Genomic DNA, 55,881 nt, shown 5'->3' with positions numbered 1-55,881 from the left:
CCCTGCGGCCGGACGCCGTCTGGGCCGAGGAAATGGACACCGAACTGCCCGCCGACGGAGCGGCCTGGGTCGTCGACGCCGTCGACGGCGCGGTCCAGTACCTCCAGGGGCTGACCTCCTGGTGCGTGAGCGTCACCCTGGTCGAGGACGGCGAGCCGGTCGCCGCCGTGCTGCATTCCCCGGTACTCGGCGAGACGTACACGGCCGCCCTCGGCCACGGCACCCGGCGCGACGGCGTCCTGGTCTCGCCGTCCGGCAAGCGGGACCTGGAGGCGGCCGTCCTCGCGCACACCCATCCGTCGTCCGCCTCCGGCCGGCCGGAGGCGGCGGAGCTCGCGGGCCGCTCGCTGAGCGCCGTACTGCCCGCCGTCGCCGCGGTGCGCAACCTGGGGCCGACGACGTGGCAGATCGCGGACGTCGCCGCCGGCCGGCTCGACGCCTTCTGGGAGTACGGCCGTGACGACTCGAACCTCCTGCCGGGAGCGCTGCTCGCGCGCGAGGCGGGGGCCGAGGTCACCGACCCGGCGGGGGCGTACTGGAGGGCCGGGGCCACGGGGTTCGTCGCCGCCCCGGCCGCACTGCACGAGCGGCTGCTCGCACTGCTGCCCCGCCCGGTGCGAACGGGGTCGTGACGTCAGGCGGCGGGTCGGCGGAAGAGGGCGGCCCACAGGAAGTCCTCGCCGAACGAAGCCGACTCGGCGGGCTCGTCGCGCATCCGGCGCAGCTCGACCTCCGTGAAGTCGGAGAAGATCCAGCGCAGCGACTCCGGGGTGTAGGCCAGGCCGCCCTGGAGGCCGGCCGCGCGGTAGAACTCCGCGTCGGGCAGTTCGGACCCCATGCCGCCGGCCGCGAAGCACGACAGGGCGAAGTGACCGCCGGGTGCCAAGGCCCGTTCCAGCAGGTCGAGGTAGCCGACGCGGCGGTGCGGGGGCAGGTGGTGGAAGCAGCCGGAGTCGTATATCAGGTCGTACGGGCCGCTCAGCTCGGCCCGGGTGAGGGCGAAGGCGTCCCCGCAGTGGAAACGGACGGCGGCCCCCGCCTCGCGGGCGCGTTCCTCCGCCCAGGCCACGGCGGTCGGCGACAGGTCCACGGCGTCGACCTCGAAGCCCAAGGAGGCGAGGTACAGCGCGTTGCGGCCCGGGCCGCAGCCGAGATCGAGGGCCCGACCGGGGGAGATCAGCCCGCGGTCGAGGTAGGAGACGAGGCTCTCGTCGGGCTTCGCGACGAAGAAGGGCACCGGCTTCGAACGGTCGGAGTAGAAGCCGTCCCACCAGGAGGCGCCACCGGGGCTCCACCGATCGGCCTCCGGCGCGAACAGGCCGTCGAGCAGATCGAGCACGTCCTCCATCGTGCGGATGCGGCGGTCCGTCAACTGGGTCGAGTCCTGGTTCATCAAGTCCCCTTTCCGAGACCGCAATCGTATCCCGGAAGTAGAGGAAACCCCAGGTCAGAGGGCATGCGATGGGGTCTTGTGGAGCCGCGTGACGGCCCGTGCCCGGTGTCGTGGAACCGGCCCTCACCCCAGGGGGTGCGAGGCGGTTCCCGGGCCCGCCCAAGCCCGTCACGGGGCCGTTCCGGGCCGCTCCGGAATGGATTTCTCGGGAGGGCCCTAGGGTGGGCGCCATGACGGCGGACGTGGGTGTGGGCGAGCGGGTGTTGTACGGGTGCATGGGGCTGGGCGGGAGTTGGGGGCCCGAGCCCTACGGTGTCGGGGACATCGATGCCGCCGAGGCCGCGGTCGTCGCCGCGCTCGAGAGCGGGATCACGGCATTCGACCACGCCGACATCTACCGCGGCGGCAAGTCCGAGGCCGTCTTCGGCGAGGTGCTGGCCCGGACGCCCGGGCTGCGTGAACGCATCACCCTCCAGACCAAGTGCGGGATCCGGCTGCCCGACGGGGACCGGCCCGGGATGTACGACCTGCGCGGGCCGAGCATCGCGCGCCGCGTGGAGGAGAGCCTGGTCCGGCTGAGGACCGACCACCTCGACGTGCTCCTGCTGCACCGCCCCGACCCGCTGGCCGATCCGGACGAGATCGCGTCGGCCCTGACCTCCCTGCACCGGCAGGGCCTCGTGAGGAACTTCGGCGTGTCCAACATGGGCGCCGCACAGATCGCCCACCTCCAGGCCCGGCTCGACGTCCCGTTGGTGGCGAACCAGCTGGAGATGAGCCTGTACCGGCGGGACTGGGTCGAGGTCGGCGTGCTGCTCAACACGCCCCACCTCGCGGGCAACGGGTTCCCCTTCGGGACGCTGGAGCACTGCCGTGATCACGGCATCCGCCTCCAGGCCTGGGGGGCGCTGGCCAACGGCCGGTACACCGGCCTCCAGGAGACGCCCGCCGAGCGGGCCACCGCCACGCTCCTCGCCGAGCTCGCCGGCCGCAAGGGCACCACCCCCGAGTCGGTGCTCCTGTGGTGGCTGACCCGGCATCCCGCCGCCATCGCGCCGGTCGTCGGCACCTCCCGCCCGGAGCGGATCCGTGCCTGCCGCGACGCGGCGACGCGCGAACCGGACCTCACGCACGAGGAGTGGTACGAACTCTGGGTCACGGCCCGTGGCGTCCACTTGCCCTGACTTCGTGTCAGGAGGCCCCTCCGGTGCATCACCTTCAAATCGAAGGTGAATGAGTGGTTCCACCCTGCTGAACATCTGTTACTGTGCCCGCGCTTGGTGTTCATCCATCAATCCGTCCCTCCTCGCGCGCCCCCCGCGTCCGAGGTTGTTGCGAGGTGTCTCGTACGTGTACAGCACTCCGTTTTCCCCCGTCGAGGCCAGATCCGCGCGTGAGCGCGTGGGCCTGACATCCGAACAGGTGGCGCAGTCCATGGCGGCCTGCGGCGTCCCCGTCCACCCCCAGTTCGTCGTGGCCTGGGAGCGTGGCTCCCACGTGCCCACGGACGAGCAGCTCTTCGCCCTGGCCGCCGTCCTGTGGTGCGACACGACCACGCTCATGGGCATCCGGCCGCGGACCCTCGGCGAGCACCGACTGGCCCGGCAACTCACCGTGGAACGACTGGCGTACCGCATAGGCATGGACCCCTTCGAGTACCGCGCGGCCGAGGACGCGCGGCAGTGGCACGGCGACGCCCGGCAGACCAGGGCGCTCGTCGAGGCGCTGGGGCTGTCCCTGCGGGGACTCGTCGGGATCATGGGGCGGGTGGAGGAGCTGGAGGAGTGCCTGCGGGCCGCCGTGGCCGGGCGCTGGAAGACGTACGTCGAGCCCGTGGCGGAGATCGTCGTCGTCGACGAGACCAGCGTGGGCGACGCGCTGCGCACGATGAACGCCGAGTTCTCCGGGTTCTCGGAGCGCTACATGGGCCATCTCGTCGCCCGCAACAACGACGCCCGGCTCAAGGAGATCGCGGCCGAGCGCGCCGTGTTCCTGCGCCGGCTCGTCGACCACTTCTGGGAGTTGATCGGGGAGGCGGGAGAGGCCCCGCCGTTCCCCGCCGGCGGCTGACGGCAGCGCGCCGCGCGCCGGGAGGGGGGTCCCGACGCGCGGCCCGCGAAGTGGCCCGCCTCAGTGGGCGGGTTCCCCGATGTCGTCCCAGTCGATCTCCATCGTGCTGCGGCTGGTGAAGACGTTGAACAGCAGGTTCAGCGCGATCGCGGTGAGGGCGCCCAGGGTGATCCCGCTGTCCAGCACGGCCCGTACGTCGTCCGGCATCCGGTCGAAGAACGGCGCGACCGTCGTCGGCAGCAGCGCCGCGCCCAGACTGACCGCCAGGATGAGCGTGTTGCGCTCCTCCCGCAGGTCGACCTTGCCCAGGATCTGGACCCCGACCGCCGCGACGATGCCGAACATCGAGATGGCGGCCCCGCCCAGCACCGGATGCGGGATCGAGGCGACCAGGCTGCCCGCCTTCGGCAGCAGCCCCAGCACGACCATGAAGAGTCCGGCCGCGACGACCACGTAACGGCTCATCACCTTGGACATGCGCACGATGCCGATGTTCTCGGCGAAGGCCACGTACGGGAACGAGTTGAGGACCCCGCCGAGGACCGTCGCGGCACCGTCGGCGCGCAGCGCCCGCGCGACGGTGTCGGCGTCGACCTCCTTGTCGGTGATCTCCCCGATGGCGTAGACGTCGCCGGTGGTCTCCACCATCGTGATCAGCATGACGACGAGCATCGCGACGATCGGCAGCAGCTCGAAGCGCGGCATGCCGTAGTGGAAGGGCGTGGTGACCCCGAACCAGTCGCTCTCGCCGACCGCCGAGAAGTCGACGTCGCCGAACGCCCAGGCCACCGCCGTGCCGCCGACGAGTCCGAGCAGGACGGCGAGGCTGGACAGGAACGGCTTGCCGATCCGGACCATCGAGAGGATGAAGAGCAGGGTGCCCAGCGCGTAGGCGAGGTTCTTCGGGGTGCCGTACGCGGGGGTGCCGATCAGGTGGGCGCCACCTGCGGCGTCCTGCAGGGCCACGGGTATCAGCGTGATCCCGATGATGGTGAGGATCGTGCCGATGACGATCGGCGGGAAGTACTTGACCAGCTTGCTGAAGACCGGGGCGAACGCGAACGTGGCGATGCCCGCCGTGATCACCGCTCCGTAGACGACGAGCAGGCCGGCCGTGCCGCCGCCCGCCCCCGTGCCGATGGCGATCATGGGGGAGACCGCGGTGAAGGTGACGCCCTGGACCAGGGGGAGGCGGGCCCCGACCTTCCAGACGCCGAGGGCCTGGATGATCGTGGCGATACCGCAGGTCAGGAGGTCGGCGTTGATCAGGTGGACGAGCTCTTCGTGCGAGAGGCCGAGCGCGTTGCCGACCAGGATCGGGACGATGACCGCCGCCGCGTAGAACGCGAGGAGGTGCTGGAAGCCGTAGAGGGCGAGCCGGGGGACCGGCAACAGTTCGTCGACGGGGTGGGCCTGCTGCGGGTGGGACCGCCGTGAGGACGGTCGGGTGATGCGTGCCATCTCTGCCTTGCCTTGCGAGGTAGGTGAATGAGAAGACCGCCGCCTCTCGAGCCCTGGATGGCAGGGCGAGGGCAGGCCGGATCGTGCCGAGTCGACGCCGGGCGGTGTTGCCGGCACCGCGCCGCTCGGCACTGTGCGATTGCGTCCCGGATTGGTGGGACTTCCTTCGATCGTGGCGTCGGATCCGTGTTTGTTTATGGGATCCGAAGGTCGCCTGATCGGCGGGGCGCTCACCATAGCCAACGCTCGTGTTTCCTCGCGAGTAACCGCGAAGGGGTCTACGGGCGTAGGAAGCGGGCCCCGAACAGGTCAGCATCCGTCAGCTCGCGCTGTGGCGGGGCCAGTTCGGGCGCCGGCGGCGAAGGCGCACTACGGCTGAAAGACGGGCTCTTCCCGCTCCCTCTCGGCGCGTCGCAGCCGGGCGTCCTCGTCGGTCCCGGAGTCGTACGAGACCAGCTTCGGCAGCAGCGCCGCCAGGAGCGCCACCGACGCCACGCAGGCCAGACCGCCGCTCCAGAACGCCGTACGGGTACCGGTCCAGCCGGCCATGGCGCCCGCCCGGACCCCGCCGAGCTGCGGTCCGACGCTGTACGAGAGCACCTCGATGCCCGCGAGCCGCCCCCGCAGCTCCTCGGGGATCGTCTGGTTCCAGATCGTGCCGCGCCCCAGCCCGCTCAGCATGTCCCCGGCGCCCGCCACCATCAGGCACAGCAGCGCCGGCCAGATGCCCGGGGACCAGCCGGCGGCCGCGACGGCCAGCCCCCACACCGTCGCACCGCACACCACGAGCAGCCCGTGCCGGCGTACCCGGGACAGCCAGCCGCTGGTCAGCCCCAGCAGCAGCGAGCCCACCGCGCCGGCCGCGTACATCAGGCCCAGGGCCCACACGGCGTCGAGCTCGTCCGCGAGGAAGGGGTAGACGGCGTTCGGGAAGGCGAAGAGCATCGCGGCCAGGTCGACCGCGTACGTGCCGAGCAGCACGGGCCGGCTCCACGCGTACCGCGCCCCCTCCGCGATCCCGCGCAGCGACGGACGCCCGGCGCCCTCCACGGGCGGGGCCGGACGCAGCCGCAGGCACAGCAGGACCGAGACGAGGAAGCCCGTGACGGTGACCGAGTACGCCGCGGGGTAGCCGGCGTACGCGACGACCACTCCGGCCAGGGCGGGCCCTGCGATGGCGCCGAACTGGTAGCGCAGCCCGTTGAGCGCGGCGGCCGCCGTCTGCTGGTCGTGCGGCACGATCCGCGCCATCAGGGAATCCAGGGCCGGACGCTGCAACCCGGTCAGCGCCGACACGCCCGCCGCCACCACGTACAGCGGCCACAGCATCGGGTCCGGCAGCAGCGCGTTCACCAGGAGCACCAGCGCGAGCACCCCGAGCCCGGCCTCGGTCAGCAGGATCATCCGCCGTCGGTCGACGGCGTCGGCCAGCGCGCCCCCGTACAGCCCGCACACCACCAGTGGAACCAGCTCCACCGCACCCATGGCGCCCACCGCGAGCGGCGACTCCGTCAGGTGCTTGATCTGGAGCGGCAGGGCGATCATCGCCATGAACGAGCCGAAGAAGGTGACCGTGCCCTGGTAGAACAACAGCCGGAAATCGGGACTGGACCGCCAGGGGGACAGGTCGGGGAGTACGGCGGCCAAACGGGATCTGCTCACGACCGGCCATCCTCCCCGTCCCGACCGGGCCGGGCAACGGAATATCCGTGTCCGTCCCGGGTGGGAGCCGCGCGCCGGATTCGGCCGGGATTCGCCCCGGACGGGGGAATCCGGTGCCCCGCGCGTGGCAACGCGGCTGCGCCGTGGCAGCCATGGACCATGCAGCCGGTGTCACCCCTCCTGCGTACGGCCGCGTCGTACGCCTGGCGCCTGCTGGTCGTCGGCGCCGCCGTCTACACGGTCTTCGCCGTGCTGGGCCGGTTCCACGAGATCGCCGTGGCGCTCTTCCTCGGCCTCGTCGTGTCGGCGCTGCTGTCCGCGCCCACCCGGCGCCTCGCCCGCTCGATGCCCCGCTCGATCGCCGTCGCCGTCAGCCTCGTCGGCAGCGCGGTGCTGCTGCTGGGCGTGCTGACGCTGGTCGGGGAGGCGGTGGCGGGGGAGAGCACCACCCTGGTCCGCGAGTTCCGCGAGGGACTCGACAGCATCCAGGCGTGGCTCGGAGGGCCGCCCTTCCGGCTGAACCCGAACACGCTCTCCAACCTCCAGGAGAAGATCGGCGAGTACCTGTCGACCCATCGCTCCACCCTCCTCAACCAGGCGGTCAGCGGCGCCGGGCAAGTGGTCCGCGTGCTCACCGTCATGGCTCTCGCGATCTTCTGTTCCGTCTTCTTCCTCTACGGCGGCGACCGGCAGTGGTCGTGGTTCCGCGAGCAGCTGCCCGTCTCGGCCCGGGCGCGCGTGGGGATCGCCGGGAACGCGGCCTGGCGCACCTTCACCGGATACACCCACGGCATTGTCATCGTCGCGGCCGTCAACGCCGTCCTCGTCGGGCTGGCCCTCTACCTCCTCGGCGTCCCGCTCGCCGTTCCGCTGGCCCTGCTGGAGTTCCTCGCCGCCTTCATCCCCCTCGTGGGATCCCCGGTGGCGCTGGCGGTCGCCGCAGTGGTCGCGCTCGCCGCGAAGGGCCCGCTGGTCGCGGGGGTCGTGGTCGCGCTGATCGTGGTCATCGGGCAGCTGGAGGGGCACGTACTGCATCCGTTGGTCATGAGCCGGGCCGTCCAGCTGCACCCGCTGGTGGTGGCGATCTCCGTGGTCGCGGGGACCATCGCGGCCGGAGTGGTCGGCGCCGTGGTCGCGGTCCCCCTCGTCTCGGTGGTCTGGTCGGTGCACACGGCCCTGCGCGAGGACCGGCAGAGGGCCCGGCATCCTGCACAATCGGCGGATGAGTGATGAAGACCCCTACCTCTGGCTGGAGGACGTGTCCGGCGAGGAAGCCCTCGCCTGGGTGCGGGAGCGCAACGCCGAGACCGTCGCCGCGCTGACCGGAGCTCCCGGGTTCAAGGTGCTGGAACGCGAGATCCGCGAGGTCCTCGACGACGACGGCCGGATCCCCTACGTCGTCCGCCGCGGCCCGCACCTGTACGACTTCCGGCAGGACGCCGACCGCGTGCGCGGGGTGTGGCGCCGCACCACGCTGGAGGAGTACCGCACGGAGCGGCCGGCCTGGGAAACGGTCCTGGACCTGGACGCCCTCGCGGAAGCGGAGGGGGAGAAGTGGGCCTGGGCGGGCGCCGCGGTGTTGGCCCCCGCATACCGGCACGCGCTGGTCATGCTCTCGCGCGACGGCGCGGACGCGTGCGTGGTGCGCGAGTTCGACCTCGAAACCCTGGAGTTCGTCCGGGACGGGTTCACGGTCACGGAGGCAAAGACCCGGATCGGGTGGATCGACCGGGACCGGATCTGGATCGGCACGGACTTCGGCCCCGGCTCCATGTCCGGGTCCGGCTACCCGCTCCAGGTGCGCCGCTGGCGGCGCGGCACGCCGCTCGCCGACGCGGAGCTCGTCTACGAGGGGCGGGACACCGACCTGTCGGCCTCGGGTTGGCACGACGACACCCCCGGCTTCGCACGCGATTTCGTCCACCGCCAGATCGACTTCTGGAAGCAGGAGCTGTTCCTCCTCCCCGAGGACGCCGACGCCCCGCCGGTGAAGATCGACGTACCGGACGACGCGGGCGCGCACGTCCACCGCGACTGGCTGACCGTCACCACGAAGTCGCCGTGGCTCGGCCATCCCGAGGGCGCCCTGCTCGCCTTCCGGTTCGAGGCCTTCCTCGCGGGCGACCGGGAGGCCGAGGTGCTGTTCGCCCCGGACGAGCGGACCGCGCTCGCCGGCCACAGCTGGACCGCCAACCACCTGATCCTCAGCACGCGCGCCGACGTCTCCTCCCGGATGGAGCTCCTCACCCCGGGCCCGGAGGGCTGGCGGCGCGCACCCCTGCCCGGCGTTCCGCCGCTGTCCACGGCCTCGGTGACCTGCACGGATCCCGACGCGGGCGACGAGTACTTCCACCACGTCACCGGCTTCCTCCAGCCCTCCACCCTGTACCGGGGCACGGCCGGCGGGGACAGCGAGAGCCTCAAGCAGGAGCCTGCCCTCTTCGACACCTCGGGCCTCGCGGTACGCCAGTACTTCGCGACCTCCGCGGACGGCACCCGCGTGCCGTACTTCGTCGTCGGCCCCGAGGACGGTCCCGGCCCCGCCCCCACCCTGCTCTACGGGTACGGCGGCTTCGAGATCTCCATGGTCCCCGGCTACAGCGCGGTCACCGGCCGGGCCTGGCTCGCGCGCGGCGGCACGTACGTCGTCGCCGGCATCCGGGGCGGGCACGAGTACGGGCCCGCCTGGCACAAGGCGGCCCTCGGCGCGAACCGGGTCCGGGCGTACGAGGACTTCGCCGCCGTCGCCCGGGACCTCGTCGCCCGGGGCGTCACCACCCACGCCCAGCTCGGCATCGAGGGCGGCAGCAACGGCGGGCTGCTGATGGGCGCGATGCTCACCCGGGACCCCGAGCTCTTCGGCGCGGTCGTCGCCCACGTGCCGCTGCTGGACATGCTCCGCTTCCACAAGCTGCTGGCCGGCGCCAGCTGGATCGCCGAGTACGGGGACCCCGACGACCCGGCCGACCGGGCCCACCTGGAACGGATCTCCCCGTACCACCGGGTCCGGACGGACGGGCCCGCCTACCCGCCGCTGCTCCTGCTGACCTCGACGCGCGACGACCGCGTCCACCCCGGCCACGCCCGGAAGATGGCGGCCCGGCTGCGCGAGCACGGGCATCCGGTGTTCTTCCACGAGCACCTCGGCGGGGGCCACGCGGGCGCGACCGACCACGGTCAGACCGCCTTCAACGAGGCACTCGTCCACACCTTCCTGTGGGAGCGGCTGACCCCGCCGAGGTGACGGCCCGGACCGCGCGCCGCCCCGGGATCAGATCTGGCAGCCGATCTCGGCCGCGACGCGCTCGCCGGAGGAGACCGCCGCGTTCAGCGTGGCGTTCTCCACGTCCGTGTGCTCGCCCGCGAAGTGGATCCGGCCTTCCTGGAGCGCCTCGCACCCGGCGATCGAGGTGTACTGGCCCACCTTGTAGAAGTGGTACGCGCCCCGCTGCCACGGGGCCCGCGACCAGTGGTCCTCGTACGCCCGGCCGGTGAACGCGGCCCTTGTGCCAGGGAACACGTGCTCGATCTGGTTCAGGAACCAGTCGACGTCGGCCGCGGGCGCCGGGCCGTGCCCGGCGCCGGTGAGCACGTCCCGGGCGGTGTTGCCACCGGGGAAGTTGACCAGCAGCGCGGGCGTGCCGTTCGGTGCGCCCGCGACCGAGCCGTCCCAGGCGGTCTGGTAGCCGGCCGGGCCCGTGTTGCTGATGCCGTTGTAGCCGAGCTGGGGCCAGGTCTTGGCCGAGAGCTCGGTGACGATCTTCCCGTTCTGTCCCATGCCCTGCTCCCGGACGGCGGTGAGCTTGCGGGCGGACAGACCCGCCCCCGACAGGTCCACGTCGCGCAGGGTGCTGAACGGCAGGGCGAGCACCACGTGGTCGGCGGGCACCGAGACCGTGCTGCCGCCGTGGTCGAAGGTGCAGGTGTACGAGCCGTCGCCGTTCCGGCGCAGGGCGATCAGCCGGTGCCCCTGGCGGACCGTGCCGGCCGGGAGTTGGGCCGCCATGCCGCTGACGAGCTGGTCGTTGCCGCCGACGAGGTGGAACTTCTCGTCGAAGCCCCGCCCGCCGCCGAAGACCGACGAGGAGCCGAGGAAGCCGATCATGCCGAGTGCGGAGGCCTCGCCGGGTTCGCCGCCCGACTGGAGCTGGAGGGCCTGGATCAGCTGCCCGAGCCGGGAGCCCCGGGGCAGTCCGATCTCGTCGAGGTAGTCCAGGCAGGAGAGCCGGTCCAGTCGGTACGCCTCCGGTGTGTAGGCGTCGTGGCGGGCGGTGCCGGCGGCCGCGTACGAGGCGCTGAACGCGTCGTAGGCGGCGGCGATCCAGTCGTCCTGCTGCTCCAGCCCGGGGTAGGAGGTCCCGTTGACCCGGGCCGCGTAGTCCCCGGCGTGCAGTTCGCCGCCGTTCGCGATCTCCCGCTGGAGGCCGAGGTCGCCAGCCAGCCGGAGGACGGCGGTGTCGGTGGAGCTGATGAAGGCCCCGCCGTGCTCGTGGACGGCGCCGGCCGCGAAGAAGCCGCGCAGGGACCAGCAGCGGCCGCCGATGCGGGCGGGGTCCGCCTCGTACACGGTCGTGGCGACCGGGTTCGCCGCGTTCCAGAGCCGGTGCGCGCAGCGCAGTCCCGCCAGTCCCGCGCCGACGATCACGATGCGCGGGGCGGCGGGGCCGGTGGCCGCCGCCGCGCGGCGCGGGGAGAGCAGGCCGCCGGGGAGGGCGGAGGCGAGGGCGGCCGCGCCCGCGGCGCCGAGGATCCGGCGGCGGCTGGGCACGGAGGGACGGCCGGAGCTCTGTTCCTCGGCGCGGCGGGCGCGTTCGCGGCGGGTCCGCTCGGCGTGCGCCGCGTTCTCGCCGGCGACCTCCGCGACGGGCATGCCGCGGCGGCGGGCTTCGGCGTGGAGCGAGAACGCGGTGCGCAGTGGGTCGGGGATGCCCGCGCGGTGGGCGGGCTGGGGCACGTGCTGCATGTGATCCCTCTTCTCGGAATCCTGCGGAGACGGGCACGGATTCGGACTGAGGGGGAGTGAAGCGGTGGCGCAACGCCGTTGTCAACGGTGTTGCGCCACATGGGGCGCACGGAAGTGCGCAAGGGCGGGCGGAAGGGGCGCCCTACGCCCCGCGCAGCGTCCGGACCCGCGTCTCGATGGAGGTGATCAGGGCCTCGACCCGGGCGCGGAAGATCTGTTCGTCCGTCACCTCGGCCAGTTCGCCGCTCAGTCGGGTGATGTGGGGGAAGCCCTCGGGGTCGACCAGGCGGTACTCGCGGCTCCAGGAGGTCTCGTCGGCCTCCCGCAGCTCCGGGGCGAACAGCAGGTAGGCCGCGCGCTGGCCGACGTACGCGAGCAGCGAGTCCCCGACCATCCGGTAGTGGACGGCGGCCTCGGCCCCTTCGAGTCCGGCTTCCGTCACCGCGCCGAGGATCAGTTCGACGACCCGGAACTCGTTGGGTCGGCGGGTGGTCCGGCTGGCCATGGTGGAGCCGACCACCGGGTACTTGAGGGCCACTTCGAGGGAGCCGTCGGCGAGGGCCCGCAGTCGGTCCTGCCACCCCAGGCCCTCGGGGATGCTGTCGAGCACTTCGCCGAGCGTGCGGTCGGCGACGGAGAGCAGCAGGTCGTCCTTGTCGCGGAAGTGCCGGTAGATGGCCGTCGGGTCGGCGCCGAGTTCCTCGCCGAGACGCCGGACGGTGAAGGCGTCCTCGCTGCCGCGGGCCGCGATGCGCAGGCTCGCTTCGATGATCGCGTCGGGCGTGAGCTGGCTGCCCGCGCGCTTGGACCGGGTGGTGGTCTCAGATGACTTCGGCATGGTGCGGCCAGTGTATCGATTTGGAACAGAGGTGGCGCAACAGCGTTGACAACATTGTTGCGCTCCCGTTCACTCCTCCTCAACGAACAAGCCGTGCGGGTTTCGCCCCGCCGAGCCGGAGGAAGCGCTGATGGGCAACACGAGCCGGCGGGCCGACACCGTCTTCGTAGGAGGGCGGGTCTTCACGGGCACCTCACCCGCCCCGATCGACGCGGCCGTCGCCGTCGCCGGCGGCCGGATCCTCGCCGTCGACGACGAGGCCGCGGTGCGCGCCCTCGCGGACGAGGCCACCGAGGTCGTCGACCTCGCCGGCGGCCTGCTCATCCCCGGCTTCCAGGACGCCCACGTGCACCCCGCCGTGGCCGGAGTCCAGATGCTCGGCTGCGACCTGAGCGAGGAGCGCACGATCGACGGCTACCTGGCGGTGGTCGCCGCGTTCGCCAAGGACCATCCCGACGCGGACTGGATCCGCGGCGGCGGCTGGTCGATGGACGTCTTCCCCGGGGGCACTCCGACCCGCGCCATGCTCGACGCGGTCGTCCCCGAGCGGCCCGTGCTGCTCACCAACCGGGACGGCCACGGAGCCTGGGTCAACACCCGGGCGCTCGAACTCGCGGCCGTCGACGCCGGCACCCCCGATCCGGCCGACGGCCGGATCGAGCGCGAGGCGGACGGCAGCCCGGCCGGCACCCTCCAGGAGGGCGCGGTCGAACTGGTCGCCCGCCACGTGCCCATCGCCACCCCCGACGAGGCGTACGCCGGCCTGCTCGCCGCACAGGAGCACCTGTTCTCGCTCGGCGTGACCAGCTGGCAGGACGCCATGATCGGCGCCTTCCCCGGCAATCCCGACAACTACGGCGTCTACCTGCGCGCAGCGCGCGAGGGCTCCCTGCGCGCCCGCGTCGTCGGCGCCCTGTGGTGGGACCGGGAACGCGGCCTGGAGCAGATCCCCGACCTGGAGGAGCGCCGCCGCACCGGGCAGGTCGGCCGTTTCAACGCCACCAGCGTGAAGATGATGCAGGACGGCATCGCCGAGAACTTCACCGCCGGAATGCTGGAGCCCTACCTCGACGGCTGCGGCTGCTCCACCGGCAACTCCGGGCTCAGCTTCATCGACCCCGAGGTGCTCACCGAGGCCGTGTCCCGCCTCGACCGCTCCGGCTTCCAGATCCACTTCCACGCGCTGGGCGACCGCGCCGTCCGCGAGGTGCTCGACGCGCTGGCCGTGGCCCGCGCCGCCAACGGCCCCAACGACAACCGCCACCACCTCGCCCACCTCCAGGTCGTCCACCCCGACGACATCGCCCGCTTCGCGGAACTGGAGGCGGCCGCCAACATCCAGGCGCTGTGGGCCGCGCACGAACCGCAGATGGACGAGCTCACCATCCCCTTCCTCGGCCCCGAACGGGCCCGTCTCCAGTACCCGTTCGGCGACCTCCGGCGCGCCGGGGCCCGCCTCGTCGCGGGAAGCGACTGGTCCGTCAGCAGCCCCAATCCGCTGTGGGGCATCCACGTGGCCGTCAACCGCTCCGTACCGGACGAGGCCCCCAACTCTCCCGACACCTTCGAACCGGCGCCGCCGTTCTTCCCCGAGCAGGCCCTGACCCTCTCGCAGGCCCTCACCGCCTACACCGCCGGCAGCGCCTGGGTGAACCACCTCGACCACGTCACCGGCACCGTCGAGCCCGGCAAGTACGCGGACCTGGTCGTCCTCGACCGGAACCCCTTCGAGCACCCCCCGCTGGAGATCGCCGACACCCGCGTGCTGCGCACGTACATCGACGGCGCACCGGTCTTCACCGCCACCGACTGAGCCTCCCCCGAAGCGCCGCCCCCCGACTGAGCATCACGGCCGATCCCGCCCGGCCGAGCGTCACCCACCCCGCAGAGCTCATCCCTCAGGGAGTCAGACGATGTCATCAGCCCGTACGAGAACCCCGCTGATCCGCCGCACCCTCACCGCCGCCGCCCTCGCGGCCGCCACGATGCTCGTCACGAGCGCGTGCAGTGGTACCGCGCACCCCGAGAAGGACCGGGCCACCGCCTACAAGATCACGGACCGGACACCGGCCGCCACCGGGAACCTGGACTCCTTCACCTGGTCCACCTTCGCCGAGCCGACCACCATCGACTACGCCTATGCGTTCGACTACCCGCCGAACCAGATCCTCGCCAACGTCTGCGAGAGCCTGCTGCGCTGGAACCCGGACCTGACGACCTCGCCGAACCTCGCGACCTCGTACAGCAACCCCACGCCGACCACCTGGGTCTACCAGATCCGCCCCGGCGTGCGCTTCCACGACGGAACGAAGCTCACCGCCGACGACGTCGTCGCCTCCCTGCGCCGCCACCTCGATCCGGAGACGGCCAGTGTGTGGGCAAGCCCCTTCCGCAACGTCAAGTCCGTCGACAGGACCGGGCCGCTGGAAGTCACCGTCACCCTCACGCAGCCCGACTCCAAATTCAACAAGTACCTCGCCGCCGGCCCCGGCACCGTGGAGTCCGCCGCCACCCTCGCCAAGTCCGGCAAGAACTACGGCAACCCGCAGACCGGCGTGAACTGCACCGGCCCGTTCGCCTTCGACAACTGGACCGCCGGCCAGTCGCTCACCCTCAAGCGGTTCGACGACTACTGGGACCCCGCGCTCAAGGCCAAGTCCGGCCAGGCCAAGTTCGTCTTCCTCGCCGACCCCACCACCCGCGTCAACGCCTTCCAGAGCGGCGAGGTCGACGGCGGCTGGATGGTCCCGCCGAACGCCTACGCCCAACTCGGCAAGACCCAGGCCGGAACGCTCTACTTCGGCCGCAACACCACCGTCGCCGACGAGGTCGTCGCCAACCTCAAGGGCCCCCTCGGCGACCCCCGGGTGCGCCAGGCCCTGCTGATGGCCACCGACCGCAAGGGCATCGTCAAGGCCGGTGCGGGCGGGGTCGGCGAGGTCTCCGACTCGCTCGTCACCGACAACCTCTGGGCCGACGCCCCCGACGCGACCCGCGACAGGATCGCGAAGGACCTGCCCAAGTACCCGTACGACCCGGCCAAGGCCAAGGCGCTCGCCGCCGAAGCCGGGGTGAACGGCCAGAAGGTCGTCATCGCGACGAGCCCGCTCGACTCCCAGACGACGATCATCACCCAGGCCATAGCCCAGGCCGCCACCGCCATCGGCCTCAAGCCGGAGATCAACTCCCTCTCCGCGGAGAAGTACACCACCCTCTTCACCGACCCGGCCGCACGCGAGGGCATCGACCTGTTCCTCACCTTCTGGTACACGTCGATCACCGACCCGCTCGACATGTACGGCTCCCTCCAGACCGGCGCCTACAGCAACTACGGCAACTGGTCCGACCCCGCCTTCGACGCCGCCGTGGACAAGGCCATCTCCTCCTACGACGCGGGCCTGCGCGCGGAAGCCAACGCCGAGGCCCAGAAGGTCGCCCTGCGGGACCTGCCCTGGCTGCCCCTGTACACCCAGCCCGTCAGCGTCTTCCTCGGCAAGAAGATCACCGGCGTCCAGCCCTCCATCGCCTACCTCTACTACCCGTGGGCGGCCGAGATCGGGGCCAAGGGATGACGGCCCCGACGGCGAACGCCGCCCTGGCCCGGGCCGGACGGGTGCTGCGCCGGCTCGCCGCAATGGCGGCGACCCTGCTCGTCACCTCCTTCCTCGTCTTCTCCTCCCTGTTCCTGGCGCCCGGGGACCCGGCGAGCTTCCTCACCAAGGGCCGCAGCCCCAGCCCCGAGCAGCTTGCCGAGATCCGCCGGCAGTACGGCTTCGACGACCCCTTCCTCGTCCGCTACTGGAACTGGCTCGAAGGAGTGCTCCACGGCGACTTCGGCCGCTCCTACCTCTTCCACCAGGACGTCGGCTCGGTCATCTGGTCGCGACTGCCCTCGTCCCTGCTCCTGATCGGCGTGTCCGCCCTGATGATCGCCGTGTTCGGCATCGGCTCCGGGATCGTCGGCGCGCTGCGCCGCGGCTCGCGCACCGACCGCTCGCTCATGCTCCTGGTGACGGTGGGCGCCGCCGCGCCCGCCTTCGTCGCCGCGCTGCTGCTCAGGTCCGTCCTGGGCGTACGACTCGGCTGGTTCCCGACGATCGGCAACGGCGCCGGCGTCCTGGACCGGCTGCACCACGTGATCCTCCCGGCCGCCGCCCTGTCCGTGACCTTCACGGCCCTGGTGACCCGGGTGACCCGCTCGGCCATGCTCGACGAACTGCGCCGCGAACACGTGGAGGTCGCACTGAGCCGGGGGACCCCGCGGCGGACCGTCATCCGGCGCCACGTCCTGCGCAACGCGCTCGGACCGATCGTCACCGTCTCCGCGCTGCTCGTCTCGGGGATGCTCGTCAGCACCGCGATCGTGGAGACCGCCTTCGGGATGTCCGGAGTGGGTTCGCTGCTCGTGCAGTGCGTGGACCAACTCGACTTCCAGGTGGTGCAGGCGATCGTGCTGCTCGTGGTGGCCGCATTCGTCGTCGTCAACGCCCTCGTCGACCTCGTCCAGCCGCTGATCGACCCGCGCTCCGCCGCGGCGGGGAGCGCCCGATGAACACCCTTCGCGAAGCGGGCACCGGCGCCCGCACCCCCGACACCCCGCGCCCCGAGCGCACCCGGCCCGACCGGTTCGCCCGGCTCCGCCGCCTCGGCGGCGGCCCGCTCCAGCGGGCCTGCCTCACCCTGCTCGTCCTGTTCGTCCTGGTCGCGCTGTTCGCCCCGTGGATCGCGCCCCAGGACCCCACCTTCGGGGCGCTCGGCGACACCCTGCTCGGGCCGGGCGCCGGGCACTGGCTCGGCACCGACCAGGGCGGACACGACACCCTCTCGGCGCTGATCGTCGGCACCCGCACGAGCCTCACCGGCCCGCTCGCCGTCGTCCTCTTCTCCACCGTCCTCGGCATCGCCGTCGGCCTGTTCACCGCCTGGCGCGGCGGCTGGATCGACACGGCCGTCGGCCGGGCGCTCGACGTCCTGTTCGCCTTCCCCGCGCTGCTGCTCGCGATCCTCGCGGTGGCCCTGTTCGGCAAGGGGATGACGGCTCCGGTGCTCGCCATGGCGATCGCCTACATGCCGTACACCGCGCGCGTGGTCCGCGGACTCGCCCTGGGGGAGAAGTCCCGGCCCTACATCGCCGCCTACCGGGTGCAGGGCCACTCCGCCCCGTACGTCACCGTCCGCAGGCTGCTGCCCAACATCGCGCCGACCCTGCTCGCGCAGTCGACGGTGAACTTCGGCTACGCACTGCTCGACCTCGCCGCGCTCTCCTTCCTCGGGCTCGGCGTCCAGCCCCCCACCCCCGACTGGGGCGCCATGATCAACCAGGGTCAGACGGCCGTCCTCCAGGGGCAGCCGCTGTCCGCGATCGCGCCGGCCGTGGCCGTCGTCCTGGTCGTCGTCGCCTTCAACATCGTCGGGGAAGACCTCGGCGACCGCCTCGCGGGGAGGGACTCCTGATGACACTGCTGGCATACGAAGGCCTGCGCGTCACCCTCCCCGCGATGGCCCGCCCGGTCCTCGACGGCATCGGCCTGCGGGTCGCCGCCGGAGAGGTCGTCGCCCTCGTCGGCGAATCGGGCTCCGGCAAGTCCGTCACCGCCCGCGCCGCCCTCGGCCTGTTCCCCCAGGGCGCCGAAGTCGGCGGCCGGGTCCTGGTGGACGGCACCGACCTGGTCGGCGCCGACCCCGCGAACCTGCGCGACGTACGCACCGACAAGGCGGCGATGATCTACCAGGATCCCCGCGCCGCCATCAACCCGGTGCGCCGCGTCGGGGACTTCCTCACCGAACCGCTGCGCCTCGTCCACGGCTGGACGAAGACCCGCGCGGAGCGGCGGGCCGCCGAACTGCTCGACGCGGTCGGTCTCCCCGACCCGGTCCGGCACCTGGGGCAGTACCCGCACGAGCTCTCCGGCGGAATGCTCCAGCGCGTCGTCATCGCGGCGGCCCTCACCACCGAACCGAAACTGCTGCTCTGCGACGAGCCGACCACCGCGCTCGACGTCAGCACCCAGGCGGAGATCCTGGCCATCCTGGGACGGTTGCAACGGGAACGGGGCCTCGGGCTCCTGCTCATCACCCACGACATCGAGCTGGCGGCCTCCGTCAGCGACCGTATCCACGTGATGTACGCGGGCCGGATCGTGGAGACGGCGCCCGTCGCGGAACTCTTCTCCGCCCCGCGGCACCCCTACACGGCGGGCCTGCTCGGCTCCTCCCCGCCGCTCACCGGCCCCGTGGCCCGCCTCACCCCCATCCCCGGGGCCCCGATGGGACTGCTGGAATCCGCCCCCGGCTGCGCCTTCGCACCGCGCTGCCGGTTCGCCGAACCGGGGCGCTGCGACCAGTCCCCGCCGGAACTGACGCCGCACGGCCCGGCCGAGGTGGCCTGCCACCGGGCCGCCGAACTCACCCGCCAGGAGGACAGATGAGCAGCGGAGAGCTCCTGAAGGTCACCGGCCTGCGCAAGACCTACCGCACGGGCGGCACGGAGGTCGTCGCCGTCGACGACCTGTCCTTCTCCCTGCGTACGGGCGGCGCGCTCGGCATCGTGGGGGAGTCCGGATCGGGGAAGACCACCACGGCCCGGATGCTGATCGGGCTGGAACGCCCCGACGCCGGGGAGATCCTCGTCCAGGGCACACCGCTCGCGGCCTCCGTACGGGGGAGGCCGGCGCGGCTGGCGAGGGCCAAAGCCGTCCAGATCGTCTTCCAGGACCCCTACCTCTCCCTGGACGCCCGGCTCTCCATCGGCGCCACCGTCGACGGGGTGCTCCGGCTGCACGGCATGACCGACCGCACGGCCCGCGCCGCCCGGGTCCGGGAGCTGCTCGGGCAGGTGGGCCTCGGCGACCGCGAGGCCGCCGCCCTGCCGCGCCGGCTCTCGGGCGGCCAGCGCCAACGCGCGGCGATCGCCCGGGCGCTGGCCGTCGAACCGGCCGTCCTCGTGCTCGACGAGGCGGTGTCCGCGCTCGACGTGTCCGTGCAGGCGCAGGTGCTGAACCTGCTCTCGGACATCCGCCGGGACACGGGCATCGGCCTGGTCTTCGTCAGCCACGACCTGGCCGTCGTGCGCTACGTGTGCGACGAGGCGCTCGTCATGTACCGGGGCCGCACGATGGAGCACCGGCCGGTCTCCGAGCTCCTCACCGACCCCCACCACCCCTACACGAGGTTGCTGTTGGCCTCCGTGCCCCGACCGGGCTGGGACCCCGACTCGATCAGCCGCCGGCGCCGCGAGATCGACCCCCTCGCCGGCGCCCCGACGGCATGAGGCAGCGGCCGGGGCTCGCACCAGGGCCCCGGCCGGTCCGCCCGTCCCGCGGGTAAATCGCCGGCCGGGGTCGGGGTCCCGGGGTTACTTTCGGTGCGATTCCGACCGTGTCCCCCTTCCCGAAGGCTGCCAGGTGACGTTGATCCGTTCCGCCCGCCCCCACGAACTCCCCGCCCTGGTCGAGCATCCCGACGACCCCGAGCGCAACGCCGCGACCCGCGCGTACCTCGACGAACTGCTGAAGACGGAGTGCACCCGACCCGATTGGTGCCTGGTCGCCGAAGACGACGCGGGGCGGCTCGTGGGCAGTGTGGTGCTGTGGACCCTGCCGGGACACGCGGTTCCCTACGCCTTCGTGCTCTTCGAGGCCCCGGCCGGGGACGCACGCGTGGGATCCGCGCTGCTCGACGCGGCGGCCCGCACCGCGCGCGAACTCGGCGCGGACGAGTTGGAACACGTCGTCGACTCGCCCGCGCAGGCACCGCAGTTCCAGCGGGATCCGGAGCGCCGCGGCGAGCTGCTGCGGGCTTCCGGCTTCCGAGTGGTGCGCGACGGGCGCCGGTTCGGGCTGCGCCTCCCCGCCGACCTGCCGGCCGACGACCCCCGGCTGACCTTCCGCTCCCTGCCGGACCTGGGACCGGAGCCGTTCCTCGACCTGCTGGAAGCGCTGCTCGCCCAGACCTCGGACGCCCGCCTGGCCGCCTACGTCCGGGACCTCGGCGCGCGGGGAGCGGCGGAGCGGCTCTTCGCGGAGACGGCGGAGCTGGCGCACGAGCCGGGATGGTGGGAGATCGGCTACGCCGAGGACGGCACCGCCGCGGTGACCAGCCTGCCGGCGCGGAACCCGAGCGTCCACGTCATCGGCTTCGTCGGGGTCGCGCCCGCCCACCGCGGCAAGGGCTACGCCGCCTCCGCCGTGGTCCGCGGCACGCGCCTCCTCGCGGCGAACGGCGCCGTCGAGATCCGTGGGGACTGCGACGCGGCCAACGGGGCCATGGCGAAGGCGTTCACCAGGGCCGGTTACGAGAACTTCGCCGACCGACTGGAGTTCAGCCGGGCCCTGTGACCCACCGGGCCCGGCGAAACGGGACGGGCCAGGTCGTCTCGTTCGGATCTTGCCGGGCGACGCGGGTCGGGCAAGATCCGGAAGGAACGGCCTACGCGCCGGCGGGGTCGGGGACGAGTCCGTCGGCGACCAGGCCGGCCAGTACCGCCTGGCCCAGGACGTGCACCGCGGACTGGGGGCGGACCATCACCGTGAACTCCTTGATCCGGCCCTCCTCGTCGAACTGCAGCAGGTCGATCCCGTGCACCTGCTTGCCGCCCACCGTGGCCCGGAACGGCAGGATCGCGGACGGGGCCTCCTGCCCGTCCCCGCTGGTCTCCGCGGCGCCCTCGAAGTGCCCCACGTACCGCAGGTCCTCGAAGGTGCGCAGCAGCACCCCGAAGAGGCCCAGCACCATCGGCTTGCCCTCGAAGGGCTTGAACTTCACCGGGCTGTAGAGCCGGATGTCATCGGTGAACAGGTCGTCCAACACGCTCAGGTCGCGCTTCTCCACCGCGTCGCGGAAGCGTTCGGCAGTCTCCACGGCCCCTCCTCGAAGTCAGTTGCCTACTCATGAATATGAGTAATCAATTTCATGAGTAGGATGCAGGGAAGGGCGAGGAAAGGGAAGGGGCTGCTTCCATGGCCTTGAGACATGCCGTGCTGGCGTCACTGCTGGGCGGAGAGTTCAGCGGCTACCAGCTGGCGAAGGGGTTCGACATCGGCGTCGCCAACTTCTGGCACGCCCTGCCGCAACAGCTCTACGCCGAGCTGGCCAAGCTGGAGAAGGAAGGCCTCGTGGCAGGCCGCGAGGTGGTTCAGGAGAGCAGGCCCAACAAGCGGCTGTTCCACGTCACCGAGGCCGGCCTCGCCGAGCTGGAAGCCTTCGCCGAGGCCGCGTCCAAGCCCTCCGTCATCCGCGACGACCTCCTCGTCAAGGTCCAGGCCGCCGACGGCATCGACACGGCGTCCGTCATCGCACAGCTCGAGGAACGCGCGGCCGCCGCCGAGGCGAAGATCGGGCTCCTCGACGCGCTCCTGCTCCAGATGCGCGGCGAAGCGGACGAGGAGGAGTTCCTGCTCGGCGGCAAGGGAGTCGGCGGGTACCTCACCGCCCTGCGCGGCCGCGCCTTCGAGCAGGGCCACCGGGACTGGTGCCTGCGCGCCGCGACCGTGCTGAGGGAAAGGAGGACGGCCCGTGCCGAACAGTGAGCGCCGGCGCCGTGAGTACCTCCGATACGTCGCCCTCGGCGACAGCCAGACGGAAGGACTCGGCGACGGCGACGACACCGTCGGACACCGGGGCTTCGCCGACCGGCTCGCCGAGCACCTCGCGGCCGTCCAACCGCGCCTCCGGTACGCGAACCTGGCCGTACGGGGACGCGTCGCGGCCCAGGTCCACGCCGAGCAGCTGGCGCCGGCGCTGGCCATGGAGCCCGACCTCGCCAGCGTGGTCTGCGGGGTCAACGACGTGCTCCGGCCGTCGTTCGACGCCGCACGGACGGTCGGGCACCTGGAGGCGATGTTCGCCGCGCTGACGGAGGCCGGCGCCCAGGTGGTGACCGTGACCTTCCCCGACATCGGCAGGATCGCCCCGCTCGCACGGCCCCTGCGCCCGCGGGTGTTCGAGCTCAACGACCGCATCCGGGCCGCGGCCGACCGGCACGGGGTGGCCGTCGCCGAAACCGGCCGCGAGGCCGTCGGCGCCGACCCGCGCCTGTGGGCGGTGGACCGGCTCCACGCCAGTCCCCTCGGCCACGAACGGATCGCCGCGGCCCTCGCCCACGTCCTGCGACTGCCCGGCAGCGACGGCAGTTGGGCGGATCCGCTGCCGCCCCTGCCGCCCGTCGCGGGGCTGCGGGCGGCGGTGGACGAGGCGCGCTGGTTGGCTGGCTTCCTGGGCCCCTGGCTCGGCCGCCGCCTGCGCGGCCGCTCCTCCGGCGACGGCCGGACGGCCAAGCGCCCCGAGCTGCTGCCGATGGGCGGCTAGTGCTCTGGCCGGAAAGGTTTGCCGACTCGCGGCGTCCGGTGCGGTGCATCGCAAGGCGGAGGGCCACGGCTCGTACTGGACGTACTTGCGTGGCCCGACAACGCGGCGAGGTGCCGTGCCGGGCGTCGTGAGGCGGTGAACCTTTCCGGTCAGAGCACTAGGCGTTGGGCGGGACGGCGTAGCGCGCGAGGAACAGGTCGACTCCCGAGGCGACGACGCGGCCGAGTTCCGCCCGGTCGACCTCGGCGTCGGGGCCGAAGGTGCGGACCAGCTGGAGGATGCCGACGGTGCTCGCGATGAGCTGCTGGGCCGCGAGCTCCGGGTCGGGGACGTTCAGCCTGCCGAGCCCGTCCAGCTCGGTGATGGCCTCCGTCAACGGCCCGTTGTTCATGTCGTAGGTGACCTGGTACCAGAGCCGGCCGAGCTGCGGGAAGCGGTCGATCTCGCCGATGACCAGGCGCCGCAGGGACATGATGTCGGGCCGCAACAGCACGGTCGCGAAGTCGCCGGTCAGCCCGATCAGGGCGGCCCGCAGGTCGGTGGCCCGGGCGAGGTCGGCGTTGCAGGATTCGAGGTCCGCGTACGTCTTGGGCAGGATTCCGGCGATGACGGCGAGGAAGAGCCGCTCCTTGTTGCCGAAGTGCTTGTAGATCGTCGCCTTGGAGACCCCCGAGCGGCTGGTGATCGTGTCCATGGAGGCCGCCGAGTAGCCCTCGGCGAGGAATTCCGCGACGGCCGCGTCGATGATCGCCTGGCGCTTGCGCTGGGCGCTGTCGGACGGGTCCGGGATGATCGGGATGCCGTAGGCGTCCGTGGCGTCCGCGTCGCTCGCGGCGTTCTTGGTGTCGGCGTCCATGGGGGCTTGTCCTTCGCATCGTGAGGGGGCCTCAGTATATGAACTGAACGGTTTGGTAGAGGGGCCCCTCGTCGCGATCCGCGAGGTGGACGAGGCCGGAGCCGGCGGTGAGTCACCGGACCTCGCCCGGATCCACGACCCGCTCGTGGCGCGCGGGCCCGAGAGCGCCGTGCTCATCCACGCGTTCCTCGGCCGGGTGTCACGCCGGCCGTCCATCGGATGCCGTAACGTGCAATCCATATGGGGGACATCAGGTGTCAACCTCCGCCGCGCATCCGGAACTGCTCCACGATCGGCGGAGCAACCCGGCCAAGGAGGCCCCATGACCACGCCTTTCGCGTCCGCCGCCGCGTACCCCGAGCGTCACGGGACGCCGTACCCGGCGCAGCTCCACGCCCTGCTCGCGGACCGGTTCGTGCTCGACGGTTCGCAGACCGTACTGGAACTGGGCGCGAAGGGCGCCGGCCCCGGACCCGGCGTGCTCGCCCTGTCGTTGACTGCGTCGGCCGACCACGTCTACGCCGTCCACCCGGACGCGGCGGTGCTCGCCGAGGGGAGCCGGCTCGCCGAGGAGCGAGGCTGTCCGAACGTCTCCTGGCTGGAGGGCGACGCCTCCGCGGTCACCCGTCTGTGTCTGCCGCGCATCGACCTGTGCGTCATCGGCGGCGCCTTCCACGAGATGGACGGCGAACGGCTGCTGGCCGATCTCGACGCCGTGCTCGCCCCGCGCGGCGGCGTCGCCGTGGTCACCTCCCCGGACCGCCTCGAAGACCTGACCGACGTGCTCGCGAAGTCGGTGTTCTCCCGGGTCGAGACCACCTCATGGGAGCAGCCGGCCACCCTCACCGCCGTCGTCGCCACACGGCCACGCCTCTGACGGCGGTGCGGGTACGGCTACAGGGTGCGGCGCATGCAGACCCTCGGCCACCGGTCCAGGCCGTGCTCCGCCTCCCGCGCCCGGATCTCCCGGAGGCCCGGGGTGAGCGCGTCGTCGTCCAGGCGCCGGAAGCCGCAGCGCTCGTAGTACGGGGCGTTCCAGGGGACTGCGGCGAAGGTGGTGAGCGTGAGGGCGGGCACCCGCTCCAGCAGGGCGTGGTCCGCGAGGTGCTCCAGCAGGGCCCTGCCGATGGCGCGGCGCGCGTGGTCCGGGTGCACCGACACCTGCTCGACGTGCAGGGCCCCGTCCACCCGGTCGGCGATCAGGTACGCGACCGGCGGCGCGTCCTCGTGGTCCACGGCGACCCAGGCCAGGCCGGCCGCCAGGTAGCCGGCCAGTTCCCCCAGGGGCAGCGGTTCGTCGTCGGCGATCTCCGGCATGCCGATGTCCCGGAAGCACAGCCCGGCGGCCCTCTCGATGTCCTGGAGGTCCGTCAGCTCGTCCCGGCGTACTGCTCGAATGCGCATGGGCGCATTCTTCCACCCCAAGATCCCTTGAGGGTAAGGCAGTTGATCCAATGCGGTGGTGGGTACGATCGCTGCCGAGGGGGGACACATGACATACGGAGGCGGCTCCGCGCTGCGCGCCTGCGGGTGCGCGGCGGCGGGTCTGTTGGTACTGACGGGCTGCTCGGCCGGGGGCGGGGCGAAGAGCGGCGCCGGCGAGCGCACCCCGACGGCGGCGACGGCGACGGCCGGCGCGGCGAGCGGGAGCCCGAGCGCGCCCGCCGCGCCCGCGCCGACGAAGCCGGCCGCCGTCCCTCTCGTCCCGGAGGTGGACGAGTCCAAGCAGCCCCGGACGGCGGCCGAGGCCCGCGCCCTGCTCGGCCGCATCGTCGTCGACCGGGAGGCGTTCGGCCCCGAGATGGTGCGCAGGACGCCGTTCGAGAGCGATCCGAGCCGCTGGCCCGTCCTCGACGAGGCCTGCGTCTGGCAGACCTCGGGACTGCCCGAGGACGTACTGGCCACCAGCACACGCTACTTCGAGCTCCCCGCGCAGGAGGGCCGCGGACGCGTGCGGATCAACGTGACCGTCACCGTGCACCGCAACCGCCAGGACTCCGGCTGGGAGACCGCCCACGCCATGGAGGAGGTCCTGCGCTGCCCCGACCAGAAGCTGCGCGAGGGTGAGGAGCTCAAGGGCCTGTGGGGAGCCTCCCTCTACGAGGGGGAGCAGCTGAACGGCTGGACCGAGGACGCCTTCACCGAATCCGGCCAGTACGTCGGCGAGGAGGACGGCGGCCCCCACCCCTACCTGTGGTCCCAGGGGCAGTTCGGCCCGGTCACCATCGCCGTGGCCGGCAAGGCCGCGGCGGGCTTCACCCAGGAGGCGCTGAGCGCACTCGTCGTCCAGGGCACCGCCCGCATGATGCTCCAGGCCAAGCAGCAGCTCGGAAAGGCGGCGGGCTGATGGAACGGTTGAACCCCTCGGACCCCTCCCGGATCGGCGGCCACCGCCTCCTCGGGCGGCTGGGAGCGGGCGGCATGGGCGTCGTCTACCTCGGCCGCACCGACGACGGGGCGCTCGCCGCCGTCAAGGTGATCCGCGCCGAGTACGCCGACGAGTCCGACTTCCGCGCACGGTTCCGCCGCGAGGCGGAGATCGCCGCCGAAGTCGACAGTCCCTGGGCCGTCCGAGTCACCGGCGCCGACCCGGACGCCCACGAACCCTGGCTGGCCACCGCCTTCGTCGCCGGCCCCTCCCTCGCCGAGGCCGTCGCCGCCCACGGGCCGCTCCCGCTGCGCGCCGTACGGGTCCTGGGCAAGGCCATGGCCAAGGCCCTCGGAGTGATGCACGGGCAGGGCCTCGTCCACCGCGACGTCAAACCCGGCAACGTGCTGCTCGGCATGGACCGGCCCCGACTCATCGACTTCGGGATCGCCCGTGGCGGCGAACACACCGCCCTGACCTCCGCGGACGCCGTCCTCGGCACCCCCGGCTTCATCCCGCCCGAGCAGGCCGAGGGCCGCCCCGCCGAACCGGCCGGCGACGTCTTCGCGCTCGGCTGCCTCCTCGCCTACGCCGCCACCGGCCGGCTGCCCTTCGGCGGCGGCACGGTGGAGGCGGTGCTGTACCGCACCGTCCACGACGAGCCCGAGTTCGGCCCCGAGGTCCTCGCCGACCCCGAACTCACCGCGCTGCTGCGCACCTGCCTCGCCAAACACCCCGACATCCGCCCCACCGCGGCCGAACTCGACGAGGCACTGACCGAGGACACCCCCGGAGAGGGCACCGCCTGGCTGCCCGACCCGGTCGTCGCCACCATCGCCGAGCGCGCCGCCGCGCTGCTCGCCCTGCCCGGCATCGACGAGACCGTCGCCGACCCGGACGCCGCCCCCGCTCCCGGCGCCGAGCCCGCCCCCTCGCGCAGGCGCTTCCTCGGCCTCGCCGCCGCGGGCGCCGTGCTCGCGGCCGGCGGCGGCGTGGCGACCTGGTTGGCCCTGCGCGACGACGGCACACCGAAGAAGGCGGCCGCGCCCGCGCCCCGCAAGTGGGTGATCGGTGTGCAGGCCGACCTCTCCGGCCCGCAGAAGGCCCTCGGGCAGGCCCAGGAACGCGGCGTACGGCTCGCCGTCGACGCCTTCAACTCCCGCAGGGACAAGCCCTTCACGCTCACCGTCGCCACCGCGGACGACGCCGGCCGGGCCGACCGCTCCGCGGCCGCCGCCGCCGGTCTCATCGCCGACCGCGACGTGCTCGCCGTCATCGGCCCGACCGGCAACGCCACGGTCACCCCCTGCCTGGAGCTGTACGGAGAGGCCGCGCTGCCCCTCCTCACCGTCTCGGCCCTGGCGACCTCCTTCGGCGTCACGGACCGGCGCAGCTTCTTCCAGACGAGCGCCCTTTCCCTCGGCCAGGGCTTCGCCGTCAACCTCCAACTGGCCGGAGTCCAGGGCGCGCGCCGGCTCGGAGCGCTCTGCGACCGCGCCGGCGACGTCGAGGGCTGGCAGGCGGTCCTGCAGGGCAACCGCAGCCTCGCCCTCGTCTCCCCGCAGGCCACGTCGTACGGACGGGTCGTGCCGCGCGGCGCCGGGGACCTGTCGCCGATCGTCGACGACATGCTGGCCCACGGGATCGACTCCTTCTTCTACTCCGGCACCCCGGCGGGCGCTGCCAAGGCGGCCGGGCTGCTCGCCGCCGCGGGCTTCAAGGGGCCCAGGGCCGCCGACTACACCCTGGTGGGCCCCGAGTTCCTGACCGCCGCGGGCCCGGCGGCCGAGGGCTGGCAGTTCCTCGCCCCCTACACCGGGCCCGAAGCCCCCGAGGTCGCGGACGTCGCCCGCGCCCACCGTGCGGCCTACGGCACGGCGCCGGAGGCCTGGACGGCCGAGGCCTACGACGCGGCCCGACTGGTCGTCGACCGGCTCGTGACGGCGGCGGCCGGCGGCGCCCGGCCGGCCCGCGCCGACCTGCTCGCCGCCCTCGGCAAGGGAACCTTCCGGGGCCTGACCAAGGAGTACACCTTCGACCAGTACCAGCAGGTGCAGGGGAACACGTACTACGCCCACCGGATCGAGGGCGGCCGGATCCACTACGTGGGCCCGGCCGGCCAGGCCCCACCGGCGTAGCGGACGATGCGCCCCCTGCTGCCCGCCGATCCGGCCGCGATCGGCGGAAACCGTCTGCTGGGCCGCCTCGGCTCGGGCGGCATGGGCACGGTCTACCTCGGCCGTTCCCCCGCCGGGACCCTCGTGGCGGTCAAGGTGATCCGCGCCGACCACGGCGCGGACCCCGCCTTCCGCGCCCGGTTCCGCCGCGAGGCCGAGGCCGCGGCGGGACTGACCGGGCGCTGGGTGGTGCCGGTGATCGCGGCCGACCCGGAGGCCCGCGAGCCCTGGCTGGCCACCCCGTTCGTCCCCGGCCCGTCCCTGTCGGAGGCGGTCTCCGGATACGGTCCGCTGCCCGCCCGGAGCGTACGGATCCTGGGGGCGCGGCTCGCCGAGGCCCTGGCGGAGGTGCACGAGGCGGGGCTGGTCCACCGCGACGTGAAACCGGGCAACGTACTGCTCGCCCCGGACGGCCCCCGTCTGATCGACTTCGGGATCGCGCGGGCGGCCGGCGCGACCACCCTGACGGCCGCGGACGCGGTCGTCGGCACCCCCGGCTACCTGGCGCCGGAACTGGCCCGCGCGGGCGGCCCCGTGCCGGGCCCGGCCGGGGACGTCTTCTCCCTCGGCTGCGTCCTCGCGTACGCGGCGACGGCGCGGGGTCCCTTCGGCGGCGGCCACGCGGCCGCGGTGGTCTTCCGCACCGTCCACGACGAGCCCGAACTGGACGACCTGCCGGCCGAGTTGCTGGAGGCCGTCGGCGCCTGCCTGCTGAAGGAGCCGGGAGCCCGGCCCACCCTCGCGGAACTCACCGCCCTCCTCACCGGGGGCCGCCCGGACGAGGAGGACGGCCGGGACTGGCTGCCGGCCCCGCTGCCCCGGCTGATCGCGGAACGCTCCACCCGGGCCCTGGACCTCCCCGCCCCCGAACCCACCAGGCTCGACACCGCCGAGGCCGGAACGGGGAAGCTCACGCGCAGGCGGCTCCTCGCGGCGGGCGGGGCCCTGCTCGCGGTCGGCGCGCCGGTCGCCTGGTTCGGCACCCGGCGCGGCGCCGGCACACCACCGGCCGGTTCCCGACGGGACCTGCCCGTGCTCACCCTCGGCCTGCAGGCCGACCTCACGGGACCGGGCAAGGCCACCGGCCGGGCCCACGAGCGCGGGATGAGGCTGGCCGTCGACCGGCACAACGCAGGCAAGGACGCCGCGTTCCGGCTGGCCCTGCGCGTCGCCGACGACGGCGGCGACCGGGCGCGCGCCGCGCGGACCGTCAAGGAACTGGCCGCCGATCCCACGGTGCTGGCGCTCGCCGGACCCACCTGGGAGGCAGCCGTGCCCGACCTCGCGGAGACGTGCACCACGGCCGGTCTCACCCTGCTGCTGGTGTCGGTCAACGGCCTGGAGGAGGCCCAGTTCCGCAGATGGCGGACGCTCTGCCCGACCCGTCCCTCATGGGACCACATCGTCAACCCCGTGATCCACTACCTGACCAACGTACGGCCCTCCCGCCGGACCGCGGTCGTCGAGGACGCCGTCCAGGACGCGGCCGGAGGCGACGAGGGCTGGCGGATCTCCCGCGAGCTCCAGCAGAGCCCCCCGGCCGGCGGTTCGGTGAGCGTCCACCGGATCCCCGCGGGCGGCTCCGACTTCGCGGGCGCCGTACGCGACCTGACCGCCGCCGGGGCGGACGCGGTGGTGTACGCCGGGATCTCTCCGCAGCGCGCGGGGCTCCTGGCCCGCGCCCTGGCCGACGCCGGGTTCCAGGGCCCCCGGGCGGGCATCCAGCCCATCATGGAGCCCGAGTTCCTCGCCGCCGCCGGACCCGCCGCCGAGGGCTGGGAGATCGGGGCCTTCTTCACCGACCCGACGGCCGTGCCGGCCGCCGCCGGGTTCGTCTCCGCGTACCGGGCCGCGTACGGGGAGGTGCCCGCCCGCTGGGCCGTCGAGGCGTACGACGGCGTGGGCCTGCTGGCGGCCTGCCTGACGGGACTCGGGGAAGACGCCCGGGACAGGGCGGGCCTGGCCCGTCGCTTCCCCCGACAGACCCACGAGGGCCTGGCCAAACCGCTGGCCTTCGACGCGGACACCCACGACCTGACCGGCACGCGGGTGTCGCACCTCTACCGCGTCGAATCCGGCGCGTACCGCTACCTGGGGCTGTATCCCGACGTCACCTGAGGCGCAGTCGGCGCCGGCGCCGGATCACGATTCCGGTGGCCGCCCCGGCGAGGGCGAGCATCGCCACGCCCGCCGTCGTCCACCAGAGGCCGGAGTCCGCGTCGTCCCCGGCCGGCTCGGTCGCCCCGGCGCCGGCCTGGGCGCCGGCGGGGGTGGAGGCGGTCACGGGCGCGGCAGCGCCGGCCGGGGTCGAGGGCTGGGTCGAGGGCTGGGCCGAGGTCGCCACGGTGGGCGCCGGTGCGCCCGTGGCGGGAGCCGGGTCCACCACCGGTACGGCCACCTCGAGTTCCCCGTGCCCGAGGGACGGGAAGCCCACGTCCACGCTGACCTTCCAGGAACCCGGCGGCAGGGCCTCGGCCGTGGTCCACGCGGCCCGCGAGGCGCCGGCGGCGCGGACGAGGCGCCAGGGCCCGAGCGTGCGCGAGCCGTCGGGGCTCGTCGCGTTCACGGTGGCGGCGACGGCCTCCTCGATGGCGTCCCCGTCGTTCTCCCAGGTGATGTCGGCGGTCACCCGGCCCTCCCGTTGCCCCGTCACCACCACCTTCACGGTGTCCCCGTGGGCGTGGGCCACGACGGGTGTCAGGAACATGAGGCCGAGTACGGCGAATACGGCGGTTACGGTGGCCCGTACGGCCGGGAAAGCGATCTTGGTGCGTGTCATCGCGTCTCCGCTCGGGAAAGAGGGGTCCGGCGGACGGCCGCCGCGCGGGGCGGCCGTCCGCCGGGTGGAATCACGGCATCGGCCCGTCAGGCCGTCAGCCGGCCTTCTGCAGGTTCCAGACCTGCGTCGCGCGGCCGTCCGCGCGCTGGAGGTCGAGCAGCCAGTTCCCGTAGTAGGGGCGGCTGCTGACGGTGAGGGCGAAGCCGCCGCTCGGGTCCGTGACCGTCACCGCACCCGCCTTCGACGAGACCTTCCAGTTCTGCGCGGTGTTCTGGCCGCACGGCTGCTGGGCGATCCACATGCCCGCGGCGGGGGCGCCGCCGGGCTGGAGGCACTTGCCGGAGACCGCGGACTTGATGCGGACCTGTCCGTTGCCCGCGTCGTCGAAGTACCACTGCTGCTGCGCGTAGCCGTTGGCGCGGCCACCGACGAGGACGGTGCCGTCGGCGGTGCGGCCGCCCCACAGCTCCGCGGCCATCCCGGTGCTGCCGTTGCCGAGCGTGTACTTGGTACCGGGGGCCGTGGTCGAACCGCCACCGCCGCCCGTGCCCGACGTCGTACGGAAGGACGCGGTCTTGCCCGGCCCGCTGTCGCGGCCCGACGCGTCGCGGACGGAGACGGCGACCTTGTAGGAGGTGTCGGGGCGCAGGTTGTAGATGCGCAGGGACTGCGACTGCACCCACGTCAGGTGCTTGCCGTTCAGCAGGACCTGGTACCAGGCGGCGCCCTCGACCTTCGGCCAGCTGACCACGACGGAGTCGGACCGGATCTGGCCCGCCGTCACCGTCGGACCGCCGGTGGGCGGCTTCGTCGGGCTCGCCGTGGGCTTCTTGGTCGGGGTCGGCGTGGGAGTGGGGTCGGTGCCGCCGCCTCCGCCGCCGCCGTTGGCTCGCATCAGGAACTGGTTGTCGGCGATGTTCCAGTGCGTGGCCAGATAGCTGCCGGCCTTGGGGCTGGTGTGGAAGTAGTCGTCGTGGTTGCAGTCGAGGATGTTCTCCGACGCCTGGTTGGTGCAGACGTTGCGCATCTGCGGGTAGTACGGCGTGTCCGAGTAGCACATGACGTCGAACTCGTCGGTGCAGTGCGCGCCGCGACTGGTGTTCGGGGCGCTGTTGTTGACCGCGCCCAGGTTGTGGCCGAGTTCGTGCGCGGCGGTGTGACCGCCCCAGCAACCGGAGTCCGTACGCCCGTAGGACGGGCCGAAGTTGCTCTGGTTGTTCTGGCCGGGGCGCTCGTCGCCGTTGAACGTGCCGATGCCGCAGTAGACCTGGGTGTCCGCGAAGATCATGTACTTGCGGTCGCGGCGGTCGAGGCCCTTGCCCGCGAGCGCGTTGTTCGTCGCGCTGAACTCGGACAGCGCCGAGTCCGGGAGCTCGATGTTCAGCACGGTCGGCGTGCAGTCGGCGGCCGTCACGTAGCGGATGTGGCGTACTCCGCCGGTCTCCTGGGCGCTGTTCGCGTAGATGAGGTCGGCGTCGGCCGCCCACTTGCGGAACGAGGCGGCGTACTGGGCGTACCTGTCCTTGCCGGGACCGTGCACGTACACGACCTGTACGCGGTTGCCGGTGCTGCCGTCGCCGTCGCACTGGACGGTCTGGCCCGCCGGTCCGGCGGCCACGGTCTGGCCGCCGCCCGAAGTGGCGGCGGGCGCGTCGGCCTTGGCCTTGGCGGAGCCGGCGTCGGCGGCCGCGGGCGCGTCCTGAGGACGCCCGCCGCCTTCCGTGGTGGAGGGGTCGTCCACGGCGGGGTGGGCCGGGTCGGCGGCGGCGGCCGTCTCCTTGACGGCGGGCGCGATGTCCTTCGTGATGTCCACGCCCTTGGGCGGGGCGTCGGGGCCGTGGGTGCACAGACCGCCCTGGGTGCGGTACACGCCCACGCACCGGTCGCCCTTGGGGGCGGCCTGGAGGCCGTCGTACACCATGCCGCGGGCGTTCTCGTTGGCGGGAGCGCCCGACAGCGGGGCCGGCTCCTGGTCCCGGGCGGGCTCGGCGGCCATCACGGCCGTCTCGGCCGCGGCCCCCGAGGCCTCCCCTGCCTCGGCTCCGTCGCCGAGGCCGGAGTAGGCGATTCCTGCGGTGATCACCGCCGCCGATGCCATGGCGGCGGTGAGGAGTATCAACCGCCTCGGTTTGCGGCGGTGTTCGTGTCGTCTGCGTCGTCCTGTCATGGGCACCTCAAGTCGTTGGTCGGATGACTGGGTGCGCGGAAGCCTGCCAGACGAATGCGCCGGAGAATTCGGACAAAGGTGAGGGGGGCTCAAGAAATCGTTCTGTTACCTGAACCTCAAATTTGACGAACAATCAATTCGCAGTAAAACAAGCCCAGTTACGCGCGTCGCACTCGATTGGTCCAGGCCTTCCCGGGTGATTCGTTATCGAATCGAGATATGACGACTTTGCTTGTTGACGGGAATTCAGTCAGGGATTCATCCAATTACTACCTGTCGAATTTCCTTGGTTACGACCCGTGAGGAACCGTGCAGTCCGGTCGCCGCGTCGGGGTGCCCCGTCAGCCCGCGCCCGCCCGGTACCGCCCCGGGGTCGTGCCGAACTCCCTGCTGAAGGCGTGCGACAGGGCGTACGGAGTGCCGTAGCCGACCCGGCGGGCGATGGCCGCCAAGGGATCGGGGGTGTCGCGGAGCATGGCGGCGGCGAGGGTCAGACGCCACCAGGCGAGGTACGCCATCGGGGGTCGGCCCACCAGCCTCGTGAAGCGGCGGGCCAGGGTGGCCCGGGAGACGCCCGCCTCGCCCGCCAGCCGGTCGTTGCTCCACGGCGCGGAGGGCTCCGAGTGCAGGGCCCGCAGGGCGGCCGCCGTCACCGGGTCGCCCAGCACCGCCGGCCACGCCCCGGCCGTGTCCTCGGCCACCCACGAGCGGATCATGTACACGAGGAGCAGGTCGAGCAGGCCGGGAACGGCCAGGGAGGCCCCCGGTCGCTGCCCGTCCAGCTCCCGGCCCAGCAGGTCGATGGCGGCCCGTAGTTCGGGCCGGACGCCCACCCGGTTCGGCAGGTGCACGACCGGCGGCAGCTCCGCCAGGAGCGGATGCACACGACTGTGGTCGAGCCGGTACTTGCCGCACAGCAGCTCGACCTCCCCGACGCCGGCGCCCCGTGGAACGCCGGGGTCCCGCCCGCCCGACCACCGCTCGAACGGCACGGCCCGCGCCACCGTCGCGGCGTCGGCGGGGGAATCGGCGATCACGTGCCCCGTGCCGTGCGGCAGCAGCACCGCGTCCCCCGCGCCGAGCGGGACCGGAGGACCGCCGTCGGGCAGCAGCCAGCAGCTCCCCTCCAGGACCACGTGGAAGCCCGCACCGTCGTACGGGGCCAGCCGCGCGCACCATCTCCCGCCCACCCGAACCCGGTTGGAGGAGGCCTGTCCCGTGCGCACCGTCGCGATCGCGTCGCTCACCACATCCATCGCACCAGAGTACGCAGCGGCAGTGAGACGCACGCGTATCCACAAGAGCCGGACGGGCATTGAGAGACTCAACGCCCGCTTCCTAGAGTCGGGGACATGAGCGAAGAGAGCGCGCAGCGGATGATGCTGGGAGACGTCGAGGTCATCCGGGTGGTGGAGTGGCGGGGACCCTTCGTCCCGGCCCGGGACCTCGTACCGGACGCCGCGGCCGAGGTGTGGAAGGACAACGAGCACCAACTGGCACCGGACCACTGGGAGCCGGAATCCGACAGGGCGGTGATGGCGCTGCAGACCTGGGTGCTGCGCAGCGCCGGGCGGACGGTCCTGGTCGACACCGGCGTGGGCAACGGGCGGGAACGGCCCGGCTCCCCGCAGTTCCACCAGTGGCAGGGCGACTTCCTCGGGCAGCTGGCCCGGGCCGGCGTCCGCCCCGAGGACGTGGACGTCGTCGTCAACACCCACGTCCACGCCGATCACGTCGGCTGGAACACCGTCGGCGTACAGGGGGAGTGGGCGCCGGCCTTCCCCAACGCCCAGTACCTCATCCCGGCAGCCGACGACTTCCACTTCGGCCCCGGCAACGCGTACGCGAAGGGCCTGCGGGAGGACGACCGGCTGATCCACGAGGACAGCATCGAGCCCGTCCACCGGGCCGGGCAGTCCCTGCTGTGGGACGGCGCCCACCGCATCGACGAAAACCTCACCCTGGAATCCGCACCCGGCCACACGCCCGGCTCCGCCGTACTGCGGCTCGCCTCGGGCGCCGACCGGGCCGTCTTCGTCGGGGACCTCCTGCACAGCCCGGTGCAGATCCTGGGGCCGGCGTGCAACAGCTGCTTCTGCATGGACGCGCGCCAGGCCGAGGCCAGCCGTCGCCGGGTCCTCCAACGCGCCGCCGACGAGCGGGAGCTGGTCGTCCCCGCCCACTTCGGCGGCTCCGGAGCAGTCGAAGTACGTCGCGAGGGCGACGGCTTCACCCTCGCCCGCTGGGCCGCCTAGCGCGCCTTCCGGCCGCCCGGCTCAGCCCTCGTCCGGGAGGAGGAACGCGCGCCGTTCCTCGGCCGAGAGTCGGTGCAGGAGGCGCGAGCGGGTGCGGCGCAACAGGGCGTCCGGGTCGGTCTCGGACACGTCCCAGATCCGCATCGTGCGGTCCCGCGAGGCGGTCACCAGGCGGGAGCCGTCCGGATGCCAGTCCAGGCTGTTGACCCAGTCGCCGCCGATCCCGACGACGGCGAGCTGCCTCGCCGTCTCCGGGTCCCAGAGGCGGATCGTACGATCCCGGGACACGGAGGCGATCCGGGTTCCGTCCGGTGACCAGGCCACACCCTGCACCCGGTCCTCGTGGCCGGTCATGACGGCGAGTTCGCTGCCGAGGGCGGGATCCCAGAGCCGGAGCGTGCGGTCGCGGGAACCGGTGACCAGCCGGGTGCCGTCCGGCGACCAGTCGACCTTCCAGGCGTGGTCGGCGTGGCCCGTCAGCACGGTCCGGGCCCGGCCCGTCTCCGTGTCCCACACGACGACGGTCCACCCGGCGCCGGAGGTGGCGAGCAGCCGGCCGTCCGGCGACCAGGCCGCCCCGGTGAGCCAGTCGTCGTGGCCGCGCACGCGCGACCCGGACTCCAGGACGCGCAACGCGGCGCCCGTGGCCGCGTCCCAGATCCGTACGGTGCTGTCCCGCGAGGCCGTCGCCACCCGCGTGCCGTCCGGCGACCACGCGATGTCGGACAGCTCGTCCCGATGCCCGAGCAGCTCCGTACGGGAACCGCCCGCCCCGGGTCCCCACAGCAGGGCCCGGCCGTCGCGCAGGGCCGCCGCCACCCGGGCGCCGTCGGGTGACCAGGCGACGTCCGACACCTCGGCCCCGGGGCGCAGCAGGTCCGTCTGCCGGCCGGAGCGCGGGTCCCACAGCCGTACGGTGCCGTCCTGCGAGGCGCTGGCCAGCCGCCCCCCGTCGGGGGACCAGGCGGCGTGCCACACCGAATCCTCGTGGCCGCGCAGGCCGGTGGTCCGCTCGCCGGCGTCCCACACGGCGAGAGCGCAATCGCGGGAGGCGCTGGCCAGCCGTGATCCGTCCGGGGACCAGGAGACGGCGTACACGGTGTCGGTGTGGCCGCTCAGCCAGAGCGAGGCCTCCGCCGCGGGCGCCTGGGGTGCCTCGGGAAGCCGCCAGACCCGCACCCCGCGGTCCTGGTCGCCCGCGGCCAGCCGCCGCCCGTCCGGTGACCAGGCCAGGCAGTTGAGGCCGTCCATGCTGTCGAGCCGGTGCCGGACGGTCCAGGTGTCGGTGGACCAGATTCGCACCGTACGGTCCTTGGACGAGGAGGCGAGCCCGCTCCCGTCCGGGGACCAGCACACGGCCTCCACCGTGTCCTGATGGTCCCGCAGCTCGCGCACCGTCTCCCCGGTGTCCGCCGCCCAGATCCGTACGACGGTTCCCTCGCCCGCGCTGGCGATCCACCGGCCGTCGGGGGACCAGGCCACGGCCCACACCTGGCGTACGTGCCCCTGGAGCGACGCCACCTCGGTGTACGCGCCTGCCGGGTCGGTGTCCCAGACGCGCAGGACCCGGTCGCTGCCGACGGACACGAGACGGCTGCCGTCCGGCGCCCAGGCGATGCCGGTCACCCCCTCCGTACGGTCGCCGTGCCCGTGCCGCAGCGAGGCGAGCGGCGCCCACGTGGCGGTGGACCAGATGCGCACCGTCCCCTCGCGGGCGCCGCAGGCGATCCGGGTCCCGTCGGGCGACCAGACCACGGAGCGGAGCCAGTCGCGCCCGGGCAGGTGAACGGCCGGCTCCGCCGCGATGTCGGCCTCCGCGTCCGCCACGGACCACACGCGCAGGCCCCCGTCCCCCGACGAGGCCGCCAGCCACCCGCCGTCGGGCGACCAGGCCGCGTCCGTCACCGAGGCGCGGAAACCCCGGTGCACCCCCCGGAGTCGGGAGGCGCCCACGGCGGTGCGGAGCGCCTGTGCCAGCGCCGGCGTGAGCCCGTACTCCCGCGCCGCGGCGACCCCGGCCGCCATGGCCTGCTCCGGCCGGCGGTCCGCGCCTTCGAGCAGCCGCACGGCCACCGCGTCCGCCGCGCGCGCCATCGTCGCCCGGTCCGCCCGCGCCGAGCGGTCCACGAACTCCGCGACCAGCGGCGCCGAACCCAGCGCCGGGGCGGACCCCTCCATCCACTGCCGGGCCAGGGTGAGCCGCTCCCCGGTCAGCAGGTACGCGTCCGGTCGGCCGGCGTGCTCCCAGTCCTGGGCCCAGCGCTCCAGTTCCGTGCGCCGGCGCAGTTCGTCGGCGCGGGCGGCGACCGCCTGGCTCAGCGGCGGCCACCGCCGGAACAGCGCCTCGTGCGCCACGTCCAGCGTCCCGCCGTCGCCCGTCAGCAGCCGTCCCGCCACGAAGGCGTCGGCGACCTCCCGCTGCGCCGGCCCCAGTTCGGCGCGCGGCACCCGCCGCCGGGTGGGCTCGTCCCGGTCGACCGTGACGAAACGCAGCAGCGTGTCCAGGACCGGGGCCCGCGCGCCCAGCTCGGCCGTGATCCGGTCCGCCCGCTCGGACAGGGCTCCCGAAACCCCGCCCAGCGCGCGGTAGGTCTCGTGGCTCACCGTCCCCCCGGAGCCACCCGCCCGCAGGTACAACTCCTGGAGGGTGTAGGCCAGCAGCGGCAGGGCGTCGCCGCCCCCGCAGTCGTCGACCATACGGGCCACGACACCCGCGGCGAAGGACAGACCGGCCTGCTCGGCGGGCCGCTCGATGACCTCGTACAGCTCCTCCCGGCCGAGCGCCCCGATCGCCATGGTGTCCCGGACCAGCTCGGCGAGCCCGCCCTCCAGGACACCGGTGAGGAAGTCCGAGCGCAGGGTGGCCACCACCCACAGCTGCGGCTCCTCGCGCAGGGCCGTGCGCAGCACGTCGAGGAACGCGGCGCGCTCCTCGGGACCGGACAGCGTGAGCAGCTCCTCCAGTTGGTCGACGACCAACAGCGCGGGCCGGTTGCCCGGCAGTCGCTCCAGCCCGAGGCGCAGCGCGCCCACCGGGTCCGTACCGGGCGAGAACGGCTCGGCCACCGCCCACCGCCTGCGCCGCCGGGCCAGCGCGGGCAGCAGTCCGGCCCGTACGAGGGAGGACTTGCCGCTGCCCGACGGCCCGACGACGGTGACGCACCGCGCCGCCCGCCCGGGCACCGCGGGGTGCAACCGGCCGACGAGCTCGGCGACTTCGCGGTCGCGGCCGAAGAAGACGGCCGCGTCGGCCTCGGTGAAGGCTTCGAGGCCGGGATAGGGAGGCTGCCCGGACGTCCACGTCCGTCGGACGGCCGCGGGCCGGTCGAGATGGTGCAACCAGACCTGGCCGACGACCAGCGCCAGCACCCCGAAGCCGAGCAGCGGCACCGACCAGGTGCGCAACAGCCGCAACGGCAGAGGGATTTCACCGTCCTCGCTGGTCGCGTAGTTCGTCGTGATGGCCAACAGCGCCCCGACCAGGACGAGCAGGACATCGAGTATGAGTTTGACAGGCCGTCGGTCCACCCCGACAACCTAACCGGGCGGCGCGGCGGGCGGGTTCCGAGGTCCGGTGCGCGGACCCCCCCGCCGCGCATACCGTGCGCGTATGAACATCGACAACGCGAGCGGCGTCCTCGACGAAGCCCTGGAGCGACTGCACACATCGGGTCCCGAGCGCCTCGGGCGCCTCACCAACCACGCCCCCATGGTGGTCGAGTCCCTCGCCTCGCACGGCCGGTCGGCCGACGTGCACCGCTGGCTCGACCTCTACTCCTCACACCTGGAGGAGTTCCCCGCCCCCTTCGCCCCCGTCACCGGGGCCGACTGGCCCGAGGCGCTCGGGGACCCGCGCCGGGCCGCCGACTGGATCGCGTACTTCACCCGGGAGATCGCGGACCGGCCCTGGCGGGAGCTGCTGGCCACCTGGTGGCCGCGACTGCTGCCCGGCATGTACGGCGGCTCCACCCACCCCGTCATCCGGGTCGGCCACGCCGTCCGCGCGCTCACCCTGAGCGGCGAGAACCCGCCCCGCCTCACCGAACTCGCCCACGGACTCGGCTACTGGGCCGCCCGCCACCAGCCGGTCACCGGAATCACGACGCTCGCCGCCGCACCCGGGGTCGACGCCCTGGCCGCCCTCGACTCCGTGCCGCCCATCGCCGACCCCAGCGGCGGCTTCCCCACCCGACTGGCCCGCGTCGACCGGCTGCCGGCCTGGCAGGACGCCACGACCGACCCCGACGAAGCACGACGGCGACTCACCGAGCTGGTGCGCGCCGCGACGCACCGCTACGCCACGCACGGCCACGGCAACGCGACGATGATGGTCCACGCGGCGACCGCCCCCAACGCGGTGCTGCGCACCCTCCCCGCCCTTCCGCGCGAGCTGTGGGCGCCGAGCCTGCACGCCGCGTGGACGGCCTCCGCCGCGGTGACGGCGATGTACGCCCCTGCGGAACCGGTCGCGTATACGAGCCCGCGCGTGCGGCTCACGGGGGAGGAGGTCATGGAGCGCGCACTCGCCCACGGCGACGAGCACGTGATCAAGATGACCGACACGGCGCTCGACGTCGGCGACGAACGGGCACTCGCCGCCGCCCTCCGCTGCGCCGAACTCAGCGACCCGCTGCGGGGCTGAGCAGCAGCCCGCGCAGGTCGACGACCTCGTAGCCCTCCTCCTGGACGGCGTCGACGATCCGGGGGAGGGCCTGCGCGTCGAGGACGACCCCGTCGCCGGTGCTGCCCACGTGCATCTGGATGATCGCGCCGGGGGCGAGGGCGTCGACGGCCCGCTCGACGGCCTCGTCCACGCTCATGCCGCCCGCCGGCCCGAGGTAGCCGTTGGTGTCGGTGGTGAACTCGATCGCCGCGTACCCGAGGTCGTTGACGTCCGCGACGGACTCCTCCGAGGTGGCGCTGTACGGGAACCGGAAGAACGGCAGCGGCTCCGCCCCGGAGGCCGCGCGGATCGCCGCGTCGGCGCGGCGCACCTCGTCCGCCCGCTCCGCGGTGCTCAGGTCGTCGAAGTAGGGGTGGCTGTGCGAATGGTTGCCCAGGCCGTGCGCGGCGCCCATCGCGCGGACCGCGGCGGGGTGCTCCTCGGCGAACCGCCCCGTCGGGAAGAACGTCGCGGACAGCTTGCGGCGGCGCAACTCGCCGAGGACCGTGTCGATCCCGCTCTCGTCCCAGGCGGCGTTGAAGGTGAGCGCCACCACCTTGCGGGACGTGGGGATCCGCCGGATCTCACTGCCCAACAGCTCCGCCGGCGGCCGCGGGCCGGGCGGCGCCCAGCCGGAGCGCCGCACCGTCCGCCCCGACGCGGACGCGGCCGGACACGGCGCCAGTCCTGCGGCCGCCGCCAGCGAAAACGCCGCCAGCGCGGCCCGTCGTCCCGGATCCACCATCGTCACGTCACCTTCCGTACGGTCTGCGACGACTATGGAAGAGCCGGAGCGCGGCGCCCGGCAGCCCCGGCCGGGCACCCGGGTGATCTCAGCCGTGCATCCGGCGCAGCCGGGTGGTGAGGTGGTGCTGCAAGGGCTGCCCCACCGCCGCCATGTCGTGGGTGACCGTCATCCCGCCCTCGTGCAGGGCGTAGTGGCGCCGGGTGCCGGTGACCTCCTTGGCCAGCGGGGTCAGCGCCACGTCCTTCGTCTCGATCTCGATCTCCGTGCCGGACACCCGCCCGACGTACGTCTCGACGATGCCGGTCGGGTGGGCGAGCACGACCTCCAGGCCCGCGTCGGGCGTCACGCGCCACCAACCCGCCTCGCGCCCCGCCGGGCGCACGGGCGCCCCGTCCCCGTCGATCAGCCACGCCCGTGCCTCGTAGCGCAGGAAGGGCCGGCCGTCGTGGCTGAAGGCGATCTCCTGCTCGTACCGGAAGTCCTTCTCCAGGGTCGGGTACTGGCCCTCGCCGCGGCCGTGCCAGCGCCCGATCAGGGGGAGCACGGGCGCCAGCAGCGGATGCGGCTCGGGCCCCTCGCCGAGGACGTGGGTGTCGGGGTACGGATTGTCCTGCGCCGACTCGAACATGTTCACCTTGCCTGTGTACGAAGATCCCGGGCTCCGCAGCCTAGTGCCCGGGCCCCCGCACGACCCGCCCGTCCCGGGGAGCGGGACGGGCGGGTCCTACCGGGCGTGGTGCCGGCGGTTACCGGGTCGGCAGCGCCCCGGCGACCGAGGACGGAACCGGCGCCAGACCGGCCGGCCGGGTGGTGAACGTGCCCCGGCCCTGGGTCCGGCCGCGCAGCCGCGACGCGTAGCCGAAGAGCTCGGCCAGCGGCACGACCGCGGTGACCACGGCGGCCCCGGCCCCGGCGGTGGACGCCGAGACCCGGCCCCGGCGGGCCGCGAGATCACCGAGGACGCCGCCCACGGACTCCTCGGGAACGGTCACCGTCACCTCCGCGACCGGCTCCAGCAACTCCATCGTGCTCGCGCGCAGCGCCTCGCGCAGGCCGAACCGGCCCGCCGCGCGGAACGCCGGCTCCGAGGAGTCCTTGGAGTGGGTCGCCCCGTCGGTGAGCGTGACCCGAAGGCCCGTCACCGGGTGGCCGGCGAGTGGTCCCGCGGCGAGGGCGTCCCGACAGCCCGCCTCCACGGCACGCGCGTACTCCTGCGGCACCCGCCCGCCGACGACCGTCGACCGGAACTCGAACACGGACTCCTCCAGTGGCTCGACGTCGAGGACGACGTGCGCGAACTGCCCCGCACCACCCTCCTGTTTGACGTGCCGGTGGACCAGGCCGGTCACCCCGCGCACGACGGTCTCCCGGTAGGAGACCTGCGGGCGGCCGACCTCGATCTCCACCCGGTGGGCGCGGCGGACCTTCTCCACCGCCACCTCCAGATGGAGTTCACCCATCCCCGACAGCACCGTCTGCCCCGTTTCCGGGTCCGAGCGCACCACCAGCGAGGGATCCTCCTCGACCAGCCGCGCCAGCGCCGAGGCCAGCCGCCCCGTGTCGGTGCTGCGCCGGGCCTCGACCGCCACCGACACCACCGGGTCCGCGACCGACGGCGGTTCCAGGATCAGCGGCGCCCCCGGCGCGCACAGGGTCGTGCCCGCCCGGGCCGCCTTCAGCCCGATCACCGCGACGATGTCGCCCGCACGCGCCTCCTCCCGTTCCTCGTGCCGGTCGGCCTGCACCCGCAGGATCCGGCCGACCCGCTCGGTGCGGCCCGTCGCCGGATCCAGTACGGACTCGCCCTTGCGCAACGTGCCCGCGTAGACCCGTACGTAGGTGAGCCGGCCCGTGGCCGTGGCCGTCACCTTGAAGGCGAGGGCCGCGAACGGCTCCGCGGGGTCGGGGGCGCGCTCCTCCTCCGCGCCGCCCGCGACCGTCCCCCGGACCGGCGGCATGTCCGCCGGCGAGGGCAGGTACGCCAGTACGGCGTCCAGCAGCGGCTCGATCCCGCGGTTGCGGTAGGCCGACCCGCACAGCACCACCACGGCGTCCCCGCTCAGCGTCAGCTCCCGCAGGGCGCGGACCAGGGTCCGCTCCGTCAGGGCCGACGTCGCGCAGAACTCCTCCAGGGCCTGCGCGTGCAGCTCGGCCACCGATTCCTCCAGCAGCCGGCGACGCCTCGCGGCCTCCTCCCGCAGCGACTCCGGGACGGGACCGGCCTCGTACGCGTCGGAGCCGGCGCTCCAGATCAGCGCGCGCATGGCGAGCAGGTCGACGACACCGGTGAAGGCGTCCTCGCTCCCCACGGGCAACTGGACCACCAGGGGTACGGTGCCGAGCCGCTCCCGGATCGAGGCGACGGCCCTGTCGAGATCGGCGCCCGCCCGGTCCAGCTTGTTCACGAACGCGATCCGCGGCACTCCGTACCGGTCGGCCTGGCGCCACACCGACTCGCTCTGCGGCTCCACGCCGGCGACGGCGTCGAACACCGCGACGGCCCCGTCCAGTACGCGCAGGGACCGCTCGACCTCGTCGGCGAAGTCGACGTGCCCGGGCGTGTCGATGAGGTTGACGCGATGACCGCCCCACGAGCAGCTGACGGCCGCGGCGAAGATGGTGATGCCGCGGTCGCGTTCCTGGGCGTCGAAGTCGGTGACGGTCGTGCCGTCGTGGACCTCGCCGCGTTTGTGGACGGCGCCGGTCGCGTACAGGACGCGTTCGGTGATGGTGGTCTTGCCGGCGTCGACGTGGGCGAGGATGCCCAGATTGCGGACGGCGGTGAGAAGGGTGCTGCGCATGGCCCGAGGCCTTTCGGATGACGAGGAAGAGGGCAGCGCGATTCCCGGACGCGGACCCGTCCGCGCGGCCGGAAAGGCCTTACGGGCGGGGCGAACTCGGATGAGCTGATACGAGCCGAGTGGAACTCAGCTGTGCGTCACGGGCATACGGTGACGGCCGCGCGGCCGGCACCGCACGCTCCGAGACACCGGGATCACGTCGTACCGGGACCGGGGAGCGAAGGCGGCGGTGCGGTGAACGCACATGGCTCGGCTCCCCTTTCTCTTCACTCGGCATGAGGCGCGCGATGCCCTGTCGGCAGCGCGTGAGGCGAGTCTAGTGAGCGAACTCGCCGCGGGGCACGTCATTTTGGTGGGGGGCGTCAGGCGTCCGCCGTGAAATCGGGCAGGACCAGGGAACCGTCCTCGGCCAGGGTGAAGCCGGGGTTGTGGGCGACCTCCCAGGCGTGGCCGTCGGGGTCGGTGAACACGCCCGAGTAGAAGCCGATCGCGTTGACGGCGGCGGGCCGGGTGACGGTGCCGCCGGCCTTCGCGGCGGCGTCGAGGAGGGCGTCGACCTCGGCGTCCGTGCGAACGTTGTGCGCGAGGGCGATGCCGCCGAAGCCGCTGGGCGCGGGGGCCTCCGGGAGCCCGCAGTCGGCAGCCAGTTTCCGCCGGTCCCACAGGACCAGGGCAAGACCGCCCGCCTGGTGGAAGACCGTCTCCTCGACCTCGGTGCCGCGCCATCCGAGCGCCGCGTAGAACGCCTTGGCGCGGGCGAGGTCCGCGACGCCCAGGGTGACGAGGCTGATCCGCTGTTCCATTCCACCACCGTATCCGCCGGACGCGGGCCGGGCCGGGAAGACGGGCGCCGCGGGGGTGTGAGCGGGCCTGACGCGGGCAGACCGAGAGTACGGGGCGCGAGCGCAGGAGCCGCGCCCCGGCCACGAACCACCGCCCGGGCCACGGGCCACAGCCCCCGCCTTGGCCCCAGGCCGCCACTCCGGCCACCGGCTGCGGCCCTGGCCATGGGCCGCCGCCCGGTCGCGGGCACTGCCTTGGCTGCGGCCCACCGCCCTGGCACAGGGTCACGCGCGCGTTTTCAGGATCCGGCGGCGGGTTCGTCCGTGCCCGGTGCGGGTTCCATCGCGGCGATGCGGCGCCTGACCACGACGGTCGCGGCCGCCGCGCTGAGACCGAAAGCCACCAGGATGAACGCCGGACGGTCGAGCCTGTGCCCGCTGACGTGGTCGAGCGAGAGCCGCCCCGGCCCGGTGACGCCGAGGCAGGCGGCGACGGAGCCGAGGAAGGCGGGATACTCGAAGCCGCCGCCCTGGGCGAAGAAGCCCGCGGGCGCGTGGACGGAGACCGCGCCCGCCATGGCGCCGGCCGCCGCGGCGCCCGCCGCCGGGGTGGCGAGCCCCAGTACGAGCAGCGCACCGCCACCCGCCTCGCCGAGCCCGGCCGCGATGGCGCTCTCCCTGCCCGGAGTGAAGCCCATGTGCTCCATCGCCCGGGCGGTGCCGTCGATGCCGCCGCCGCCGAACCAGCCGAACAGCTTCTGCGTACCGTGCGCGATCAGTACGCCGCCTGCCGCGAGGCGCAGGCCGAGCAGCCCGAGGTCCTTACGAAGCGTGAAGTGCATGGGGGGACCTTTCGACGGGCGTGGATCGGCGAGGGGCGGAACGGCGGGATCTGTTCCCGCACCCGGCCCGCCGCCACACCGCACCCCCGCCGAATGGCGCAGGGGCGGCCGGGACGGGCCGCGGTCTCAGCGCTCGTCGTCCGCGCCCTCGGAGTAAGGGCGGATCTGTTCCTCCCGCCCCGTCCCGGTCCGTTGTTGCTTGGCGGTGTGGCCCCCGGCTCCGGCGTCATCCGTGCCGGTGCCTCCCGGAGGGCCCGCCGCGGCCTCGTCCGCCGCCCGACGGGCGTCCTCATCGCTCCTCGGCTCTCGTTCCCGCTCGCTCATCAGGTGCTCCCTGCGGTCAGTCGGGTGGCTCCGGGACTGCCGGACGCTCGCTGGGGGACGGTTCGGGGGGCGGGTGCGGGGGCCCGGGCGGGCGCTCGTCGGGATCCGGGGTGCCGGGATCACGCGGAACCGGATCCGGGCTCTCGGGCACGGGTGCGGGGCCCTGCGGTTCGGGCTCTGTCGTCCATTCCATGCGACTCTCGCCTCCTACTCCTGTTCGTCGATCCCGATGGCGTCCTCCAGCTCACGGCGGGCCGAACTCCACGCGCCTTCCCGCTGCTCCAAGAGGGCGTGCGCGATGGCGTCCAGCTTGCGCTGGATCGCATGCTCGGCCCGTCGCTCGGAGTTCTTCAGCAGGGCCAGCAGCAGCAGGGACACCGCGCCCATGGCGTCACCGGCGAGGTGCTGCCATTCCATCGGCAGGTGGAACAGGTGCACGGTGGCGAACCCCGCCACCAGCAGGAGGCACAGGCACGAGAAAAGGGCGGAGCTCGTGAAGTTCGAGGCGAGTTCGGCCAGCTTCTCGAAGCGACCGAGCCGCCTCGGGTCGCCCTTCTTCGCGGGGTGCGTGAACGTCATGCCCGGCGCCTGCCCCCGTGCGGGCGGCCGAACCGCATCCCGGGCGGAGACACGGACCGCAGCCGACGGCCACCCAGCGCACAGGAGAACGCCCCCGGGCCCGGCGGGGGCGTTCTCCCGTGGCGTCAGGTCCGCAGCAGCCGGCCGAAGAACGACCGGTACTTCTGCAGTGCCAGCCGCAGTTCCTCGGTGGCCACCTGTTCACCCTGCCGCCACTGGCTCTCCAGTTCCTTCTTGTGCTCGGAAAAGACCCCGGCCAGCGTCTGCATGACCTCGGCGACCAGGCCGTCGGCGTCGCGTACCGCGCCCTGCGGATCGTCGACGAAGCGGCCCTGGATCTCGCCCCAGGCGTTCCGGTACCCCTCGGCCTCCCGCTCGGGCAGCAGGGCCTCCTGTCCGGACTCCCCTTCGGGGGCGGACGCCCCGTCCGGGGAGGCCGCGCCTTCGTCCCCGTACGCGGACCCGTACGCGGACTCCTCCGCGTCCGTGAGGTCGGCCTCCTGCCGCTGCTCGCCGCGGTCCGCCCCGCGGGTGTCGTCGGCGGTCGCCTCGCCCGGGTACAGCGGGCGCTCCTCGTCGCCGGATCGGGCGAACTGCTCCGTGGTCAGGCCCCGTTCCTCCGGGCGCCGTTCCTCGTCCTCATGCATGTCCGGTCACCTCGCCGTTCCGACCAGTTCGTCGAAGAGCGCGCGGTAGTGCACCATGGCCCCGCGCAGTTCCTCGGTGGTTGCCTGCCCCTTGCCACTGCGTTCGTTGACTTCGTGCGCCGCGCGGTAGTGCTCCAGGGTGCGTCCGTGTTCGACGGACAGTTCGCGCAGCTGCTGGTCGTAGCCGTCGGTGGGGTAGCCGCGGTCCCGCATCACATGGGTGATCAGGTCGTCCGCCTGCGACACCGCGCCCTCCGGGCGGTCGACGAACCGCTGCTGGACGGTCGCCCAGGCCTCGGTGTAGCGGTGCCGCTCCTCGGGTGGGAGCTCCCTGATGTCGAGGTCGTCGTGCCGGGCCTCGCGCTGGTGCAGCTCCGTGTCGGCCGCGCGCCTGCTTCCCGTGCTCTCCACGGTCCGCTCGTATTCGGGACCGAACCGGTCCTGCAGCCGGCGCCGCCGCCGGAACATCCACACGGCGATGCCGGCGAGGATCACGACGACGGCGACCGGAATGACTATGGCGAGAAGTGTGCTGGTGGACATCGAATCCTCCGGGGGGCCGTCTGTCTCGGTCGGACGTTCGACGCCGCGCCTGCCCTCAACCCGCGTCCTCAAACGGGTGGAGGCCGACCGGCTGCCTACCCGTGCCCGTTGCCGGGCGTGAGGTAGTAGAGCGCGAAGGCGCGGTCGATCACCGGCATGGCGACGTTGCGCACCCGTACCCCACCCGCCGTGGTGCCGTGTTCCGTGCCGAGGTGGGCGTGCCCGTGCACGGCGAGGTCGGCACCCGCCTCGTCCACGGCCTCCGCGAGCAGATAGCTCCCGAGGAAGGGGTAGATCTCCAGCGGTTCGCCCGCCAGTGTGTCCGGCACCGGCGAGAAGTGCGTGAGGGCGATCAGCAGCTCGTTTCCCTCGTCGCGCAGTTCGCACAGGGCCCGCCCCAGGGCCTCCGCGCAGCTCCGGGTGTAGCGGATGAACGCCTTCATCTCCGGCTCGCCGAACTCGCTCCCGCTGCGCCCGGCGAAGCCTCCGCAGAATCCCTTGGTCCCCGCGACGCCGACCCTCGTACCCCCGATGTCGAAGGCCACGCCCTCGCCCTCGAGGACGCGGACGCCCTCCCCGGCCAGCTCCGCGGCGACCAGGTCCTGCTGGTCGCTCTGGTAGTCGTGGTTGCCCAGTACGGCGACCACGGGCAGCGGCAGCCCGGACACCTCGCGGGCCACGACCCGGGCCTCCTCCGGAGTGCCGTGCCGGGTGAGGTCCCCCGCGAGCAGCAGCAGGTCCGCGCGGTCCGCGAGGGTGTCGAAGGCCGGGCGCAGCATGCCCGCGCTGCCGGGGCCGAGGTGGATGTCGCCGACGGCCGCGACGCGGATCACGACAACTCCTCGGCGTGCAAGGGAGGCTCCGCGTGGTTCACGGTCAGGTCCTCCTGCCAGTGCAGACCCGCCAGTTCCTCCGCGGCGATCCGCAGGACGGCCGCGCGGGTGTCCTGGTCGGAGACGGACCCGCTGAGCAGCAACCCCGCTCCGCGGACTTCGACGCGGACGCCCAACTCGGACACGTCCTCTCGCGCCAAGCGGCTGCGGAGGCGCTCGACGCGGTATTCGACGGTGTCGGTGTTCGTCATGGCGTCGCCTCGCGGGGGTCGATGACGCGGAGCCGTTCCAGGAGGTACAGGAAGGCGTCGGGCAGGGGATCGGCCCGGTGGGCTCGGCCGAGCCGGTTCCAGTCGATCTGCTCCCGCAGCATCCTCGCCATGGGCAGGAGGTCGCCGAAGTCGCAGTAGTGCTCGCACAGGGCGGCCAGCCGGCTGTCCATGAGGTCGGTAGGCGCGAGGACCGGCATCCGGACCGAGTCCACGGCCTTCACGGCAGCCCGGTCGAGGAGCTCGGTGCTGACCGGCTTCCGGGCCAGCTCGAAGATCAGGTCGATTTCCTCCCCGTCGGAGCTGCCCTTGACCAGCCAGTCCTCAGGAGCCCTGCGCAGGACGATGCCACCGGCTTCCAGCGTCTCGATGACCGCTTCGGCGTCCTCGGGGCGCACGCAGAAGTCCGTGTCGTGCTGGAAGCGGGCGGGCACTCCGTGCGCGAACGCGGCCACGCTCCCGGCGAGCGCGAAGGGCTGCCCGGACTGCTTGAGGAGAACCGCCACGTGCTTGGTGACCTCCAGGATCGCCTGGGTGTGGTCCCGGGGCAGCGGCCCTTCGGTCAGCGTCGGCGGAGCGAGGCCTTCCGGGGAAGGGAACCCGCGGGGCCGGCCCGGCCGGAGGAAGGGGGAACTGTTCATGGGGCCTCGCTCATTCGCGGCGACAGGCCCGCGTGTACGGGACCCGGGCGTCACAGGTGGCGCCTTGCCGTTTCCCCACCTCCGAAACCCCGTGGCCGCGCCGCGGTGGGAAGCGCCGGAGCGGGTAGGCGCCGGGCATGGTTACGTGAGCAGCGGCAAGAGGTACACCCGTGACAGCCGGTACATCACCACCCGGATCACCGCCGACGGCGGCGACGGATACCGGGTGGAGCCCGGCCGCTACCGCCTGGTCGTCAGCCGGGCCTGCCCCTGGGCGAGCCGGGCGACGATCGTGCGGCGGCTCCTCGGGCTGGAGGAGGCCCTGCCCATGGCGGTCGCCGGACCGGTGCACGACGAGCGCAGCTGGACCTTCGACCTCGACCCCGGCGGGCGCGACCCGGTGCTCGGCATCTCCCGGCTCCGGGAGGCCTACCTCGCGCGTGACCCCGGCTACGACCGGGGGATCACGGTGCCGGCCGTCGTGGACGTCCCGAGCGGGAAGGTGGTGACCAACGACTTCCCCCGGATCACGCTCGACATGTCACTGGAGTGGACGGCGTACCAGCGCCCCCGGGCGCCGGAGCTCTACCCGCCCGCGCTGCGGGCGCACATCGACGACGTGAACGACGTCGTCTTCCGGGACGTCAACAACGCGGTCTACGAAGCCGGTTTCGCCGGCACCCAGGAGGCGTACGAGGAGGCGTACACCCGGCTCTTCGACCGGCTCGACCGGCTGTCGGCCCGACTCGAACGCTCCCGCTACCTCGTGGGCGACACCATCACGGAAGCGGACGTACGGCTGTTCACCACGCTCGTCCGCTTCGACGCCGTCTACCACGGTCACTTCAAGTGCAACCGGCAGAAGCTGAGCGAGATGCCGGTGCTCTGGGCGTACGCGCGGGACCTGTTCCAGACGCCGGGCTTCGGCGACACCGTCGACTTCGAGGACATCAAGCGCCACTACCACCTGGTCCACGACGACATCAACCCCAACGGCATCGTGCCGGCCGGCATCGTGCCGGCCGGCCCCGAGCCGGCGGCCTGGCTCACCCCGCACGGCCGCGCCGACCTGGGCGGGCGCCCCTTCGGCGACGGCACCGCGCCCGGCCCCGTCGCACCCCGCGACGCGGTACCGGCCGGGCACAACCCGATGTCCTGAACCCGGCCGGTACCGGGCGTTCACTTCCCGACGATCCGGCGCACGTTCTCGACGCTGCCGCAGCCGGACCGCAGCTGCTGTTCGCGTTCCCGCAGGAAGGCGCCGCCCAGCTCGGCCCGCCGTTCGTCGGGGACGTTCTCCCTGGCACCGTTGAGGATCGTCCGCTCCTCCTCGTCCACGTGGTGGGAGACCGCCCGGACCAGGTCCTCCAGCCGCTCGTCCCACTCCTCGGAGCCGACGTCGTCCACCTCCAGCAGGGCCAGGAGCGCCTCGTTGCCCTCGGCGTGTTCCTCCTCGCCGTGCTCGACCTCCTCGTCGTCGACGCCCCGGAAGCGTTTGAGCGCTCCGTAGACCTCGGCTTCCTCCGCCTCGCCGTGTGCGATGAGCAGGGAGGAGAACTTCTCCAGTGCCCCCGCACGGTCGGCCTCGACGCTCCGCATCCGGCGGAACAGGTCCTCCATCGTGCGGTGGTCCTCGAGGATGACCTCGACGACGTCCCGGGGAGCCATGACCCACCTCCGATGACGCATCCCGCGCCGCTGTTCGGCGCGGGGGCATACGGAGCGGGTGCCCCCACGCCGGCCGTTCATGCGGGACGGCACCGGCCACCGACCGTGACCGGTGCCGCCGAGGTGGGTCAGCCCCGCAGGAGGCGGTCCTTCTGGACGGCGAACTCCGTGTCCGTGAGCACGCCCTGTTCGTGCAGCTTGCCCAGGCGCTCCAGAGCGTCGAGCGTCTCGTCGGTCATCCCGCCCGGTGCGGCGGCCGGCGGGGCGGCCGGTGGGGCGGCGTACTCGGGCTGTTCGACGACCTGCTGAGCGGCGGCCCGCTCGGCCTGGTGCCGGGCGACACGGCCGGACACGGCCGTCGCGGTGCCGGCGACCACGGCGGTGCGCGCGGCGACACCGACGATCCCCGGTCGTCCTCCTCGCGCGAGGCGACGTCCTAGCATGGTCCTCACCCTTCCCTCATGCTGCGTTCTCGTAGGCCTTCTCGACCACGGCCGCCGGAATGCGCTCGTGTGCCACGAGTTCACCGCCGGCCCTGCGGATGGCACTCGTGATGCCGGCCGCCCAGGTGTTCTCCCAGACCAGCATCGCCGCCGCGGAGTTCGGTACGAGGTCCTCGGCGATCAGTTCGAGGTCCTCGTGGCTGAACAGGCCGCCGATCTCGCCTTCGATGTCGTCGAACACCGAGGCTTCGTCGGGCTCCAGCGCGTCGAGTTCGATGTAGGTGACCGCTCCGTCCGCGTCCTTCTTGACGAAGGTGAGGTCGAGGATCCGCACCGTGCCGCTCGCCACGAGCGCCTTCAGCTCCGGGGCGATCTCACCGCTGAACCGGTTCCCCGGGAAGGCGATGACCACGTACTCGACAGGTCCCACTTCCATGTCCGATGTCCTTCCTCACAAGCTTGAGCGTACTGCTCCGTGCGTCCCCGGCGGCGGCCCTCAGTTCGCGAGGACCTTCGCCTTGGCCTGCTCGTACTCGGCGGCGGTGATGTCGCCGCGGTTCTTGAGGTCGGCGAGCTTGGACAGCTCCTCGGCATGGCTGGTCGGGGTCCCGGCGCTCTCGCGCACGTAGGAGCGGAAGGCCGCTTCGTGCTGCTGGGCCCGTTGCATCTCGCGCATGCCCATGCCGCGCCCGCGGGCGATCAGGTAGACGAAGACGCCGAGGAAGGGCAGGAAGACGACGAACACGGTCCATCCGGTCTTGCCCCAGCCGCCCAGGTCATCGTCGCGGAAGATGTCCCCGATGATCCGGAAGAGCAGCATGAACCACAGGATCCAGATGAAGATGATCAGGGTGCTCCAGAACACGCCCAGCACCGGATAGTCGTAGGCCAGGTACAGCGTCGCGCCGTTCATGCGGTTCTCCCGTCGATCGTGGTGCCCGCACCGGGACTGCTCCAAGAATGTGGCGCGGGGCGGGGAGGCCGCCTCACCCCGCGGGGGTGAAGCCCGGGGCGTCCGGCGGGAGGGACCGGGAGTCCGGTGCCGAGGGCGCCGCGGGCCGCGCATCACCCCCGCCAGGTGACCCGACTGGTGATCACCACCGATCCCGGCTTCAGTGGAGGCGTGGGACGATCACAGGCCGTACCTCCGGTGCCAGGGATCCCGGCGACGACCGGTGACCCCATGCTCACCGTCAGGTTCACCGTGCCGGCCGTGCCGAAGCACCTCGTCCACCGCAGCGGACTGCTCAAGCGCCTGACGGCCGGAGTGGAGGGGCCGCTCACCCTCGTCAACGGCCCGGCCGGCTCCGGCAAGACCGTCCTCGCCGCCCACTGGGTCGCCGAGGGCACGGTGCCCGGCCCCACCGCATGGCTGACCGTGGAGCCGGGCGACGCTCCAGGTGCCTTCTGGGCGTACGTCCTGGAGGCCCTCGACCGCAGCGGGGCCGTACTGCCCGCCGGAGTGGGCCGGCCCACCCGCGCCGAGGGGGTCACCCGGTCGTTCCTCGTGCGCCTGGCGGAGGCACTGGCCGGGTCCGAACGGCCCGCCGTCCTCGTCCTCGACCAGTTCGACACGGCCGAGGCGCCCGACGTCACCGAGGGCCTGGACTTCGTACTGCGGCACGCCGCCGAAGGACTGCGCATCGTCCTCACCAGCCGGACCGACCCCCTGCTGCCCCTGCACCGCTACCGCGCGGCGGGCGAGATCGCGGAGATACGGTACGACGACCTCAGGTTCACCGACGAGGACGCCGAGGCCCTGCTGCGCGAGCACGGGCTGGCGGTCTCTGACGCGGGGATCGGGCTGCTGATGGAGCGGACCGAGGGCTGGGCGGCGGGAGTGCGCCTGTGCGCGCTCGCGATGCAGAGCAGCGCCGACCCCGAGGCGTTCCTGCGCCAGTTCGCCGCGGACCGCACCACCATCGCCGACTACCTCCTGCGTGAAGTGCTCGACGCCCAACCGGGGCCCGCACAGGACCTGCTGCTGCGCGCCTGCGTCACGGACCGCGTCCACCCCGACCTCGCGGACACGCTGACCGGCCGGGACGACGCCGCCCGGACCCTCGCCGGACTGGCCCGCGACAACGCCTTCCTGGAACGCACCGAGACCTCGGCCTGGTACCGGCTGCACCCCCTGTTCGCCGAAGTCCTCCGCGCCCACCTGCGGGAACGCCGGCCGGGCCTCGAACCCCAGCTGCGCGGGCGGGCGGCGCGCTGGTTCGCCCGGACCGGGCGCCTCCCGGAGGCCGTGGCCCAGGCCGCGGCCTGCGGGGACTGGCAGTTCGCCTCCGGGCAACTCGTCGACACCCTGGCGATCGGACGGCTCTTCACCGGTCTGGAGGCCGACCAGCTGGGCCGGGTCTTCGCCGAGATGCCGGCCGGTACGCCGGGCGCGGCGCCCGCACTGGTCGCGGCGGCCTGCCGGCTCCCCGACCAGGACCTCTCCGGGTGCGAGGCGGGGCTGCGGCGCGCGGACGCCTACCTCACCGTCGAATCAGGCCCCGAGGCCAGGCTCACCCGCGCCTTCGTCGGTGTGCTCGCGGGACGGCTCGCCGACGACCTGGCGGCCACCGAACGGGCGGCGGCCGACGCCGACCACCTGCTCGGCGAGCTGCCCGGGCCGCTGCTCGCCGAACGCCCCGAGATCCGCGCGCTGATGCTGGCGGGCCTGGGCGCGGCCGAGCTCGGGGCGGGGCGCCTGGAGCGCGCCGAGACCGTCCTCACCGCCGCCGTCGACGCCTGCGGGGCACCGGGGACGGAGTACCCGCTCTGCGACGCGCTCGGTTCGCTGGCCCTGACCGAGCTGAGGGGCGGCCGGCTGCGGCAGGCGGCCGAGCACGCCCGCGCGGCGCTCGCCGTCGCCGAGCAGTCCGCGCTGCCGCCCGAGCGGCGGACCGGCGTCGCCCACCTCGTCCTCGCGGGCGTCGCCACCGAGCACGACGACATCGCGGCCGCCCGAGACCACCTCGACCTGGCGACGGCCGCGGCCGGGCCCCGGCCGGAGCGCGTGGCCGCGGTCGAAGCCGCCGTCATCGGGGCCCGAATCGCGGCGTCCGAGGGCGACGGACGCGCCGCCATCGGGGCCCTGCACGCGGCGGGCACGGCCGGGGCCCCGCCGCGGCCGCAGGTGTGGGCGCTGGCGGAACTGGCCGCGGCCGAATCGGCCGTCCACCTGGCCCACGGTGACGCCGCGGCCGCACTCGCGGCCCTGGACGGTGTCGACGCCGCGGCCGCCGACCGGCCCGAACACGCGGTGGCCCGCGCCCGGGCGCTGCTCGCGGCCGGACGGGCCGACGAGGCCACGGAGGCGCTGGCGGACCTCCCGGCGGGCGACGCCCTCAGGGCGCCGGTACGGGCCCGGGCCTGCCTGCTCCGTGCGGAGGCCGCCGCCGCGGACGGGGCGGTCGAGGAGGCGCACCGACGGCTCGCCGAGGCGCTGGGGCTCGCCCGGCCCGAGGAACTGCGGCGGATCTTCGCCGAGAGCGGTCCCTGGGTGCGCCGCGTCCTGCGCCAGGACCCGGAGCCGGCACGGGTCCACGGCTGGCTGCTCTCGCGGAGCCCGGCGCACGCGGGCGCCTCCCCGGCCGGCGGGCCGCTCCTGCTGGAGCCGCTGAGCCCGCGGGAGACCGAGGTGCTGCGGCAGGCCGCCCGGATGCTGTCGACCGCGGAGATCGCGGCCGAGCTGTTCGTGTCGGCCAACACCGTCAAGACCCACCTCAAGAGCGTCTACCGCAAACTCTCCGTCACCCGCCGCAGCGAGGCCGTCCACCGCGCCCAGGACCTCGGCCTGCTCTGAGGCTTCTCGCCCGCACCGGGGGATGCCGTGCCGCTGCGCGGAGGCACAGGATGGCAGGTGAGGCCGTTGTGGAGCCGGGTGTCAGCCGTTCGAGAGAAGTGGGTGTGCCCCATGCGCTACGAATTCCGCATCTCGGGCGTGGTGCCGGAGACACTCGCCGCGAACTTCCCCGAGCTCGACAGGATCCCCGTCCGGGAACAGACGCTGTTCCTCGGCACCGTCGCGGACGAGGCCCACCTGTACGGACTCCTCACCCGCTTCCGGTCCCTGGGTCTGCGGGTGCTCGAAATGCGCCAGCTGCCCGTCTGAACCGAAGACCACCCGCTCCGGGTGATCACCCGGAGCGGTCCGTCGGGCGACCGTTGACGAGGAGAAGAACGGTCCGGCGCACTACCGCCAACTGTGAGGTGAGTTCCATGGGTCAGCCGACTCCGACCGGGGGGAACTGGAACACCGGCCCTGCGCCGGGCAGCACGCCGCTGTACAGCGGAGATCCAGGCGACGGCGCCGGGAGGGGAGGCACGGTATTCGCCGCGGTCCTCCTCCTCGTCACCGGCTGCCTCGGGATCCTGCAGGGCATCGGAGCCATTGCCAATGACGACGTGTACGCGCGCATCGGCAACTACGTCTTCGAATTCGACCTGACGGCATGGGGATGGATCCACCTCATCATCGGCATCCTCCTCGTCCTCACCGGACTGGGCCTGTTCGCGGGATCGAACGTCGCCCGCGGCGCGGGCATCGGCCTCGCGGGCCTGAGCGTCATCGCCAACTTCATGTGGCTCCCGTACCAGCCCTGGTGGTCGATCATCATCATCGCGGTCGACGTGTTCATCATCTGGGCCCTGTGCACGAGCTGGACGCACGAGATCGAGTGAGGATCCGTCCGCGACGCGGGGGGGGGGGGGGGGGGCCCCGGCGCGCGCCCGGCCCCGCCGGCCCCCCCCCGGGGGCGCGCAGGGGGGGGGGGGCGGCCACCCCCCCCCCCGGGCGCCCCGCGCGCGCGCG

52 protein-coding genes (1 of these 52 only partly in view) are annotated in these 55,881 nt (G+C 73.2%); 24 read left to right on the top strand and 28 right to left on the bottom strand.

The genetic code is table 11. The annotated features are described in order from the left end of the window. Positions 1-632 carry the 3' portion of an inositol monophosphatase family protein gene (locus tag ACFYZL_RS32775; RefSeq protein WP_388684031.1) on the top strand. Its footprint begins 181 nt before the window's first position, so the window shows 632 of its 813 coding nt (coding positions 182-813); its start codon lies beyond the left edge, outside the window; its stop codon occupies positions 630-632. Positions 633-634: 2 nt separating this feature from the next. Here the strand turns inward: ACFYZL_RS32775 and ACFYZL_RS32770 are convergent, their stop codons facing one another. After that, positions 635-1,393, bottom strand: coding sequence for a class I SAM-dependent methyltransferase (locus ACFYZL_RS32770; protein ID WP_388684029.1), 759 nt, complete (start codon positions 1,391-1,393; stop codon positions 635-637). A 230-nt stretch (positions 1,394-1,623) separates the two neighbouring features. Between ACFYZL_RS32770 and ACFYZL_RS32765 the strand changes: the two genes are divergently transcribed. Beyond that, a complete protein-coding gene (locus ACFYZL_RS32765) occupies positions 1,624-2,577 on the top strand; it encodes an aldo/keto reductase family oxidoreductase (protein ID WP_388684026.1) in 954 nt (317 codons plus the stop codon). Between the two features lie 217 nt (positions 2,578-2,794). Further along, positions 2,795-3,463, top strand: coding sequence for a helix-turn-helix domain-containing protein (locus ACFYZL_RS32760; protein WP_388684024.1), 669 nt, complete (start codon positions 2,795-2,797; stop codon positions 3,461-3,463). A 60-nt stretch (positions 3,464-3,523) separates the two neighbouring features. Here the strand turns inward: ACFYZL_RS32760 and ACFYZL_RS32755 are convergent, their stop codons facing one another. Both ACFYZL_RS32755 and ACFYZL_RS32750 read right to left on the bottom strand, forming a co-directional pair. Beyond that, positions 3,524-4,924 (bottom strand): nucleobase:cation symporter-2 family protein, encoded by a 1,401-nt coding sequence (locus ACFYZL_RS32755; RefSeq protein WP_384746115.1) that lies wholly within the window; start codon positions 4,922-4,924, stop codon positions 3,524-3,526. 369 nt (positions 4,925-5,293) lie between these two features. Further along, entirely contained in the window at positions 5,294-6,586 is a 1,293-nt protein-coding gene (locus ACFYZL_RS32750) for an MFS transporter (protein ID WP_384746114.1), read from the bottom strand. Positions 6,587-6,745: 159 nt separating this feature from the next. On the opposite strand from ACFYZL_RS32750, the gene ACFYZL_RS32745 reads away from it, so the two are divergent. Together ACFYZL_RS32745 and ACFYZL_RS32740 are read left to right on the top strand one after the other, a co-directional pair. Beyond that, entirely contained in the window at positions 6,746-7,816 is a 1,071-nt protein-coding gene (locus ACFYZL_RS32745) for an AI-2E family transporter (protein ID WP_384746113.1), read from the top strand. Next, the gene (locus ACFYZL_RS32740) at positions 7,809-9,830 is read left to right on the top strand and encodes a prolyl oligopeptidase family protein (protein ID WP_388684019.1); all 2,022 of its coding nucleotides are present in this window, start codon (positions 7,809-7,811) and stop codon (positions 9,828-9,830) included. The genes ACFYZL_RS32745 and ACFYZL_RS32740 overlap by 8 nt, the downstream gene beginning before the upstream one ends. A gap of 27 nt (positions 9,831-9,857) precedes the next feature. On the opposite strand, the gene ACFYZL_RS32735 is transcribed toward ACFYZL_RS32740, so the two are convergent. Both ACFYZL_RS32735 and ACFYZL_RS32730 read right to left on the bottom strand, forming a co-directional pair. Next, the gene (locus ACFYZL_RS32735) at positions 9,858-11,549 is read right to left on the bottom strand and encodes a flavin monoamine oxidase family protein (protein ID WP_388684016.1); all 1,692 of its coding nucleotides are present in this window, start codon (positions 11,547-11,549) and stop codon (positions 9,858-9,860) included. A gap of 142 nt (positions 11,550-11,691) precedes the next feature. Next, a complete protein-coding gene (locus ACFYZL_RS32730; protein ID WP_384746110.1) occupies positions 11,692-12,387 on the bottom strand; it encodes a TetR/AcrR family transcriptional regulator in 696 nt (231 codons plus the stop codon). A 130-nt stretch (positions 12,388-12,517) separates the two neighbouring features. On the opposite strand from ACFYZL_RS32730, the gene ACFYZL_RS32725 reads away from it, so the two are divergent. The 7 genes from ACFYZL_RS32725 (at position 12,518) to ACFYZL_RS32695 (ending at position 20,723) form a co-directional block, all read left to right on the top strand. Next, positions 12,518-14,200: an amidohydrolase gene (locus ACFYZL_RS32725; protein WP_388684013.1), complete on the top strand. Its 1,683-nt coding sequence runs from the start codon at positions 12,518-12,520 to the stop codon at positions 14,198-14,200. Positions 14,201-14,300: 100 nt separating this feature from the next. Continuing rightward, on the top strand, positions 14,301-15,959 hold the full coding sequence (locus tag ACFYZL_RS32720) for an ABC transporter substrate-binding protein (RefSeq protein WP_384746108.1): 1,659 nt from the start codon (positions 14,301-14,303) through the stop codon (positions 15,957-15,959). Continuing rightward, positions 15,956-16,939 carry an ABC transporter permease gene (locus ACFYZL_RS32715; protein ID WP_384746107.1) on the top strand — a complete coding sequence of 328 codons (984 nt, stop codon included), beginning with the start codon at positions 15,956-15,958 and terminating at the stop codon, positions 16,937-16,939. The genes ACFYZL_RS32720 and ACFYZL_RS32715 overlap by 4 nt, the downstream gene beginning before the upstream one ends. After that, positions 16,936-17,841, top strand: a complete 906-nt coding sequence (locus ACFYZL_RS32710) for an ABC transporter permease (protein ID WP_388684009.1) — start codon at positions 16,936-16,938, stop codon at positions 17,839-17,841. Before ACFYZL_RS32715 ends, ACFYZL_RS32710 begins: the two co-directional genes overlap by 4 nt. After that, complete coding sequence (locus tag ACFYZL_RS32705) at positions 17,841-18,815, top strand: ABC transporter ATP-binding protein (RefSeq protein ID WP_388684006.1); 975 nt, start codon at positions 17,841-17,843, stop codon at positions 18,813-18,815. Before ACFYZL_RS32710 ends, ACFYZL_RS32705 begins: the two co-directional genes overlap by 1 nt. Continuing rightward, positions 18,812-19,657, top strand: coding sequence for an ATP-binding cassette domain-containing protein (locus ACFYZL_RS32700; RefSeq protein WP_388684003.1), 846 nt, complete (start codon positions 18,812-18,814; stop codon positions 19,655-19,657). Before ACFYZL_RS32705 ends, ACFYZL_RS32700 begins: the two co-directional genes overlap by 4 nt. Before the next feature lie 133 nt (positions 19,658-19,790). Next, positions 19,791-20,723 carry a GNAT family N-acetyltransferase gene (locus ACFYZL_RS32695; protein WP_388684000.1) on the top strand — a complete coding sequence of 311 codons (933 nt, stop codon included), beginning with the start codon at positions 19,791-19,793 and terminating at the stop codon, positions 20,721-20,723. 91 nt (positions 20,724-20,814) lie between these two features. On the opposite strand, the gene ACFYZL_RS32690 is transcribed toward ACFYZL_RS32695, so the two are convergent. After that, positions 20,815-21,246, bottom strand: coding sequence for a nuclear transport factor 2 family protein (locus ACFYZL_RS32690; RefSeq protein WP_384755990.1), 432 nt, complete (start codon positions 21,244-21,246; stop codon positions 20,815-20,817). Between the two features lie 98 nt (positions 21,247-21,344). Between ACFYZL_RS32690 and ACFYZL_RS32685 the strand changes: the two genes are divergently transcribed. After that, positions 21,345-21,914, top strand: coding sequence for a PadR family transcriptional regulator (locus tag ACFYZL_RS32685; RefSeq protein ID WP_388683998.1), 570 nt, complete (start codon positions 21,345-21,347; stop codon positions 21,912-21,914). Further along, complete coding sequence (locus ACFYZL_RS32680; protein ID WP_384755984.1) at positions 21,901-22,692, top strand: SGNH/GDSL hydrolase family protein; 792 nt, start codon at positions 21,901-21,903, stop codon at positions 22,690-22,692. Before ACFYZL_RS32685 ends, ACFYZL_RS32680 begins: the two co-directional genes overlap by 14 nt. Positions 22,693-22,849: 157 nt before the next feature. Here ACFYZL_RS32680 and ACFYZL_RS32675 read toward each other — a convergent pair whose 3' ends face one another. Continuing rightward, the gene (locus ACFYZL_RS32675) at positions 22,850-23,548 is read right to left on the bottom strand and encodes a TetR/AcrR family transcriptional regulator (RefSeq protein ID WP_384755981.1); all 699 of its coding nucleotides are present in this window, start codon (positions 23,546-23,548) and stop codon (positions 22,850-22,852) included. Positions 23,549-23,870: 322 nt separating this feature from the next. Here ACFYZL_RS32675 and ACFYZL_RS32670 point away from each other — a divergent pair, with 322 nt between their 5' ends. Beyond that, positions 23,871-24,425: a class I SAM-dependent methyltransferase gene (locus ACFYZL_RS32670; RefSeq protein ID WP_384755979.1), complete on the top strand. Its 555-nt coding sequence runs from the start codon at positions 23,871-23,873 to the stop codon at positions 24,423-24,425. Between the two features lie 17 nt (positions 24,426-24,442). On the opposite strand, the gene ACFYZL_RS32665 is transcribed toward ACFYZL_RS32670, so the two are convergent. Beyond that, complete coding sequence (locus ACFYZL_RS32665; protein WP_384755976.1) at positions 24,443-24,952, bottom strand: GNAT family N-acetyltransferase; 510 nt, start codon at positions 24,950-24,952, stop codon at positions 24,443-24,445. A gap of 88 nt (positions 24,953-25,040) precedes the next feature. Between ACFYZL_RS32665 and ACFYZL_RS32660 the strand changes: the two genes are divergently transcribed. The 3 genes from ACFYZL_RS32660 to ACFYZL_RS32650 are packed head-to-tail and all read left to right on the top strand — an operon-like array spanning position 25,041 to position 30,211. Next, complete coding sequence (locus ACFYZL_RS32660; RefSeq protein WP_384755973.1) at positions 25,041-25,895, top strand: hypothetical protein; 855 nt, start codon at positions 25,041-25,043, stop codon at positions 25,893-25,895. Then, a complete protein-coding gene (locus ACFYZL_RS32655; protein WP_388683993.1) occupies positions 25,895-28,054 on the top strand; it encodes a bifunctional serine/threonine-protein kinase/ABC transporter substrate-binding protein in 2,160 nt (719 codons plus the stop codon). The genes ACFYZL_RS32660 and ACFYZL_RS32655 overlap by 1 nt, the downstream gene beginning before the upstream one ends. Positions 28,055-28,060: 6 nt before the next feature. After that, positions 28,061-30,211, top strand: coding sequence for a bifunctional serine/threonine-protein kinase/ABC transporter substrate-binding protein (locus tag ACFYZL_RS32650; protein WP_388683992.1), 2,151 nt, complete (start codon positions 28,061-28,063; stop codon positions 30,209-30,211). On the opposite strand, the gene ACFYZL_RS32645 is transcribed toward ACFYZL_RS32650, so the two are convergent. From ACFYZL_RS32645 to ACFYZL_RS32635, 3 genes are all read right to left on the bottom strand, one after another. Next, the gene (locus ACFYZL_RS32645; RefSeq protein WP_388683990.1) at positions 30,204-30,872 is read right to left on the bottom strand and encodes a hypothetical protein; all 669 of its coding nucleotides are present in this window, start codon (positions 30,870-30,872) and stop codon (positions 30,204-30,206) included. The genes ACFYZL_RS32650 and ACFYZL_RS32645 overlap by 8 nt on opposite strands. A gap of 94 nt (positions 30,873-30,966) precedes the next feature. Then, positions 30,967-32,970: an RICIN domain-containing protein gene (locus ACFYZL_RS32640; RefSeq protein ID WP_388683987.1), complete on the bottom strand. Its 2,004-nt coding sequence runs from the start codon at positions 32,968-32,970 to the stop codon at positions 30,967-30,969. Positions 32,971-33,380: 410 nt separating this feature from the next. Then, complete coding sequence (locus tag ACFYZL_RS32635; protein ID WP_384746274.1) at positions 33,381-34,295, bottom strand: AraC family transcriptional regulator; 915 nt, start codon at positions 34,293-34,295, stop codon at positions 33,381-33,383. Positions 34,296-34,391: 96 nt separating this feature from the next. Between ACFYZL_RS32635 and ACFYZL_RS32630 the strand changes: the two genes are divergently transcribed. Then, positions 34,392-35,294, top strand: a complete 903-nt coding sequence (locus ACFYZL_RS32630; protein ID WP_384746275.1) for an MBL fold metallo-hydrolase — start codon at positions 34,392-34,394, stop codon at positions 35,292-35,294. Positions 35,295-35,315: 21 nt separating this feature from the next. Here ACFYZL_RS32630 and ACFYZL_RS32625 read toward each other — a convergent pair whose 3' ends face one another. Next, positions 35,316-38,822 (bottom strand): NACHT and WD repeat domain-containing protein, encoded by a 3,507-nt coding sequence (locus tag ACFYZL_RS32625; protein ID WP_388683985.1) that lies wholly within the window; start codon positions 38,820-38,822, stop codon positions 35,316-35,318. A gap of 82 nt (positions 38,823-38,904) precedes the next feature. On the opposite strand from ACFYZL_RS32625, the gene ACFYZL_RS32620 reads away from it, so the two are divergent. Further along, positions 38,905-39,936 (top strand): questin oxidase family protein, encoded by a 1,032-nt coding sequence (locus tag ACFYZL_RS32620; protein ID WP_388683984.1) that lies wholly within the window; start codon positions 38,905-38,907, stop codon positions 39,934-39,936. Here the strand turns inward: ACFYZL_RS32620 and ACFYZL_RS32615 are convergent. The 12 genes from ACFYZL_RS32615 to ACFYZL_RS32560 form a co-directional block, all read right to left on the bottom strand. After that, complete coding sequence (locus ACFYZL_RS32615) at positions 39,914-40,702, bottom strand: polysaccharide deacetylase family protein (RefSeq protein WP_388684101.1); 789 nt, start codon at positions 40,700-40,702, stop codon at positions 39,914-39,916. The two genes, ACFYZL_RS32620 and ACFYZL_RS32615, sit on opposite strands and share 23 nt — an antisense overlap. Positions 40,703-40,790: 88 nt before the next feature. Then, the gene (locus ACFYZL_RS32610) at positions 40,791-41,333 is read right to left on the bottom strand and encodes an FABP family protein (RefSeq protein ID WP_384746318.1); all 543 of its coding nucleotides are present in this window, start codon (positions 41,331-41,333) and stop codon (positions 40,791-40,793) included. A 118-nt stretch (positions 41,334-41,451) separates the two neighbouring features. Beyond that, a complete protein-coding gene (gene fusA, locus ACFYZL_RS32605; RefSeq protein WP_388683981.1) occupies positions 41,452-43,506 on the bottom strand; it encodes an elongation factor G in 2,055 nt (684 codons plus the stop codon). Positions 43,507-43,868: 362 nt separating this feature from the next. Continuing rightward, a complete protein-coding gene (locus ACFYZL_RS32600) occupies positions 43,869-44,309 on the bottom strand; it encodes a VOC family protein (protein ID WP_384746279.1) in 441 nt (146 codons plus the stop codon). A gap of 278 nt (positions 44,310-44,587) precedes the next feature. Next, positions 44,588-45,130, bottom strand: a complete 543-nt coding sequence (locus ACFYZL_RS32595) for a DoxX family protein (protein ID WP_384746280.1) — start codon at positions 45,128-45,130, stop codon at positions 44,588-44,590. Positions 45,131-45,256: 126 nt separating this feature from the next. Next, positions 45,257-45,454 (bottom strand): hypothetical protein, encoded by a 198-nt coding sequence (locus tag ACFYZL_RS32590; protein ID WP_384746281.1) that lies wholly within the window; start codon positions 45,452-45,454, stop codon positions 45,257-45,259. Positions 45,455-45,661: 207 nt separating this feature from the next. Beyond that, entirely contained in the window at positions 45,662-46,033 is a 372-nt protein-coding gene (locus tag ACFYZL_RS32585; RefSeq protein ID WP_384746282.1) for a low affinity iron permease family protein, read from the bottom strand. 125 nt (positions 46,034-46,158) lie between these two features. Continuing rightward, on the bottom strand, positions 46,159-46,680 hold the full coding sequence (locus tag ACFYZL_RS32580) for a hypothetical protein (RefSeq protein WP_384746283.1): 522 nt from the start codon (positions 46,678-46,680) through the stop codon (positions 46,159-46,161). 6 nt (positions 46,681-46,686) lie between these two features. After that, positions 46,687-47,223 carry a hypothetical protein gene (locus ACFYZL_RS32575; RefSeq protein ID WP_384746284.1) on the bottom strand — a complete coding sequence of 179 codons (537 nt, stop codon included), beginning with the start codon at positions 47,221-47,223 and terminating at the stop codon, positions 46,687-46,689. Positions 47,224-47,318: 95 nt separating this feature from the next. Next, positions 47,319-48,056 (bottom strand): metallophosphoesterase, encoded by a 738-nt coding sequence (locus tag ACFYZL_RS32570; protein WP_384746285.1) that lies wholly within the window; start codon positions 48,054-48,056, stop codon positions 47,319-47,321. Then, positions 48,053-48,307, bottom strand: a complete 255-nt coding sequence (locus ACFYZL_RS32565) for a BON domain-containing protein (protein WP_388683977.1) — start codon at positions 48,305-48,307, stop codon at positions 48,053-48,055. Before ACFYZL_RS32565 ends, ACFYZL_RS32570 begins: the two co-directional genes overlap by 4 nt. Continuing rightward, positions 48,304-48,966, bottom strand: a complete 663-nt coding sequence (locus ACFYZL_RS32560) for a nucleotidyltransferase family protein (protein ID WP_384746287.1) — start codon at positions 48,964-48,966, stop codon at positions 48,304-48,306. The genes ACFYZL_RS32565 and ACFYZL_RS32560 overlap by 4 nt, the downstream gene beginning before the upstream one ends. Positions 48,967-49,111: 145 nt before the next feature. Between ACFYZL_RS32560 and ACFYZL_RS32555 the strand changes: the two genes are divergently transcribed. After that, entirely contained in the window at positions 49,112-50,125 is a 1,014-nt protein-coding gene (locus ACFYZL_RS32555) for a glutathione S-transferase family protein (protein ID WP_388683974.1), read from the top strand. A gap of 20 nt (positions 50,126-50,145) precedes the next feature. Here ACFYZL_RS32555 and ACFYZL_RS32550 read toward each other — a convergent pair whose 3' ends face one another. The 4 genes from ACFYZL_RS32550 to ACFYZL_RS32535 form a co-directional block, all read right to left on the bottom strand. Continuing rightward, positions 50,146-50,634, bottom strand: a complete 489-nt coding sequence (locus tag ACFYZL_RS32550; protein ID WP_388683972.1) for a hemerythrin domain-containing protein — start codon at positions 50,632-50,634, stop codon at positions 50,146-50,148. 128 nt (positions 50,635-50,762) lie between these two features. After that, complete coding sequence (locus tag ACFYZL_RS32545) at positions 50,763-51,077, bottom strand: SHOCT domain-containing protein (RefSeq protein ID WP_384746289.1); 315 nt, start codon at positions 51,075-51,077, stop codon at positions 50,763-50,765. Between the two features lie 16 nt (positions 51,078-51,093). Next, positions 51,094-51,513, bottom strand: a complete 420-nt coding sequence (locus tag ACFYZL_RS32540; protein ID WP_384746290.1) for a DUF6325 family protein — start codon at positions 51,511-51,513, stop codon at positions 51,094-51,096. A gap of 60 nt (positions 51,514-51,573) precedes the next feature. Beyond that, positions 51,574-51,990 (bottom strand): SHOCT domain-containing protein, encoded by a 417-nt coding sequence (locus ACFYZL_RS32535; RefSeq protein ID WP_384582451.1) that lies wholly within the window; start codon positions 51,988-51,990, stop codon positions 51,574-51,576. Between the two features lie 270 nt (positions 51,991-52,260). Here ACFYZL_RS32535 and ACFYZL_RS32530 point away from each other — a divergent pair, with 270 nt between their 5' ends. From ACFYZL_RS32530 to ACFYZL_RS32520, 3 genes are all read left to right on the top strand, one after another. Next, positions 52,261-54,873, top strand: a complete 2,613-nt coding sequence (locus ACFYZL_RS32530; protein WP_388683969.1) for a LuxR C-terminal-related transcriptional regulator — start codon at positions 52,261-52,263, stop codon at positions 54,871-54,873. 111 nt (positions 54,874-54,984) lie between these two features. Then, entirely contained in the window at positions 54,985-55,182 is a 198-nt protein-coding gene (locus ACFYZL_RS32525; protein WP_384582447.1) for a hypothetical protein, read from the top strand. A gap of 107 nt (positions 55,183-55,289) precedes the next feature. Beyond that, complete coding sequence (locus tag ACFYZL_RS32520) at positions 55,290-55,751, top strand: hypothetical protein (RefSeq protein ID WP_384746292.1); 462 nt, start codon at positions 55,290-55,292, stop codon at positions 55,749-55,751. The last annotated feature ends 130 nt before the right edge of the window (positions 55,752-55,881 follow it).

Source organism: Streptomyces sp. NPDC001717 (genome assembly GCF_042892775.1).
Lineage (GTDB): Bacteria > Actinomycetota > Actinomycetes > Streptomycetales > Streptomycetaceae > Streptomyces.
The sequence above is the reverse complement of the archived record's forward strand: the minus strand, read 5'-3'. Positions and strand labels throughout refer to the sequence as shown.

Bases quoted from the DNA above. Each gene is read 5' to 3' on its own strand.
- ACFYZL_RS32745 (WP_384746113.1), top strand. From the start codon at position 6,746: ATGCAGCCGGTGTCACCCCTCCTGCGTACGGCCGCGTCGTACGCCTGG.
- ACFYZL_RS32590 (WP_384746281.1), bottom strand. From the start codon at position 45,454: ATGAGCGAGCGGGAACGAGAGCCGAGGAGCGATGAGGACGCCCGTCGG.
- ACFYZL_RS32530 (WP_388683969.1), top strand. From the start codon at position 52,261: ATGCTCACCGTCAGGTTCACCGTGCCGGCCGTGCCGAAGCACCTCGTC.
- ACFYZL_RS32520 (WP_384746292.1), top strand. From the start codon at position 55,290: ATGGGTCAGCCGACTCCGACCGGGGGGAACTGGAACACCGGCCCTGCG.
- ACFYZL_RS32620 (WP_388683984.1), top strand. From the start codon at position 38,905: ATGAACATCGACAACGCGAGCGGCGTCCTCGACGAAGCCCTGGAGCGA.
- ACFYZL_RS32740 (WP_388684019.1), top strand. From the start codon at position 7,809: ATGAGTGATGAAGACCCCTACCTCTGGCTGGAGGACGTGTCCGGCGAG.
- ACFYZL_RS32635 (WP_384746274.1), bottom strand. From the start codon at position 34,295: ATGGATGTGGTGAGCGACGCGATCGCGACGGTGCGCACGGGACAGGCC.
- ACFYZL_RS32725 (WP_388684013.1), top strand. From the start codon at position 12,518: ATGGGCAACACGAGCCGGCGGGCCGACACCGTCTTCGTAGGAGGGCGG.
- ACFYZL_RS32705 (WP_388684006.1), top strand. From the start codon at position 17,841: ATGACACTGCTGGCATACGAAGGCCTGCGCGTCACCCTCCCCGCGATG.
- ACFYZL_RS32545 (WP_384746289.1), bottom strand. From the start codon at position 51,077: ATGCTAGGACGTCGCCTCGCGCGAGGAGGACGACCGGGGATCGTCGGT.
- ACFYZL_RS32700 (WP_388684003.1), top strand. From the start codon at position 18,812: ATGAGCAGCGGAGAGCTCCTGAAGGTCACCGGCCTGCGCAAGACCTAC.
- ACFYZL_RS32525 (WP_384582447.1), top strand. From the start codon at position 54,985: ATGCGCTACGAATTCCGCATCTCGGGCGTGGTGCCGGAGACACTCGCC.
- ACFYZL_RS32630 (WP_384746275.1), top strand. From the start codon at position 34,392: ATGAGCGAAGAGAGCGCGCAGCGGATGATGCTGGGAGACGTCGAGGTC.
- ACFYZL_RS32535 (WP_384582451.1), bottom strand. From the start codon at position 51,990: ATGAACGGCGCGACGCTGTACCTGGCCTACGACTATCCGGTGCTGGGC.
- ACFYZL_RS32670 (WP_384755979.1), top strand. From the start codon at position 23,871: ATGACCACGCCTTTCGCGTCCGCCGCCGCGTACCCCGAGCGTCACGGG.
- ACFYZL_RS32560 (WP_384746287.1), bottom strand. From the start codon at position 48,966: ATGAACAGTTCCCCCTTCCTCCGGCCGGGCCGGCCCCGCGGGTTCCCT.
- ACFYZL_RS32660 (WP_384755973.1), top strand. From the start codon at position 25,041: ATGACATACGGAGGCGGCTCCGCGCTGCGCGCCTGCGGGTGCGCGGCG.
- ACFYZL_RS32755 (WP_384746115.1), bottom strand. From the start codon at position 4,924: ATGGCACGCATCACCCGACCGTCCTCACGGCGGTCCCACCCGCAGCAG.
- ACFYZL_RS32540 (WP_384746290.1), bottom strand. From the start codon at position 51,513: ATGGAAGTGGGACCTGTCGAGTACGTGGTCATCGCCTTCCCGGGGAAC.
- ACFYZL_RS32710 (WP_388684009.1), top strand. From the start codon at position 16,936: ATGAACACCCTTCGCGAAGCGGGCACCGGCGCCCGCACCCCCGACACC.
- ACFYZL_RS32595 (WP_384746280.1), bottom strand. From the start codon at position 45,130: ATGCACTTCACGCTTCGTAAGGACCTCGGGCTGCTCGGCCTGCGCCTC.
- ACFYZL_RS32615 (WP_388684101.1), bottom strand. From the start codon at position 40,702: ATGGTGGATCCGGGACGACGGGCCGCGCTGGCGGCGTTTTCGCTGGCG.
- ACFYZL_RS32735 (WP_388684016.1), bottom strand. From the start codon at position 11,549: ATGCAGCACGTGCCCCAGCCCGCCCACCGCGCGGGCATCCCCGACCCA.
- ACFYZL_RS32765 (WP_388684026.1), top strand. From the start codon at position 1,624: ATGACGGCGGACGTGGGTGTGGGCGAGCGGGTGTTGTACGGGTGCATG.
- ACFYZL_RS32550 (WP_388683972.1), bottom strand. From the start codon at position 50,634: ATGGCTCCCCGGGACGTCGTCGAGGTCATCCTCGAGGACCACCGCACG.
- ACFYZL_RS32675 (WP_384755981.1), bottom strand. From the start codon at position 23,548: ATGGACGCCGACACCAAGAACGCCGCGAGCGACGCGGACGCCACGGAC.
- ACFYZL_RS32610 (WP_384746318.1), bottom strand. From the start codon at position 41,333: ATGTTCGAGTCGGCGCAGGACAATCCGTACCCCGACACCCACGTCCTC.
- ACFYZL_RS32565 (WP_388683977.1), bottom strand. From the start codon at position 48,307: ATGACGAACACCGACACCGTCGAATACCGCGTCGAGCGCCTCCGCAGC.
- ACFYZL_RS32645 (WP_388683990.1), bottom strand. From the start codon at position 30,872: ATGACACGCACCAAGATCGCTTTCCCGGCCGTACGGGCCACCGTAACC.
- fusA (WP_388683981.1), bottom strand. From the start codon at position 43,506: ATGCGCAGCACCCTTCTCACCGCCGTCCGCAATCTGGGCATCCTCGCC.
- ACFYZL_RS32640 (WP_388683987.1), bottom strand. From the start codon at position 32,970: ATGGCATCGGCGGCGGTGATCACCGCAGGAATCGCCTACTCCGGCCTC.
- ACFYZL_RS32600 (WP_384746279.1), bottom strand. From the start codon at position 44,309: ATGGAACAGCGGATCAGCCTCGTCACCCTGGGCGTCGCGGACCTCGCC.
- ACFYZL_RS32665 (WP_384755976.1), bottom strand. From the start codon at position 24,952: ATGCGCATTCGAGCAGTACGCCGGGACGAGCTGACGGACCTCCAGGAC.
- ACFYZL_RS32580 (WP_384746283.1), bottom strand. From the start codon at position 46,680: ATGCATGAGGACGAGGAACGGCGCCCGGAGGAACGGGGCCTGACCACG.
- ACFYZL_RS32585 (WP_384746282.1), bottom strand. From the start codon at position 46,033: ATGACGTTCACGCACCCCGCGAAGAAGGGCGACCCGAGGCGGCTCGGT.
- ACFYZL_RS32650 (WP_388683992.1), top strand. From the start codon at position 28,061: ATGCGCCCCCTGCTGCCCGCCGATCCGGCCGCGATCGGCGGAAACCGT.
- ACFYZL_RS32730 (WP_384746110.1), bottom strand. From the start codon at position 12,387: ATGCCGAAGTCATCTGAGACCACCACCCGGTCCAAGCGCGCGGGCAGC.
- ACFYZL_RS32720 (WP_384746108.1), top strand. From the start codon at position 14,301: ATGTCATCAGCCCGTACGAGAACCCCGCTGATCCGCCGCACCCTCACC.
- ACFYZL_RS32655 (WP_388683993.1), top strand. From the start codon at position 25,895: ATGGAACGGTTGAACCCCTCGGACCCCTCCCGGATCGGCGGCCACCGC.
- ACFYZL_RS32685 (WP_388683998.1), top strand. From the start codon at position 21,345: ATGGCCTTGAGACATGCCGTGCTGGCGTCACTGCTGGGCGGAGAGTTC.
- ACFYZL_RS32575 (WP_384746284.1), bottom strand. From the start codon at position 47,223: ATGTCCACCAGCACACTTCTCGCCATAGTCATTCCGGTCGCCGTCGTC.
- ACFYZL_RS32770 (WP_388684029.1), bottom strand. From the start codon at position 1,393: ATGAACCAGGACTCGACCCAGTTGACGGACCGCCGCATCCGCACGATG.
- ACFYZL_RS32715 (WP_384746107.1), top strand. From the start codon at position 15,956: ATGACGGCCCCGACGGCGAACGCCGCCCTGGCCCGGGCCGGACGGGTG.